The 57671-nt window shown below is 67.2% G+C and carries 50 protein-coding genes and 3 tRNA genes (1 of these 53 running past the window's edge); 40 read left to right on the top strand and 13 right to left on the bottom strand.

Annotation, left to right across the window (positions count from 1 at the left end):
* The 9 genes from IEX71_RS08840 to IEX71_RS08800 form a co-directional block, all read left to right on the top strand.
* Window positions 1-1164, top strand: the 3' portion of a protein-coding gene (locus IEX71_RS08840; RefSeq protein WP_188836665.1) for an acetyl-CoA C-acetyltransferase. The gene continues 117 nt to the left of window position 1, outside the view; only the last 1164 of its 1281 coding nucleotides appear in the window; the start codon falls outside the window, past its left edge; its stop codon occupies window positions 1162-1164.
* A 67-nt stretch (window positions 1165-1231) separates the two neighbouring features.
* Window positions 1232-2599: a 3-oxoacyl-ACP reductase gene (locus tag IEX71_RS08835; protein ID WP_188836664.1), complete on the top strand. Its 1368-nt coding sequence runs from the start codon at window positions 1232-1234 to the stop codon at window positions 2597-2599.
* A gap of 74 nt (window positions 2600-2673) precedes the next feature.
* Entirely contained in the window at window positions 2674-3534 is an 861-nt protein-coding gene (locus IEX71_RS08830) for a MaoC family dehydratase (protein WP_188836663.1), read from the top strand.
* 76 nt (window positions 3535-3610) lie between these two features.
* Window positions 3611-3683: transfer RNA gene (locus tag IEX71_RS08825), tRNA-Thr, on the top strand.
* Window positions 3684-3711: 28 nt separating this feature from the next.
* Window positions 3712-3785 (top strand) — tRNA-Met (locus IEX71_RS08820).
* 49 nt (window positions 3786-3834) lie between these two features.
* Window positions 3835-4005: a 50S ribosomal protein L33 gene (gene rpmG, locus IEX71_RS08815; protein WP_188836662.1), complete on the top strand. Its 171-nt coding sequence runs from the start codon at window positions 3835-3837 to the stop codon at window positions 4003-4005.
* A 199-nt stretch (window positions 4006-4204) separates the two neighbouring features.
* The gene (locus tag IEX71_RS08810) at window positions 4205-4657 is read left to right on the top strand and encodes an FAS1-like dehydratase domain-containing protein (protein WP_188836661.1); all 453 of its coding nucleotides are present in this window, start codon (window positions 4205-4207) and stop codon (window positions 4655-4657) included.
* Window positions 4654-5067 (top strand): MaoC family dehydratase, encoded by a 414-nt coding sequence (locus tag IEX71_RS08805; RefSeq protein WP_188836660.1) that lies wholly within the window; start codon window positions 4654-4656, stop codon window positions 5065-5067. The genes IEX71_RS08810 and IEX71_RS08805 overlap by 4 nt, the downstream gene beginning before the upstream one ends.
* Window positions 5067-6215 (top strand): UDP-N-acetylmuramate dehydrogenase, encoded by a 1149-nt coding sequence (locus IEX71_RS08800; protein WP_188836659.1) that lies wholly within the window; start codon window positions 5067-5069, stop codon window positions 6213-6215. Before IEX71_RS08805 ends, IEX71_RS08800 begins: the two co-directional genes overlap by 1 nt.
* Here the strand turns inward: IEX71_RS08800 and IEX71_RS08795 are convergent.
* Window positions 6181-6780 carry a MarR family winged helix-turn-helix transcriptional regulator gene (locus IEX71_RS08795; protein ID WP_188836658.1) on the bottom strand — a complete coding sequence of 200 codons (600 nt, stop codon included), beginning with the start codon at window positions 6778-6780 and terminating at the stop codon, window positions 6181-6183. The genes IEX71_RS08800 and IEX71_RS08795 overlap by 35 nt on opposite strands.
* 51 nt (window positions 6781-6831) lie before the next feature.
* Between IEX71_RS08795 and IEX71_RS08790 the strand changes: the two genes are divergently transcribed.
* The 3 genes from IEX71_RS08790 (at window position 6832) to IEX71_RS08780 (ending at window position 9040) form a co-directional block, all read left to right on the top strand.
* A complete protein-coding gene (locus tag IEX71_RS08790) occupies window positions 6832-8130 on the top strand; it encodes an MFS transporter (RefSeq protein ID WP_188836657.1) in 1299 nt (432 codons plus the stop codon).
* Between the two features lie 71 nt (window positions 8131-8201).
* Window positions 8202-8573, top strand: a complete 372-nt coding sequence (locus IEX71_RS08785; RefSeq protein ID WP_188836656.1) for a hypothetical protein — start codon at window positions 8202-8204, stop codon at window positions 8571-8573.
* Between the two features lie 41 nt (window positions 8574-8614).
* Window positions 8615-9040 (top strand): NUDIX domain-containing protein, encoded by a 426-nt coding sequence (locus IEX71_RS08780; protein ID WP_188836655.1) that lies wholly within the window; start codon window positions 8615-8617, stop codon window positions 9038-9040.
* On the opposite strand, the gene IEX71_RS08775 is transcribed toward IEX71_RS08780, so the two are convergent.
* Window positions 9023-10114 carry an adenosine deaminase gene (locus IEX71_RS08775; RefSeq protein ID WP_188836654.1) on the bottom strand — a complete coding sequence of 364 codons (1092 nt, stop codon included), beginning with the start codon at window positions 10112-10114 and terminating at the stop codon, window positions 9023-9025. The genes IEX71_RS08780 and IEX71_RS08775 overlap by 18 nt on opposite strands.
* A gap of 46 nt (window positions 10115-10160) precedes the next feature.
* Window positions 10161-11915, bottom strand: coding sequence for an RICIN domain-containing protein (locus IEX71_RS08770; protein WP_188836653.1), 1755 nt, complete (start codon window positions 11913-11915; stop codon window positions 10161-10163).
* Between the two features lie 166 nt (window positions 11916-12081).
* On the opposite strand from IEX71_RS08770, the gene IEX71_RS08765 reads away from it, so the two are divergent.
* The 6 genes from IEX71_RS08765 (at window position 12082) to rplA (ending at window position 16058) form a co-directional block, all read left to right on the top strand.
* Window positions 12082-12927, top strand: a complete 846-nt coding sequence (locus IEX71_RS08765) for a hypothetical protein (RefSeq protein ID WP_188836652.1) — start codon at window positions 12082-12084, stop codon at window positions 12925-12927.
* A gap of 180 nt (window positions 12928-13107) precedes the next feature.
* A tRNA-Trp gene (locus IEX71_RS08760) sits at window positions 13108-13180 on the top strand.
* 38 nt (window positions 13181-13218) lie between these two features.
* Window positions 13219-13461 (top strand): preprotein translocase subunit SecE, encoded by a 243-nt coding sequence (secE, locus tag IEX71_RS08755; protein ID WP_188836651.1) that lies wholly within the window; start codon window positions 13219-13221, stop codon window positions 13459-13461.
* A 438-nt stretch (window positions 13462-13899) separates the two neighbouring features.
* Entirely contained in the window at window positions 13900-14736 is an 837-nt protein-coding gene (nusG, locus tag IEX71_RS08750; protein WP_373284617.1) for a transcription termination/antitermination protein NusG, read from the top strand.
* Between the two features lie 95 nt (window positions 14737-14831).
* Window positions 14832-15260: a 50S ribosomal protein L11 gene (gene rplK, locus IEX71_RS08745; protein ID WP_188836650.1), complete on the top strand. Its 429-nt coding sequence runs from the start codon at window positions 14832-14834 to the stop codon at window positions 15258-15260.
* An 81-nt stretch (window positions 15261-15341) separates the two neighbouring features.
* Window positions 15342-16058 (top strand): 50S ribosomal protein L1, encoded by a 717-nt coding sequence (gene rplA / locus IEX71_RS08740; RefSeq protein ID WP_188836649.1) that lies wholly within the window; start codon window positions 15342-15344, stop codon window positions 16056-16058.
* Between the two features lie 151 nt (window positions 16059-16209).
* On the opposite strand, the gene IEX71_RS08735 is transcribed toward rplA, so the two are convergent.
* From IEX71_RS08735 to IEX71_RS08715, 5 genes are read right to left on the bottom strand one after another with little or no spacing between them, the layout of a single operon-like run.
* A complete protein-coding gene (locus tag IEX71_RS08735; RefSeq protein ID WP_188836648.1) occupies window positions 16210-17025 on the bottom strand; it encodes an ATP-binding cassette domain-containing protein in 816 nt (271 codons plus the stop codon).
* Window positions 17018-18082, bottom strand: coding sequence for an ABC transporter ATP-binding protein (locus tag IEX71_RS08730; RefSeq protein WP_229749603.1), 1065 nt, complete (start codon window positions 18080-18082; stop codon window positions 17018-17020). The genes IEX71_RS08735 and IEX71_RS08730 overlap by 8 nt, the downstream gene beginning before the upstream one ends.
* Window positions 18075-19061 (bottom strand): ABC transporter permease, encoded by a 987-nt coding sequence (locus IEX71_RS08725; protein WP_188836647.1) that lies wholly within the window; start codon window positions 19059-19061, stop codon window positions 18075-18077. The genes IEX71_RS08730 and IEX71_RS08725 overlap by 8 nt, the downstream gene beginning before the upstream one ends.
* A complete protein-coding gene (locus IEX71_RS08720; protein ID WP_188836646.1) occupies window positions 19058-19933 on the bottom strand; it encodes an ABC transporter permease in 876 nt (291 codons plus the stop codon). Before IEX71_RS08720 ends, IEX71_RS08725 begins: the two co-directional genes overlap by 4 nt.
* A 53-nt stretch (window positions 19934-19986) precedes the next feature.
* On the bottom strand, window positions 19987-21678 hold the full coding sequence (locus IEX71_RS08715) for an ABC transporter substrate-binding protein (RefSeq protein WP_188836645.1): 1692 nt from the start codon (window positions 21676-21678) through the stop codon (window positions 19987-19989).
* 520 nt (window positions 21679-22198) lie between these two features.
* Between IEX71_RS08715 and IEX71_RS08710 the strand changes: the two genes are divergently transcribed.
* From IEX71_RS08710 to rplL, 4 genes are all read left to right on the top strand, one after another.
* Window positions 22199-23392, top strand: coding sequence for a damage-control phosphatase ARMT1 family protein (locus IEX71_RS08710; protein WP_188836644.1), 1194 nt, complete (start codon window positions 22199-22201; stop codon window positions 23390-23392).
* An 83-nt stretch (window positions 23393-23475) separates the two neighbouring features.
* Window positions 23476-24252, top strand: coding sequence for a metallophosphoesterase (locus IEX71_RS08705; RefSeq protein WP_188836643.1), 777 nt, complete (start codon window positions 23476-23478; stop codon window positions 24250-24252).
* A gap of 305 nt (window positions 24253-24557) precedes the next feature.
* Entirely contained in the window at window positions 24558-25178 is a 621-nt protein-coding gene (rplJ, locus tag IEX71_RS08700) for a 50S ribosomal protein L10 (protein ID WP_188836642.1), read from the top strand.
* An 84-nt stretch (window positions 25179-25262) separates the two neighbouring features.
* Entirely contained in the window at window positions 25263-25649 is a 387-nt protein-coding gene (gene rplL / locus IEX71_RS08695) for a 50S ribosomal protein L7/L12 (RefSeq protein ID WP_188836641.1), read from the top strand.
* 71 nt (window positions 25650-25720) lie between these two features.
* On the opposite strand, the gene IEX71_RS08690 is transcribed toward rplL, so the two are convergent.
* Window positions 25721-26149, bottom strand: coding sequence for a cupin domain-containing protein (locus IEX71_RS08690; protein ID WP_188836640.1), 429 nt, complete (start codon window positions 26147-26149; stop codon window positions 25721-25723).
* Between the two features lie 58 nt (window positions 26150-26207).
* On the opposite strand from IEX71_RS08690, the gene IEX71_RS08685 reads away from it, so the two are divergent.
* The 8 genes from IEX71_RS08685 (at window position 26208) to IEX71_RS08650 (ending at window position 40064) form a co-directional block, all read left to right on the top strand.
* On the top strand, window positions 26208-27095 hold the full coding sequence (locus IEX71_RS08685; RefSeq protein ID WP_229749667.1) for an aminoglycoside phosphotransferase family protein: 888 nt from the start codon (window positions 26208-26210) through the stop codon (window positions 27093-27095).
* Between the two features lie 184 nt (window positions 27096-27279).
* Complete coding sequence (locus IEX71_RS08680) at window positions 27280-28461, top strand: acyl-CoA dehydrogenase family protein (protein ID WP_188836638.1); 1182 nt, start codon at window positions 27280-27282, stop codon at window positions 28459-28461.
* Between the two features lie 8 nt (window positions 28462-28469).
* Entirely contained in the window at window positions 28470-29558 is a 1089-nt protein-coding gene (locus tag IEX71_RS08675; RefSeq protein ID WP_188836637.1) for an acyl-CoA dehydrogenase family protein, read from the top strand.
* Window positions 29559-29735: 177 nt separating this feature from the next.
* Complete coding sequence (locus IEX71_RS08670; RefSeq protein ID WP_188836636.1) at window positions 29736-30452, top strand: S1 family peptidase; 717 nt, start codon at window positions 29736-29738, stop codon at window positions 30450-30452.
* 200 nt (window positions 30453-30652) lie between these two features.
* A complete protein-coding gene (locus IEX71_RS08665) occupies window positions 30653-31210 on the top strand; it encodes an anthrone oxygenase family protein (protein ID WP_188836635.1) in 558 nt (185 codons plus the stop codon).
* Complete coding sequence (locus IEX71_RS08660; protein ID WP_229749602.1) at window positions 31197-32198, top strand: AraC family transcriptional regulator; 1002 nt, start codon at window positions 31197-31199, stop codon at window positions 32196-32198. Before IEX71_RS08665 ends, IEX71_RS08660 begins: the two co-directional genes overlap by 14 nt.
* Window positions 32199-32577: 379 nt before the next feature.
* Window positions 32578-36057, top strand: coding sequence for a DNA-directed RNA polymerase subunit beta (gene rpoB / locus IEX71_RS08655; protein WP_188836634.1), 3480 nt, complete (start codon window positions 32578-32580; stop codon window positions 36055-36057).
* A 110-nt stretch (window positions 36058-36167) separates the two neighbouring features.
* Window positions 36168-40064, top strand: a complete 3897-nt coding sequence (locus tag IEX71_RS08650; RefSeq protein ID WP_188836633.1) for a DNA-directed RNA polymerase subunit beta' — start codon at window positions 36168-36170, stop codon at window positions 40062-40064.
* A 175-nt stretch (window positions 40065-40239) separates the two neighbouring features.
* Here the strand turns inward: IEX71_RS08650 and IEX71_RS08645 are convergent, their stop codons facing one another.
* Window positions 40240-41202, bottom strand: a complete 963-nt coding sequence (locus tag IEX71_RS08645; RefSeq protein WP_268235946.1) for a glycosyltransferase family 2 protein — start codon at window positions 41200-41202, stop codon at window positions 40240-40242.
* A gap of 446 nt (window positions 41203-41648) precedes the next feature.
* Between IEX71_RS08645 and rpsL the strand changes: the two genes are divergently transcribed.
* The 4 genes from rpsL (at window position 41649) to tuf (ending at window position 46118) form a co-directional block, all read left to right on the top strand.
* Entirely contained in the window at window positions 41649-42023 is a 375-nt protein-coding gene (gene rpsL / locus IEX71_RS08640) for a 30S ribosomal protein S12 (protein WP_188836632.1), read from the top strand.
* On the top strand, window positions 42023-42493 hold the full coding sequence (gene rpsG, locus IEX71_RS08635; protein WP_188836631.1) for a 30S ribosomal protein S7: 471 nt from the start codon (window positions 42023-42025) through the stop codon (window positions 42491-42493). Before rpsL ends, rpsG begins: the two co-directional genes overlap by 1 nt.
* A 106-nt stretch (window positions 42494-42599) precedes the next feature.
* Complete coding sequence (gene fusA, locus IEX71_RS08630) at window positions 42600-44714, top strand: elongation factor G (protein WP_188836630.1); 2115 nt, start codon at window positions 42600-42602, stop codon at window positions 44712-44714.
* 210 nt (window positions 44715-44924) lie between these two features.
* Window positions 44925-46118, top strand: coding sequence for an elongation factor Tu (tuf, locus tag IEX71_RS08625; protein WP_188836629.1), 1194 nt, complete (start codon window positions 44925-44927; stop codon window positions 46116-46118).
* A gap of 111 nt (window positions 46119-46229) precedes the next feature.
* Here tuf and IEX71_RS08620 read toward each other — a convergent pair whose 3' ends face one another.
* Complete coding sequence (locus IEX71_RS08620) at window positions 46230-47675, bottom strand: hypothetical protein (RefSeq protein ID WP_188836628.1); 1446 nt, start codon at window positions 47673-47675, stop codon at window positions 46230-46232.
* A 147-nt stretch (window positions 47676-47822) separates the two neighbouring features.
* Window positions 47823-48599: a cysteine peptidase family C39 domain-containing protein gene (locus IEX71_RS08615; RefSeq protein ID WP_188836627.1), complete on the bottom strand. Its 777-nt coding sequence runs from the start codon at window positions 48597-48599 to the stop codon at window positions 47823-47825.
* A 132-nt stretch (window positions 48600-48731) separates the two neighbouring features.
* Here IEX71_RS08615 and IEX71_RS08610 point away from each other — a divergent pair, with 132 nt between their 5' ends.
* The 3 genes from IEX71_RS08610 to IEX71_RS08600 all read left to right on the top strand — a co-directional run bounded on the left by IEX71_RS08610 (window position 48732) and on the right by IEX71_RS08600 (window position 51644).
* A complete protein-coding gene (locus tag IEX71_RS08610) occupies window positions 48732-49376 on the top strand; it encodes a winged helix-turn-helix domain-containing protein (protein ID WP_188836626.1) in 645 nt (214 codons plus the stop codon).
* Window positions 49373-50605 (top strand): MFS transporter, encoded by a 1233-nt coding sequence (locus tag IEX71_RS08605; RefSeq protein WP_188836625.1) that lies wholly within the window; start codon window positions 49373-49375, stop codon window positions 50603-50605. Before IEX71_RS08610 ends, IEX71_RS08605 begins: the two co-directional genes overlap by 4 nt.
* A 64-nt stretch (window positions 50606-50669) precedes the next feature.
* Entirely contained in the window at window positions 50670-51644 is a 975-nt protein-coding gene (locus tag IEX71_RS08600; RefSeq protein ID WP_188836624.1) for a methyltransferase domain-containing protein, read from the top strand.
* Here IEX71_RS08600 and IEX71_RS08595 read toward each other — a convergent pair.
* Window positions 51622-52413, bottom strand: coding sequence for a DUF2785 domain-containing protein (locus IEX71_RS08595; RefSeq protein ID WP_188836623.1), 792 nt, complete (start codon window positions 52411-52413; stop codon window positions 51622-51624). The two genes, IEX71_RS08600 and IEX71_RS08595, sit on opposite strands and share 23 nt — an antisense overlap.
* Before the next feature lie 140 nt (window positions 52414-52553).
* On the opposite strand from IEX71_RS08595, the gene IEX71_RS08590 reads away from it, so the two are divergent.
* From IEX71_RS08590 to ppsA, 3 genes are all read left to right on the top strand, one after another.
* On the top strand, window positions 52554-53834 hold the full coding sequence (locus IEX71_RS08590) for an aspartate aminotransferase type Ic (RefSeq protein ID WP_229749601.1): 1281 nt from the start codon (window positions 52554-52556) through the stop codon (window positions 53832-53834).
* 97 nt (window positions 53835-53931) lie between these two features.
* Window positions 53932-54786, top strand: a complete 855-nt coding sequence (locus IEX71_RS08585) for a pyruvate, water dikinase regulatory protein (protein ID WP_268235945.1) — start codon at window positions 53932-53934, stop codon at window positions 54784-54786.
* A gap of 67 nt (window positions 54787-54853) precedes the next feature.
* Complete coding sequence (ppsA, locus tag IEX71_RS08580) at window positions 54854-57250, top strand: phosphoenolpyruvate synthase (RefSeq protein WP_188836620.1); 2397 nt, start codon at window positions 54854-54856, stop codon at window positions 57248-57250.
* The last annotated feature ends 421 nt before the right edge of the window (window positions 57251-57671 follow it).

Below are 57671 nucleotides of genomic sequence, written 5' to 3'. Positions count from 1 at the left end.
GTCTCGCGCTACGGCCTGGCCGGCGAGCGCCTCGGCGAGGTCGCCGCCGGCGCGGTGCTGAAGCACTCGCGCGACTTCAACCTCACCCGCGAGTCGGTGCTCGGCTCGCACCTGTCGCCCACGACTCCTGCGTATGACGTGCAGCAGGCGTGTGGCACCGGCCTCGAGGCGACCATCCTGACCGCGAACAAGATCGCGCTCGGCCAGATCGACTCGGCCATCGCCGGCGGCTCCGACACGACCTCGGATGCCCCTCTCGCAGTGAACGATTCGCTGCGCCGCACGCTGATGAAGGTCAACTACGCCAAGACACCGCAACAGCGGATCTCGGCGCTGGCCAAGATCCGCCCCGGGCAGCTCGCGCCGGACCAGCCGTCCAACGGCGAGCCCCGCACTGGTCTCTCGATGGGTGAGCACCAGGCGATCACCACCAAGGAGTGGGGCATCACCCGCGAGGCGCAGGACGAGCTGACCGCGCGCAGCCACCAGAACCTGGCGGCGGCATACGACCGCGGTTTCTTCGACGACCTGCTGACCCCCTACCTCGGTGTCTCCCGCGACAACAACCTGCGCCCCGACAGCACTCCGGAGAAGCTGGCCAAGCTGAAGCCGGTCTTCGGCAAGGGCGAGGGCGCCACGATGACCGCGGGCAACTCGACACCGCTCACCGACGGCGCGTCTGCGGTGCTGCTCGGTTCCCGCGACTGGGCCGACGAGCACCGCATCACGCCGCTGGCGCGGTTCGTGGACGGCGAGACCGCCGGTGTCGACTACGTGACCGGCAACGAGGGCCTGCTGATGGCTCCGCCATACGCGATCGCCCGCCTGCTGCAGCGCAACAACCTGTCGTTGCAGGACTTCGACTTCTACGAGATCCACGAGGCGTTCGCCTCGACGGTGCTGTGCCACCTGGCCGCGCTGGAGAGCCCGGAGTTCTGCAAGGAGAAGCTCGGTCTGGACGCGCCGCTCGGCTCGATCGACCGTGACAAGCTCAACGTCAACGGCTCCTCGCTCGCCGCGGGGCACCCCTTCGCAGCAACCGGCGGTCGGATCGTCGCATCCACCGCGAAGATGTTGCACGAGAAGGGTTCTGGCCGTGCACTCATTTCCATCTGCGCCGCCGGTGGACTCGGCGTCGTCGCGATCCTGGAGGCTTGCGAATGAGCTCCGACCGAACCGAGGACACGAGCCTGCGAGGCCCGCAGGCAAGGAAAGAGGAGCGACAGAAAGCATGACCGACACCTACTCCAACCTCGTCAACACGAACCCGGTCGGCAAGAAGATCGCCACCCAACTCGGCCTGCCGCGGCCGACGCGGTTGCGCCGCTACGAAGAGGGTCAGGACCTGCTGTCCGGGCCGGCCGCCGTCGCAGGCATCGGTGACGCACCCGTCGCAGGCTGGGCCACGGGCATCATCAAGGCCTCCGGCGGGGACGTCGTGCCGGCGTCGCCCGAGGCGTCATACGACAAGAAGCTCGGGGCGATCGTCTTCGATGCCACGGCCGCTCGCACGCTCGACCAGCTCGACGAGCTGCGCGCCACCGTCGGCCCGGCGATCAAGAAGCTCGGTTCGTCCGCACGTCTCGTCGTGATCGGCACCACCCCTGCCGAGTTGCAGGACGCCGAGGCGGCTGCGACTCAGCAGGCACTGGAGGGCATCACTCGCTCCATCGGCAAGGAGATGCTGCGCGGCAGCACCGCCAACCTGTTGTGGGTCGACCAGGACGCGCAGGGCGACTCCTCCGTGCTCGCCGCTCCGCTGCGCTTCCTCCTGTCCGCTCGGTCGGCCTACGTCTCCGGTCAGCCGGTGCGCGTGCGCGCCGCCGACGTCCCGGACGCGACCGACTGGCGTCACCCGCTGGCGGGCCGTGTCGCGGTCATCACCGGCGCCGCTCGCGGCATCGGTGCCGAGATCGCCAAGGTCTTCGCCCGGGCCGGTGCGACGCTCGTCCTGGTCGACATCCCGGCCGCGGGTGACTCGCTCAGCAAGGTCGCCAACGACCTCGGCGCTACCGCGCTGCAGCTCGACGTGACAGCCGAGGACGCGGGCGCCCGCATCGCCGAGGCCGTCGCGCGCAAGGGCGACAAGCTGCACGTCATGGTCCACAACGCCGGCATCACCCGCGACAAGCTCTTCGTCAACACCGACGAAAACCGTTGGGGCAGTGTGCTCGACGTCAACCTGCGCTCGCAGTTCCGGATCAACAAGACGCTGCTGGACCCCTCGGTCAAGGGCGGCCTGGCCGACGGCGGCCGCATCATCGGTGTCGCATCGATCAGCGGCATCGGCGGCAACCGCGGCCAGTCCAACTATGCGGCGTCCAAGGCGGGTGTCATCGGGATGGTGCGTCAGCTGTCGCAGAACCTCGCCGACCGTGAGATCACCGTCAACGCGGTCGCGCCCGGTTTCATCGAGACCGAGATGACCGCCAAGATCCCGTTCGCCACCCGTGAGGTGGGCCGCCGGCTCAACTCGCTGCTGCAGGGCGGTAGCCCGGTGGATGTCGGCGAGGCCATCGCCTTCTTCGCCGAGCCCGGCTCGGCCGGTGTCACCGGCCAAGTGCTGCGCGTCTGCGGCCAGAGCCAGCTGGGGGCCTGAGTGCCGACCGAGCCGAGGACAGGAGCTTGCGAGGCCCGCAGGCGAGGGAAGAGGCACGAGGAAAAGGGACTGATATGACGAAAGTCATCGAGCTCAAGAGCGCCCCGAGCCTGCCGAAGATCTTCGCCCGGGCCGTCGCGACCTCTCGTAGTCACGACGACAAGGGCGGCCTGCCCGACCTGCAGGTCGTTCGCCGTGGGGTCGAGGTCGACCCGGGCGCGCTCGCGGACTACAACCACGTGTGCGGCTTCGGCCTGCGCGACGAGTTGCCCGCGACCTACCTACACAACCTCGTATTCCCGTTGCAGATAACCCTTTTCGCGGACAAGAGCTATCCCTATCCGCTGATGGGCAGTGTGCACCTGGACAACACGCTCACGGTGCACCGGCCGATCCGGCTGGGCGAGCCGCTCGACCTGTCGACCTGGACGACCAACGCGCGCCCGCACAAGAGCGGCGTGCAGGTGGACGTCGTGTCACAGGCGCACGTCGGCGACGAGCTGGTGTGGGAGGGGCTGGCGACATACCTCTACCGCGGTCAGAAGATCGACGGCGACGTGCCGCCCCACCCGGACGAGACCGAATCGCCCGACGGTGCTGGCATGGTCTGGCGGCTGGCGGGCGACCTCGGCCGCCGATTCGCCGCGGTGAGCGGTGACGTCAACCCGATCCACATGCGGTCCATCACGGCCAAGGCGATGGGCTTCCCGTCCACGATCGCCCACGGCATGTGGAGCCAGGCGGCGATGCTCGCCTCGGTCGAGAACCGTCTGCCCGACGCGTATGTCGCGACGATGTCCTTCCGCAAGCCGGTGTTGATCCCGGGCACGGTGCGTCACGTGGCGCGTCAGACGGGTGAAACCTGGGACCTGGCACTGCGGAACAACCGCAAGGGAACGCTCCTTGTCCGTGGGGAGGTTTCGCCGATTTCGTGATCGAAGAGGCTTTACGGTAGCCTTTTCGCTGCGCTGCTCGAGCAGGGCGACAGCCTTGTCGCGCTCGATCAGGCAGGCCCCTATAGCTCAGTCGGTAGAGCGTCTCCATGGTAAGGAGAAGGTCAACGGTTCGATTCCGTTTGGGGGCTCTGGTGGGCCTGAGAGGTCCATCCCCGAGGCGGGGTAGCTCAGCTGGTTAGAGCGCACGACTCATAATCGTGAGGTCGCGGGATCGAGCCCCGCCCCCGCTACAACGACAGACATACGCACCAAAGACAGAAACTCCGAGAGCAGGTTGCCGTGGCCAGCAAGAGCGCAGACATTCGCCCCAAGATCACCTTGGCGTGCACTGAGTGCAAAGAGCGCAACTACGTGACGAAGAAGAACCGTCGCAACAACCCCGACCGGGTTGAGTTCAAGAAGTACTGCCCGCGTGACAAGCGGCACACGCTGCACCGCGAGACCCGCTGACACCAGCAGCTCGCACCGAACGCATCACGAAGTGGCCCCGGACCGGCAACGGTCCGGGGCCACTTTCGCGTGTGCACCCATTGCCGAATGACGGCTCTCTCGCCGAGCGACGGTCCGATCAGGCCGTCATTCGCCGACGAAGCCGTCATTCGGCGGGTGTGTGGGATCCCGTCGGGGCCACCCCTACTAGTCTGGCGCCATGGCTGTGAACCCTGAGGTGGCCGGGCGGAGTTATCCGCCGTCCGCGCCGTATGTCGTGTCACGCGCGAAGATCGCCGAGTTCGCCAAGGCGGTCGGTGCGACCGACGAGGTGCATTTCGACCCTGAGGTCGCGCGCCAGCGCGGGTACGCCGACGTCATCGCACCGCCCACGATGGCAGTGATGATCTCCCAGCAGGGCGACGCCAACGTGATGACCGACCCGGAGGCCGGCATCGATTACAGCCGGCTCGTGCACGGTGAGCAGGGCTTCGAGCACCACCGGCCGCTGGTCGCCGGTGACGAGGTGCAGGCGACCACGACGATCGAGAAGGTCCGCCAGGCGGGCGGTCACTCGATGGTGACGATGGGCACCGAGATCACGACGGTGGACGGTGAGCTGGTGACGAGCGCGACCTCGGTCGTGGTGATCCGGGGAGATGAGAACGCATGAGCGAGCAGATCGAGGCAGGCACGGTCATCCCCGGCCGGACGATCCACGTCGACCGCGCCACGCTGATCCGGTATGCCGGGGCGAGTGGCGATTTCAACACCATCCACTGGGACGAGCAGTTCGCGAAGTCCGTCGGCCTGCCGGACGTGATTGCGCACGGCATGTGGACCATGGGCGCCGCGATCCAGCCGGTCGTCGACTGGCTGGGCGATGCCGGACGGGTGACGTCATACAGCGTGCGCTTCAGCGCGCCGGTGCCGGTGCCGTATGACGGCGGCGCCGATATCGAGGTCGGCGCCACGGTCAAGTCCGTGGAAGGTGACGCTGCGACGGTCGACATCACTGCCACTTCGGGTGAGCAGAAGGTCCTGGTCCGCGCACGGGCGACCGTGGCGCTGAAGTCCGCCTGATGCGAGAGGCGAACGGGGTCGACCTGGCCCCGCTCACGACCATGCGCGTCGGCGGGCCTGCTGCCCGCTTCATGGTGGCCGAGACGCCCGACGAGATCGTCGACGTCGTCCGCGAGGTCGATGATGCGGACGAACCGCTGCTGGTGCTCTCCGGCGGGTCCAACATGGTGATCGCCGACGATGGGTTCCCGGGCACCGTGCTACGCATCGCCAACAGCGGCATCGACGTGGAGTCGGCCGACGACTGTGGGGGAGTCCATGTCCGGGTCGCGGCCGGCGAGGAATGGGACGACTTCGTCGCGCGCTGCTGCGCCGAGGGATGGTCGGGCGTGGAGGCGCTGTCCGGCATACCGGGGCTTACCGGTGCGACGCCGGTGCAGAACGTCGGCGCCTACGGCCAGGAGGTCGCGCAGACGATCGCATCCGTGCGGACCTGGGACCGCCAGGACCAGCAGGTGCGGACCTTCGCCAACGCCGACTGTGAATTCGCCTATCGGCATTCACTTTTCAAGGGTTCTTCGTTCCGCGGCGGTGGTCGGTATGTCGTACTCGACGTGCTCTTCGCGTTGCGACCGACCGAGCTGTCGCAGCCGGTCGGCTACGAGGCGCTCGCAAAGGGCCTCGGCGTGGACCTCGGGGCGCGCGTGCCGCTGGGTGACGCCCGCGAAGCGGTTCTCGAACAGCGCCGTCGGCGCGGCATGGTGCTCGACGCGGACGACCACGACACCTGGTCCTGCGGCTCGTTCTTCACCAACCCGATCATCAGCGCCAGTGCGTATGACGAACTCTCTCGCGTGGCCGCCGAACGCCTCGGCACCGACGCCCCCGCCCCGCCACACTGGCCCACCGAAGAGTCCACCCCACGAAGTTCTCCTCCGCTACGCTCCCCCGATACTTCGCGGGGACCCCGGGGGACCGGGGTGAAGACCAGCGCCGCGTGGCTGATCCAGCACGCCGGCTTCGACAAGGGCCACGGCATGCCCGGCCCCGCAGCGCTGTCGACCAAACACCCGCTGGCCATCACCAACCGGGGCGACGCGAAGGCCTCCGACGTCGCCGACCTGGCCCGCGAGGTCCGTGACGGCGTACGCGACGCTTTCGGCGTGACCCTCGTCAACGAGCCGATCTTCGTCGGCCACGAGCTGTAGTCGCCTGGTGCCTCTGGCGGGTCTCGCCCTCGGCGTTCGGTTGATCGGGGTCGAGTGAGGTCAGCAGCTTTCCGAGCAGTCGGCCGAGCTCGTCGAACTCGCTTCGGGTGATGCCGCTCGTCAGCAGTCGAGCATTGGCCAGGTGCTCCGGAGCGCACGCCTCGAAACGCTGACGTCCGGCACCGGACAGCCCGACGAGTTGGCCGCGGCCGTCCGCGGGGTCGGGCACTCGCGCGACAAGTCCGTCGCGAACCAGCCGGTCGACACGGACACTGATCGTCCCCGGCGTCAGATTGAGCTCCTCCCCGAGCCGGCGCTGCGACAACGGATCGCCACCCGTCCGCACGATCGTGGCGAGCACGGCGAAGTCGGCACCACTGAGGCCATGGGCGGCGAAGACCGCCTCGAGCCGGGTGCCGAGTGCCTGTCTCAGTCGGGAGAGGCGAGCGGTCACGGCGATGGGGGCGACGTCGAGGTCCGGGCGCTCGACCCGCCAGCCTTCCAGCACCCGGGCGATGGGATCGCTGCTCTCGTCCGCTCGGTGATTTTCGTTGCGCGCTCCCATCGCGAAAGCGTAACGTCGCGAGAATAAAGTTTGAATCCAAACTAGTTTCCCGTGGGGGTTGGTATGCACAGCGAGATCAGCGAAGCGAAGAGCGTCCGCGGCCGGACGGTGCTGAGAACCGGATCCGGTTCGTTCTGGCTGATCGCAAGCCTGCTCGCGCTGCTCATGTTCGCGGCGAGCGCGCCGTCGCCGCTCTACCCGACATACGCGGCGCAGTGGCATCTCTCGGCGATCACGGTGACGGCGGTGTTTGCGGTCTACGCGGTCACCCTGCTCGCCGCCCTACTGATCCTCGGAGCGTTGTCCGACCACATCGGGCGACGCCCCGTGATCGTCGGCGCACTGGTCGCCGAGGCACTCGCGATGGTGCTGTTCCTCGGCGCGCACGGGCTGACCGCGTTGTATGTCGCCCGCGGCGTGCAAGGCCTGGCAACCGGCGCCGCCACCAGCGCGTTGAGCGCAGCGCTGCTCGAGCTGCAGCCGCCCAGCCGTGCGGCGACGGCATCCCTGGTCAACAGTTGTGCGCCGTCATTCGGCCTCGCGCTCGGCGCGATGGTGACCAGCGTGCTCGTGCAGTACGGGCCGAACCCCACACGACTCATCTACTGGATCATGTTGGCCACCACCGTGATCGGACTGGCGGCCGTCGCCCGGATGCCGGAGCCGGGCCATCGGTCGCCGGGCGCGGTCGCGTCTTTGCGGCCGACGGTCAGTGTGCCGGTGAGTTCGCGTCGCGCCTTCCTCGCGGCGCTGCCGTGCCTCATCGCGACCTGGTCGCTCGGCGGTCTCTACCTCTCGCTGGGTCCTGCGCTCGCGGGGCAGCTCGCCGGTTCGGCGAACCACCTCTGGGGCGGGCTGCTGATCTTCCTGCTGATGGCCACCGGCGCCGCTGCTCCCGTCGCCGGCCGCGGACTGGCTGCGAGCACCGCGATGACGGCAGGCTGCCTGACCCTCATCGGCGGACTCGCGGTGACGGCACTGGCCATCGGGCAGTTGTGGGTCTGGCTGCTGCTGGTCGGCTCGGCGATCGCGGGCGTCGGCTTCGGGCTGTCCTTCATGGGGGCGTTCCGGACGGTCACCGCGTCGGCGTCACCCGCCGACCGCGCGGCGCTGATCGCAAGCGTCTACACCGCGTCATACCTGGCGTTCAGCATTCCGGCCGTCGTCGCCGGTGTCCTCACCACCCACGTGGGACTGCGGTCGACCAGCCTCGGCTACGCCGGTGCGGTGGCGCTGCTCGCGGGCGCTTCCGTCGCCGGCTCCGCCGTCGTGCACCGTGGTCGTCACTCGCTGCCGACTCCGGATGTGCCGCCGTGCCCGTGCAGCGTGCCGGCTGCGCACGCGAGCTGACCGGCCGGGTCGGACCACTCGCGCCGAAGCCCGCTCGGTGTCACCATGGAAGTGGCACGTGGGAGGTCGCGATGTGGCGATTGATCCAATATGCGGCGGTGTGTGTGGCGCCGGCGGCTCTGCTGGTCGCCGCCGACAAGGCGGTGCACCACTGGATCATGCCGCGCCCTGCGAAGCGTCGCGGGCCGTCGCCGGTTCCCCGGGACATCGGCCGGCTCTCCGCCGACCTGACCCGGCTGTATGCCGAGCTCGACGTGTTGCGGTCGTCGCAGGCGGCGGCGCGCGTGCACCGATTGCGGGCCACCACCCTGGCGTATGACGACGTGCTCGAATCCTGTTGCACCGCACTACAAGTGGACGACGGTCTGCCGCCTCGGGAGTGGTCCTCGGTCGAACGCCTCGAGGTCGAGGCGACGCTGGAGGAGGCCGGCCTGCGCTGGTGAGCGCCTGTGGTGGGAGGGCCTCCCGTGCGAGGATGCCGCCCATGCATTTCACCGAATACGACACCAGGCTGGCGGCATATGCCGTGATCGTCCGGGACGGCGCGATCCTGCTCAGCTGGTTCAACGGGAGCACGCCGGGCTGGACGTTGCCGGGCGGTGGCGTGGAATTCGACGAGTCGATCGAAGAAGCCGTGGTGCGCGAGCTCTACGAGGAGACCGGCTACCACGTCCGGGTAGGTGCTCCACTGACGACCGACTCGTTCACGGTCGCCGATGATGGCCGCGGGCGCCCCTTCAAGTCGGTGCGGGTGCTCTTCGATGCCACGATCACCGGTGGTCAGCTCGGCACCACCGAGGTCGACGGCACGACCGACTTCGCTCGGTGGATCCGGCTCACGGAGGTCGGCGACGCGGGTCCCCGGGTCGCGATCGTCGACCGTGCCCTCGAGCTAGTCGCCCGGAACTGACACCAGCCAGCGGTCGATGTCGTCGTATGCCGCCCGGCGCACGTCCGCCGGCGCCAGCGATGCGTCGATGGACGACCGGGCCAGCGCGGCCAGCTCGTGGTCGGTGAAGTCGTGGTCCTCGCGGGCCGAACGGTATTGATCCGCAAGGCGATTGCCGAAGAGCAGTGGGTCGTCGGCGCCGAGCGCGACCGTCGCTCCGGCGTCGACCAAGGTGCGCAGGGGCACCTCGTCGGGTGCCTGGTAGACGCCGAGCGCGACGTTCGAACCCGGGCAGACCTCGAGCGCGATGCCGGAGTCGATCACCCGGTTGAGCACCGAGCGTGATTCGACCGACCGCACCCCGTGACCCAGCCGGGTCGGTTGCAGTGATGCCACGGTCTCGGTGATCGCGTCGGGTCCGAGCAGCTCGCCCGAGTGCGGCACGCTGGCCAGGCCGGCCCTGCGGGCGATCCTGAACGCCGGCGCGAAATCTGTTGTGGTGCCGCGGCGTTCGTCGTTCGAGAGGCCGAAGCCGACGACCTCACCGGGCTGATCGCCCGCGTGCTTCGCGGCCAGCCGGGCGAGCGCGCGGGCGTCCATCGGGTGCTTCAGCCGCGAGGCGGCGACGATCACTCCCACCCCGATCGGGAGGTCGGCGCTCGCGGACCGCGCCTCGTCCAGCACGATTTCCAGCGCTGGGGTGATCCCGCCCAGCCCGCCGGCGTACGACGTGGGGTCGACCTGGATCTCCAGCCAGCGTGAGCCCTCCGCGACGTCGTCCTCGGCTGCCTCCCGCACGAGGCGGCGCAGGTCGGACTCGTCCTTCACGCACGCGCGCGCGGCGTCATACAGGCGCTGGAAACGGAACCAGCCGCGCTCGTCGCGGGCCGACAGCGTCGGCGGCCAGTCGGCCAGCAGTGATTCGGGCAGTCGCACGCCGTGTTTGACGGCCAGTTCCCGCAGGCTCGCGATCCGCAGTGAGCCGGTGAAGTGCAGGTGCAGGTGGGCCTTCGGCAGGGCAAGGACCGACCGCGCAGACGCGCCGACCGGCCGCTGCGGGTGCAGCGACCGGTCAGCGTCCGTCTGGCCCGGCATGACCCGAACCTAGTGGAATGCGATGCGGTGTCTCCTGCCAGGTGGCTCAGCCAACGGGCAGCAGGCGCACTGCCTGGGTGGCCGGCTTCGGGGTGCCGGGCGCACCGATCCAGTTTCGGTAGGGCTGGGTCAGCGCGTCGCTGCCCGTGTTGCCGCCGAGGTCCAGCACGAGGCCGCTGTAGCGGTTGACCAGGCGGAAAGCGTTGCCACCCTTGCCCTTCGTGGCCTGGATGAACCACTGCTGTCCTGCGGCCGGCCCGGACTCGGCCACCGATGACACCTTCGTCGTCGCGCCCCAGGCACGACCGGCCCTGCCCGTGTCATCGACACCGAGGGCCAGCCCGGAAGCGGCATTCACGACCGTGTAGGAACCGTCCTCGTTCGAGGTGAAGTTCCAGTGCGCGGAGGCTGAATTACCTCGCGTCACAACAGCTTTGGAGCCCACGGTGCCCAGCACTCCGCCGCCGGCGGTCAGCAGGTAGTCCTGCCCGGCGCGCACGGGGGACTTCGCCGGCTGGTCGCTGTCGATGGTGATCGTCGCGTAGTCGCCGTCGGAACCGTTGGCGCAGGCGATCGAGCAATAGCTGCGGAAGGTCTTGCCGACCGTGGTGCCCTGTGTCTTGCTGACCGGGTCGATCAGCCAGCGGTACCAACTGCTGTTGGCGTATGCCGAGCCGGTGTCGCCGACCAGCTCCCACTTCGGGTGGGCCAGGTCGTCCGTGGCGTAGATGCGCTGCGGGGTGTTGTCCGACATACGTTCCGGGGTGCCGATGTATTTGCCGAGGTAGGCGTCATACGCGATGTTCAGGATGAACAGGTCGGAGTTGGGCGGCAGGGTGCCGTCGGCCTGCTGCTGGCGCCAGGTGCCCTTGTTCGTGGGGTCGTACTCCTTGTCGGGCGCGATATACCCGGTCGCCGAGCTGTCGGTCGAGACGACGCCGCTCTCCTTGCCGCCGACACCCGGCTGCTGCCACGCGCCGTCGTAGTACTTCTGCCACGTGCCGGTCGCCATCTTGCCGCTGATCGGGGCACGTGCGACGTGCTCGGTGAAGCCGCCCCAACTGCCGCCCTTGTCGACGATCCGCGAGCCGTAATAGACGTAGAAGTAGCCGGACTTCATGTCGACGAACAACCGCGGGTCGCCGTCGCCGTAGTAATAGGTCTGCTCGGGGAACGCCTTCGTGTCGCCGCGCTTCGTGCTGTATGGCGACGTGAGCGCGTGGCCCTTGATCTTCCAGGTCTTGCCGTGGTCGGTCGAGACGGCGTAGTCGATCGCGTCGTAGTGCAGGCCGTCGGCGAACGGCTTCGGGGTGAACTCGTTGTGCACCAAGCCGATCCAGTTGCCGGTGTCCGGGTCGACCCAGGTGCCGACCAGATCGCAGTAGTTGGCGAAGGAGTACCCCGTCGGTGTCGGGGTCGCGGTGGCTTCGCGGCCGGTCGGACCGTTGAGGCAGCGCCATACGGTGTCGTCGTTCCTGTCCTGCGGGTTGGCAGGATCCGCGGCCGTGGACAGTGCTTCGTCCTTGGTGGCGGTGTCCATGTCCTTGCCGGTGTAGAACTCCCACTCGTGCACGCTGTCCGCGCTGTAGAGGGAGGCGGACTGCTGGAAGTGGAAGGTGCCGTCGGCGTCGATGAACGGCGCGGCGGGGGTGTCGGTCGGGTGGTTGTAGGTGCCGATCGTGCCGACATCGACGGTGTATGACGGCGCCGCGGCGGCGGCCTGGGCGCCCGGTGCGGAGGCGACCGTCGCGAGTGCGATGGCGGCCACTCCGACGGTGCGGAACGTGCTGGTCCGGTGCATGTCTTGACCTCTATCTTCTCGGCGAGGCGCAGCAGGGGTTCTGCGGCCTGGCGTATTCGAGGCTAGCCAGCGAATGACGTTAAGTGAGCGTTAGAAGCCAAAAGATTCAGCAAAAGTCATTGATGGTTTCTGTGTGATCGTGGTCGAACCCTCTTAGGCTGCACGCATGGACCTGTCGCATGTGCTGTGGATCGGCGGCGGAAGCGGCGCCGGCAAGTCGACGCTGTCGCGACGTCTCGCCTACCGCCACGACCTGCGGCTCCACCCGGTCGACGCCTACACGTTCGCGCACGTGGAGCGCACCGATCCGGCCACCCACCCGGTGATGGCTCGCACACATGCCATGGACTACCAGCAGTCGCACATCGACCCGGACGCCGAGCAGCAGGCGGCGAACTTCGTCGATTACGCCGCCGAGCGCTTCGCGATGATCGTCGACGACATCGTGGCTCGCGGCAGCGGCCCGCTGGTCGTGGTGGAGGGCCCGCAACTGTTCCCGCACCTGGTGCAGCCGGTGATGGCCGGTAATCGGCACGGTGTCTGGTTGCTGCCCTCCACGGAGTTCACCGCTCGCAGCCTGGGCATCCGCAACAGTCCGACGCCGCTGGCGCAGGAGAGCGACGAGGAGCGTGCCCGCCGTCGCCGGTTGGAGCGGGACGCGCTGCTCACCGACCGAATCCGGCGCGACGCCGCTGAGCGTGCCCTGGCCGGTGTCGAGATGGACGGCGGTCAGGACGAGGACGAGAGCGAGCGAGTGCTGGCCGAGCTGTTCCGGCCTCTGCTGGATGCCGGTCCGCGGGCCCGCGACGGCGAGCAGCGCCGCGCCATACGACGGGAGGAGAACGCCGTGACCGACGTGCAGATCGCCGCCTTCCGCGCGTCGCTCGGGGACAAGGCGCCGTCGGAGAGCGAGTTCCCGTATGCGTGCGAATGCACCAACCTGGGCTGCGACCGGCAGGTGCCCATGACGCCTTCGGCGTATCGCGCCGCCGGTGGCGCCGACGGTCACTGAGTCGCGACATGGCGCGCTGCGCTCGGCGGTCGCCCGGTGAAGTGCTCTCGCGGGGAACCTCGATCGACCGGCCACCGTTTTGTGAGGAGCGGGCCATAACCCGTATGCTTGATCCACCGATCAATCTCAAGCTGATGTGGCATGCCCGAAACTGGCGTGAAACCAGGCTTGAAAGCTCGGAGGGCACTAGCTCAATTGGCAGAGCACCGGTCTCCAAAACCGGGGGTTGGGGGTTCAAGTCCCTCGTGCCCTGCACGACAGCACCAGCACCAACGACATGTAGGAGTCACCGTGAGCACGAGCACCGCCTCGACACGCGGCTCCGCCGACGAGAAGCCCAAGGGCGGCATCTTCGGGACGATCCTGCTGTTCATCCGGCAGGTCATCGACGAGCTGCGCAAGGTGGTGCGGCCGACTCGCGACGAGCTGACCAGCTACACCATCGCGCTGATCGTCTTCCTGGCGATCCTGATGGCCTACGTCGTCGGCTTGGACCAACTGCTGGTGCACCTCGTCGACTGGACCTTCGCCTGAGGCGTATGACGCCGAGGGCGCCATACACGTGCAGCATCCGGTACGACACGGAACATCAAGGAAAGCAGGGCAATGACTGGCGAGCTGGACCCGCAGGAGACTGCGGAGGTGGACGCGACCCGCGCCGAGAACGAGGCGTGGGGCGCCGACCTGCGCGCTGAGGATGCCCAGGACGCCGAGGCGTTGGACATCGAGCGCCAGGCCGACAGCGACGCCCCCGCGGACGACATGCGCGAGACGATCGAGGACGACCTCGACGTCGCCGATGGCGACAGCGACACCGAGCAGGCGCTGGACTCGACCCGTGAGGGTGCCGACCCGGAGGACCCGGCCGAGCTGGCCGCGATCCACCGGACCGAGTCCGACACCGAGGACGACGGCAATGACGTCGACCTTTCCGCGGACGACGTCGCCGACGACCCGCAGATCGACGCCGAGATCGCCGAGGCCGACGGTGACGCCGCCGCCGAAGCGGACGCCGAGCGCGACGAAGAGGCCGTCGACGGCGCCGAGGGCTCCGAAGAGGCCGAGGCCGAGGTCGCCGGCGAGGCCGCCGACCTGGGTGAGGACGTTGCGAGCGACGACTCCGCAGACGACACCGAGGCCGACGGCGACTCCGAGGAGGACGCTCCGGAGCTCAGCGCCGAGGAGCAGCGCGCGGCCTACATCGCCGACCTCAAGATGCAGTTCGGTGAGTGGTATGTCGTGCACTCCTACGCCGGCTACGAGAAGCGCGTCAAGGCCAACCTCGAGACCCGCATGACGAGCCTCAACATGGAGGACTACATCTTCCAGGTCGAGGTCCCCATGGAGGAGTTCACCGAGATCAAGAACTCCCAGCGCAAGACCGGCACCCGCGTGCGGATGCCCGGATACGTGCTGGTGCGCATGGATCTGACCGACGAGAGCTGGGGCGCGGTGCGCCACACGCCCGGTGTGACCGGGTTCGTGGGCAACGCCCACCAGCCGTCGCCGCTGTCGATCGACGAGGTCGTGACCATGCTCAACCCGGTCTTCGAGGAGCCGGCGGGCGAGGCCGAGGCCGGCGCTGCTGCCACTTCCGGTTCGGCTGCCAAGCCGGGCAAGGCCGCCTCCGGTGCGGACGTCGACTTCGAGGTCGGCGAGTCCGTGACCGTCATGGAGGGTCCGTTCGAGACCCTGCCCGCGTCGATCTCCGAGATCAACACCGACACCCAGAAGCTCAAGGTGCTGGTGTCCATCTTCGGCCGGGAGACCCCGGTCGAGCTGTCGTTCAACCAGGTCGCCAAGATCTAGGGACTATGACGACACACCCCTGACAGCGTTCGGCTGCCAGGACATTGCAACCGGGTCATCGCCCAAGGCGTCGGCCCACGAAAAGGAACAGAAGTATGCCTCCCAAGAAGAAGGTCTCCGGCTTCATCAAGCTGCAGATCCAGGCCGGTCAGGCCACCCCCGCACCGCCCGTCGGCCCCGCATTGGGTCAGCACGGCGTCAACATCATGGAGTTCGTCAAGGCGTACAACGACGCCACGGCGGACAAGCGCGGCAACGTCATCCCGGTGGAGATCACGGTCTACGAGGACCGCTCCTTCACCTTCATCACCAAGACCCCGCCGGCCGCCGAGCTGATCAAGAAGGCAGCCGGTGTCGCCAAGGGTTCCGGCGAGCCGCACAAGAACAAGGTCGGCAAGCTGAGCAAGGACCAGGTCCGCGAGATCGCCCAGGAGAAGATGGCCGACCTCAACGCCAACGACCTGGACCAGGCGTCGCGCATCATCGCCGGCACCGCGCGGTCGATGGGTATCGAGACCGAGTAACAACGCTGGTCGAAAGACCACACCAACCGTGGTTGGGCCTGCTTCGGCCCGCACAACCACAATTCCGGAAGGGAATCCAATATGAAGCACAGCAAGAGCTACCGCGCCACAGCGGAGCAGATCGACAAGGACGCGCTCTACGCTCCGCTGGACGCCGTTCGCCTGGCCAAGGCCGGTGCCAAGACGAAGTACGACTCGACCGTTGAGGTTGCGTTCCGTCTCGGCGTCGACCCGCGCAAGGCCGACCAGATGGTGCGCGGCACCGTCAACCTGCCGAACGGCACCGGTAAGACCGCCCGCGTGCTGGTCTTCGCCAACGGTGACAAGGCCGCTGCGGCCGAGGCCGCCGGTGCGGACTTCGTCGGCTCGGACGACCTGCTCGCCAAGGTTGCCGGTGGCTGGACCGACTTCGACTCGGTCGTCGCGACCCCGGACCTCATGGGCAAGGTCGGTCGTCTCGGTAAGGTCCTCGGCCCGCGTGGTCTGATGCCCAACCCGAAGACCGGCACCGTGACGATGGATGTCGCCAAGGCCGTCTCGGAGATCAAGGGCGGCAAGATCGAGTTCCGCGTCGACAAGCACTCCAACCTGCACTTCATCATCGGCAAGGCGTCCTTCGACGAGAAGGCCCTGGTCGAGAACTACGGTGCGGTGCTGGAAGAGGTCCTGCGTCTGAAGCCGGCCGCTTCCAAGGGTCGCTACATCTCCAAGGCGACGATGTCGACCACGATGGGCCCGGGGATCCCGCTCGACGCCTCCATCACGCGCAACCTGTTGGGCGAGGACGTCGACGCCTGATCGACGCCTCCACGGCATACGGACAGCGACCGTCGTCCCTCACGGGACGGCGGTCGCTTTCTTGTATGGCGAGGCCCAGAAGCACCATGCCGAATGACGGCTCCCTCGCCGAGCGACGGCCGGATACGACCGTCGTTCGGCGAAGAAGCCGTCATTCGGTGGGTGGCAGCGGGCGGGAGCGGCGGTGCGGGTCGGGCACCGGCACTGCATCGAGCAGCGAGCGCGTGTAGGGGTCCTTCGGATCCGCGTAGATCTGCTCGACCGGCCCCGACTCGACCAGCCGCCCGTCCTGCATGACCGCGACCCGGTCCGCGATGCCACGCACGACGGCGAGGTCGTGCGACACGACGAGCAGTGCGAGACCGCGTTCGTCGCGCAGGTCGCCGAGCAGGTTGAGGATCTGGGCGCGGATCGACACGTCAAGAGCGGACACCGGTTCGTCGGCGATGATCATCCGCGGCTGGGTGGCCAGCGCACGGGCGATGCCGATGCGTTGCCGTTGCCCGCCGGAGAACTGGTGGGGATAGCGGTTCAGGTGCTCCGGTTCGAGGCCGACCGAGGTGATGAGCTCGTCGAGAACCTTTTGATCACGCGGCAGTCCGTGGTTGCGCAGTGGGCCGGTGAGGATGCGTGCCACGGTCTGCCGTGGATTGAGCGACGTGTACGGGTCCTGGAAGACGACGCTCAACTCGCGGCGCAGCGCTCGCAGACCGCGTCCCCGCAGCTGCGTCACGTCGGTGCCGTCGAAGAGGACCCGACCTGCTGTCGCGTCCGTCAGCCGGAGCGCGACGCGGGAGAGAGTCGACTTGCCGGAGCCGGATTCGCCCACCAGCGCAACGGTTTCGCCGGGTGCGATGTCGAGCGAGACGTCCTGGACGGCATGCTTCGCCTCCGATGACCCGAAGGGTGTCGCACGGCCGCGGAATGTCTTGCTCACGTGTTGCAGGCTCAGCAGTGGCTCAGGCATCGGGCAGCTCCCGGTCCGTGGTGAAGTGGCAGGCCGCCCGATGTGCCGGGGTGCCAGGTCGCAACTCCAGCACCGGACGTTTCGTGCGGCACGCCTCGCCGACCTCGGCCGCGAAGGCGCACCGCGGATGGAACGGGCACCCGGACGGCAGGTTGGTGCCGGACGCCGGCACACCGGGTATGGCGGCCAACCGACCAGAGGTCTCGAGGTTCGGCGTCGCGCCCAACAGGGCCTGGGTGTAGGGGTGCGCCGGATGATCGAAAATGTCCAGGACACTTCCGGATTCGACGATCCGACCGGCATACATGACCGCGATCTGGTCAGCGACCTCGGCGACGACGCCGAGGTCGTGCGTGATGAGCACCAGCGCCATACCGAGGTCGTCGGTGAGCCCGGTCAACAGGTCGAGCACCTGGCGTTGCACCGTGACGTCGAGAGCGGTCGTGGGTTCGTCGGCGATCAGGATGGTCGGGTCGTTGACCACGGCCATCGCGATCATCGCGCGCTGGCGCATGCCGCCGCTGAACTCGTGCGGGTAGTCGTCGACTCGCCGGGTCGCGTCGCGGATGCCGACCCGATCGAGCACCTCGACGGCGCGCTCGCGGGCGGTCCGCTTGTCGACATCGTGATGTAGTCGGTAGGCGTCGATGATCTGCCGGCCGACCGTGCGGTAGGGGTTCAGCGCGGCGAGGGCGTCCTGGAAGATCATCGCGATGCTGCTGCCCCGCAACGGAACCCGCTGTTTCTCGGGTATGGCGTTGAGGTCCGTCCCCTCGACCAGGACGCTGCCGGTCACGGTCGCGGAGTCGGGAAGCAGGCCCATCGACGCGAGTGCGGTGGCGGACTTGCCCGACCCGGACTCGCCGACGATCGCGACGACCTGGCCGGCGTGCGCCTCGAGCGTGACTCCGTTGACCGCAGGCACCGGACCGGACGTGCCGCGGAAGGTGACCTGCAGGTCACGCAGGCTGAGCACGGGCTGCTGGTCGAGTAACGGTGAGGTGTGCACCGCGTGTCGAGAGCCGCCGTGTTCGCCGTTCTTTCCTAGCTCAACCACGGCGCACCCTCGGATCTATCGAACCCTGCACGATGTCGACGACGAGATTGCCGACGATGATCAGCGCGGCGCCGAAAAGCGCTGTGCCGACGACGATCCCGAGATCGTGGCTCGAGACACCACCGATCAGCAGGTCACCGATGCCGTGCATGCTGAAGACCCGCTCGGTGAAGATCGACCCGCTGAGCAGCATCGCCAGATCGAGTCCGAAGAGCGTTGTGATCGGGACCCACACACCGCGTCGCGCGGCGCGGCGGACCGTCCGCTTCGGAGCACCGGTCGCCCGCTGCGCGAGCAAGTGGTCCGAGCCGAGCTCGTCGAGCATCTGGTTGCGAGCGAAGCGTGCGTAACCTGCGGCGTTGATCAGGCCGATGACGCACCAGGGCAGGACCAAATGCCACGCCCAGTCCACGGGGCTGTCGGTGAGGGCGACATACCCCGACACCGGGACCACGTTGAGCTGGAAGCCGAAGAGCAGGATCCCCAACAGTCCCAACAGGTATGCCGGCGTCGCGACCAGGAACAACGAGCCGCCCCTGACCAGGGCATCCGGCCAGCGGCCGCGGAAGATCGCGGCGAGCGGGCCGAGCGTCATACCGACGAGCAGGGAGACCGCGGCCCCGCCGAGCGCGAGCGAAGCGGTGACCGGCAGCCGCGACCAGATCAGGTTGGTCACGGACTGTCGCTGGTCGAACGAGAAGCCGAAGCACGGTGCGGAGCAATGCGCGGCCTCAGCGCCGGTGCCGTAGGTCCGGCCGACGAAGAGTCCCTTGAGGAAGTCGAGCCATTGCACGAAGGCGTTCTTGTCGGTGCCCATGAAGTGCTTGACCTGCGTGAGTCGCTCCGGCTGGCAGGGCTTTCCGCACATCACGCGGGCGGGATCGGACGGTCCGCTGTAGAAGAGCATGAAGACGCAGAAGGAGATCGCGAGCAGCACCAGCAGGGAGACCACCAGCCGCCGGGCGATGTATGACGTCATCGGGCGTTCTCCTCGGTGCGCACGTCGAAGGCGTCGCGCAGGGCGTCTCCGAGGAGGGTGGCGCCGAGCACGATCAGCAGCAGCACGATGGACGGGAAGATCAGGTAGCCCGCATCCGCTCCGGTGTAGGTCCAGGTGATCGAGGATCCGATGAGGACGCCGAGGTCAGGGGTGTCTGCGCCGATGCCGACCCCGAGGAAGCTCAGGCCGGCCGACACCGCCACGGTCGCGGGGAAGCTGAGCGCGACGACGACGGCGAGCGTGCCGATCAGGTTCGGCAACAACTCGCCGACGAGGACCCGGCGCAAAGGCGTGCCGGAAGCCCTTGCCGCGTCGATGAATTCGCGCGCTGCGAGCTGCCGTGTCTGCGTGTGGATCAGTCGTGCCGTGCCCACCCAGCCGAAGGCCGCCAGCACGACGGCGAGCACGACCGGCTTCGGTATGTCGGACGGCACGATCAGTTGCAACGCGATGAGGAACAGCAGCGTCGGGAAGCCGAACATGAAGTCCACGAACCGGCCCAGCACGGTCTCGAACCAGCCGCCGAGATAGCCCATCGACATACCGACGGCGGTGCCGATGATCACCGAGACGACGGTGGCCGCCAACGCGATCAGGATCGTGGTGCGCAGGCCGTAGACCACCAGCGCGAAGAGATCCCGCCCGGTGCCGGGCTCGACGCCGAACCAGTGGCTGCCGTTGACCCCGCCGAAACTGCCGTAGGGATTGCCGCCGTTGTTGCCGTCGACGAGGTCGCCGTTGAAGTCGCTCGGGTTCTGTCCCTCCAGTGCGGTCAGCAACGGAGCACAGAACCCCGCGATCATCACCAGGAGCAGCGCTACCGCCCCCGCCCGACCCGCGCCGGAGCGCATGGTCCGACGGACGGCGAGAGCTATCGGCGATCGGCTGCGCGCAACCGCCGCCGTCACTTCTTCAGGCCCTGGACCAACACGTTGGGGTAGGTCGGGAACGTCGGGATGTAGGTGCCGGTCACGTTGCTGCCGTTGAGGTAGGCCTGGTGCGAGTAGTAGAGCGGCACGACCGGAGCCTGCTGCAGGATCTGCTTGTCGAGCGCGGCCCAGGCCGCGTCGGCCTTGGCGGGATCGGTGAGGGACGTGGCCTTGTTGATGGCCGCGTCGACCGCCGGGTCCTTGAACTTCGACAGGTTGAAGTTGCCCCCACCGATCTGGTTGGACGCGAAGACCGGCTGCAGCTGTGCGTAGGCGCCGGGGTAGTCGGCCTGCCAGCCGGAGATCGCCAGGTCGAAGTTGTTGCTCTGCGAGACGGTCGCGTACCAGGTGTCGCTGTCCTGCGGGGTGGTCTTGACGTTGATCCCGACCTTCTTCAGGTCCGCCTTGACCGATGCCGCCTGCTTGGCCAGCTCAGGTGTCGTCGAGTCGTAGACGAGGTTCAGCGTGGGCACCTTGGCGTTGCCCAGCAGCTTCTTGGCCTTCGCGACGTCGCCGGTCGCGGGCGCCTTGTAGAGGTCGTACTTCTGGTAGCCCTGCACGCCCGGCGGGATCAAGGTGGTCGCGATCGAGCCGGCGTATGTCGGACCGCCGGCGATGGTCTGGAGCGACTTCTTGTTGATCGCGTACTGCAGTGCCTTGCGAACCTTGAGGTCCTTCAGGCCTGGCCGGCTGGTGTTGAGCACGAGGAACTCCGCGGCGCCGGACGGCGAGACCGTGGTGCGCGCCTTGACCGACGGATCGGAGTTGATCTTGGGCACGATCGCCGCGGTGACACCGACACCGGCGCCGTTCTTGTCGTTGCCCTGGTCGTCGACCATCCGCTGCGCGAGGGTGTCGGGGTCCAGGCCCATCTCGTAGACGACCTTCTCGGGTGCACCGGAGCGTGCCTCGTCGGAACTCTTCTGCCAGTGCGGGTTCCGCTTCAGCGTGACGTTCGAGCCCACCTTGTAGGACGCCACCTGGTAGGGGCCGGACGACGGCGGGGTGTGGTCGTACTTCGGGATGCCCATGCCGGACTTCGCCGGCACCGGCGCGAAGGCCGGCATCGACGCCACCCAGCCCCAGTCGGCGAACGGACGGACGAGGTGGAAGACGATGGTCGACTTGTCGGGCGTCTCGATCGAGGCGAGGTGCTTGCCCTTGGCCGGCCCCTGGTACTTCTCGCCGCCGACCAGCAGTGCCTTGTGGTAGCTCAGGCCGCCCTGCAACTGCGGGTCGAAGCTGCGCTCGATGCCGAACTTGATGTCCTGCGCGGTGATCGGGCTGCCATCGGCATACTCCTGGCCCTTCTTCAGCGTGAAGGTCCACGTCTTGCCGCCGTCGGACGGCTTGCCGGTGGTGGTCGCCAGGTCGGGGACCAGCTTCGTGTCGCCGGTGGGCGAGGTCTGCCACGAGGTCAGCCCGCGGACGATGAGGTGGATGGAGCTGGTGCCGAGGTTCTGGCTCTTGGCCGGATCGAAGTGGATCTCCTTGCTGGAGGAGTATTCGTAGAGCGTGCCGCCCTTCTTCGCCGTGGCGGTGGCGCCGTGTCCACCGGACGCCGAGCCGCTGGACGAACTGCCGTGGGAATTGGCGTTGCAGGAAGCCAGCACCAGGCTTCCGGTGAGTGCGGTGACAGCGATGAGGGACGCGCGACGACGAGACATGTCGACCTTTCGGAATGGCCATGGGGAGTTATCGACATACTAAGCGAGCGTTATGTAACCCGCTCACCTCGGGCCACGCACCGCAAGGGTCACGCGTGCGCGGCGCGCGCCAACTCTCCTGACGTTAGTGCGGATCCGGATCCTGATGGCGTATGGCGATCACCCGATGTCGAGATGCAGCGAAGAGCCAGGAACCGCGTCGAAGATTGATCGCGCGCCCCTTGGGGTGCTACACGATCGAGTCCGAACCGCACTGCCTATCGACAACTACCACGCAGATGTTCATCGACGCGGTCGCCGCCCGGTACCAGCTCTGACCGACGCATACCCCATGTCGGGAGGCGATGACTACCCCTCGCGTGACGGAGTGGAACCGCCCGGCCGACCAGGTGCTCGTGCCGCGTCGACAGGCTGTACTTGGGAAAGCAGTAGACCTTGGGCCGTACGCCGGACGCCGCTGTCCTGTCCCCGGGCAACCCCGGAGGTGGATCAATGATCCGTACGAGAAGTAGGAGAACTGATGCAGGTTCGCAGCACACTCGGTGTCCTGCCCGCGCCGATTCTGTGCGACACCCCGGGAAGCTTTCCGTGGAGCGTCTTTCACGAGCGGTACCCGGAGTTGATCCGCAAGGTGCGGGATGCCTCAGCCTACGGACCCGAGCACCGCGCGCGTCTTGACCAGTTGGGCGAGCAGATCGTGTCCGGCGTCGTCGGGCCACCGGACGCACACTGGCACGATCGCGACAGCTGGTTGCGGTGGTGCGAGCCGCATGTCGGGAAATCGTGGTCCGAGACTCCGTTCCTGTGGGCGGAGAACTACTTCTTCCGGCGCCTGCTGGCGGCTACTGGCTTTTTCGACGCGGGTGGGATGCGCGGGGTGGACCCATTCGGTCCGTTCAAGTCGGTCGAACTGGCCTCAGCCGCCACGGACACATTGCTGACTGAGTTCAACGAACTGGTCACCCACACCGGCGAGGACGAGCAGGCGCCGGCCTTGTTGTGGTCCTCGCTGCAGGCCAACCACGCGGACCTGTGCTTCAACCTGGCCGCGGGTGTGCCCAGCGGTCCCCCGTCCGGCACTGGGCTACTGATCGACGATGGCGCTGCCGTGTTGCGACACCTGGAAAACAGCGAGCCGGGGCAGATCGTGCTCGTGGCGGACAACGCTGCGAGGGAACTGCTTCCCGACCTGCTGCTGATCGATCACCTGCTCCGACGCGGGCTCGCAACCGGCGTTGAGCTGTATGTCAAGCCCCAGCCCTATTTCGTCTCGGATGCGACCCCCACGGACGTGATCGCCGCCATCCGACGTCTGACCGGATTCGGGGGTCCGGCTGAGCAGGCCGGTCACCGGTTATGGGAAGCCTTGCGGGCGGGGCGTCTGGCGCTGCAATGTCCGGACTTCTTCTGTGCACCACTACATCTGTGGGAGATGCCTGTCGAGTTGCTTGAGCATTTTGCAACGGCGTCGCTCGTCATCGCCAAGGGTGACTTGAACTACCGCCGGCTCGTGGGTGACTTCTGGTGGGCACCAACCCGCCCCTTCCGAGAGGCGGTCGGTTGGCTCACGGCCCCGGTCGTTGCGCTGCGGACACTGAAGTCCGACGTGATCGTCGGCCTGGACCCGGCAACGGTCGATTCTCTCGACCAGGATTCGCCAGGGTGGAGGTGCGCAGGCACCAAATCGATCATCCAGTTCGGACTGTCCGGTTGACGGTGTAACCGGCGTCGTGACTGTCGTCCGCAGCAGTGACAAAGCCCACGACAACGGAGCGACATCTGGTGCACCCTTGTCCGGTGCTCACCATCGCCCATCTCAGCGACAGCCACTTCGGTGCGTATGACGGCGCCGCTCACCGGACCCGTCGTGTCCTCGACCATGTCGACGCACTGGATCCTCGTCCCGACGTGGTGCTACTGACCGGTGACATCGCCGATCACGGTGCGCCGCAGGAGTATCGGCAGGTTCGAGCGATGCTCGACGAGCGCGTCGGCGGTGCACCGCTGCTGCTGTGCCCGGGCAACCACGACGTGCGCGCGGCATACGGGGAGATCCTGCGGGACCTGCCCGCGGACCGGGGCGACGACCCGATCAACGAAGCGCACCTGATCGGGGGAGTCAAGTTCTGCATGCTCGACTCGCTGGTCGCTGCGCCGCCGGGTGAACGCATCGATCACGGTCAGCTCGGGCCGGATTCCTTGGAGTGGCTCGACGACGAACTTGCCTCTGGAGAAACGGCATTCGTGTGCCTGCACCACCCGCCGGTGGACGTGCACATCGACGTGATGGACCCCATCGGGCTGCGCGACGCCGACCAGCTGGAAGCAGTGTTGCGCCGGCACGACAACGTGGTGGCAACGCTCGCCGGCCACGCACACACCGCCTGTGCGATGACGTTCGCCGGGCGGCCGCTGTTGCTGCCGGGCGGGCTGGTGTCCACCGTGACGCTCGACGCCGAGCCGTTGCCGGAGTTCACCGGCGAGCTACCACCGATGTTCGCGGTGCACTTCGTCGATGACGGCTCGACCGACAGTGGCGTGGTGACGCACTGGCGGGCGCTGCCGGACCGTTAGCCGCGCTCGGCAGCCCGCGGGGACGACTTGTCATGGCAAGTGTCGATTTGCTCCCCGGTCGCCCCGAACCGTAGTCTTGACCCACCGAAGACCGCCGGTTGTTCAGTCGCCTCGTGCGACTGGCCGAAGGTTCCGCAGATGAGCGGGCGACCAGCGCAGGTGAACCAGGCAGCATGATCTCGTCATACGTCTACGACGACGATCTCTATGTGAGCCCCGGGCATCTGCGCCGGGGCTCTTTTTCGTATGTCGGACCCTCCGTGGTGGCCCATCGGCACGAACATCCACCAATGAAGGAGGTCCGCATGGCCAAGTCCGACAAGTCGGCAGCCATCGCCGAGCTCACGGACAAGTTCCGTGACTCGGGTGCGGCCGTGCTCACGGAGTACCGCGGCCTGTCCGTGGCTCAGCTCACCGAGCTGCGCAACTCCATCCGCGAGCACGCGACCTACACCGTGGTGAAGAACACGCTGACCAAGCGCGCCGCCGAGGCGGCCGGTGTGACGGCTTTCGATGACGACCTCCAGGGTCCGTCGGCGATCGCCTTCATCACCGGTGACCCGGTGGAGACCGCGAAGGGTCTGCGTGACTTCGCCAAGGCGAACCCTCAGCTGGTGATCAAGGGCGGCGTCATGGACGGCAAGCCCCTGTCATCGGAAGAGATCACCAAGCTTGCGAGCCTCGAGTCTCGCGAGACCCTGCTCGCCAAGCTGGCCGGCGCCATGAACGCGTCGCTCAGCCAGGCGGTCTACCTCTTCGCTGCTCCGTTGTCGCAGACCGCTCGGGTCGTCGACGCGCTGCGGAACAAGGTCGAGACCGAGGGTCCGGTTGCCACCGACGCCCCGGCCGCTGCCGCCGAAGAGACCGCTGCCGAGGCTCCGGCCGAGGCTGCTTCTGACGTCGCCGAGGGTGGCGACGAGAGCTGAGCCTCACGGCCCAGTTCGCTTAACAATCAACGCCACTCACGGCATACGACTCCGGTCGTAGAAACAAACGAAAGGTTGCCAAACATGGCAAAGCTCAGCACCGCAGAGCTCCTTGACCAGTTCAAGGAGATGACCCTGATCGAGCTCAGCGAGTTCGTCAAGGAGTTCGAGGACACCTTCAACGTCACCGCTGCCGCCCCGGTGGCCGTGGCCGCTGCCGGTGGTGCCGCTGGTGGCGCCGCCGAGGCTGCCGAGGAGAAGACCGAGTTCGACGTCATCCTCACCGCTGCCGGCGACAAGAAGATCCAGGTCATCAAGGAGGTCCGCGCGCTGACCTCCCTCGGCCTGAAGGAAGCCAAGGACCTCGTGGACGGCGCCCCCAAGCCCGTTCTGGAGAACGTCGACAAGGCTGCCGCCGACAAGGCCAAGGAGCAGCTCGAGGGCGCCGGCGCGTCCGTCGAGGTCAAGTGAGCTGACGCTCCACTGCACTCCTGAAGGAGCCCCGATCCGTCCGCGGATCGGGGCTTCTTCGCATCGTGTGATCAGTCCTGCAGGCTGAAGTCCGCGAAGTCGAAACCGGGGGAGACGATGCACGCGACGAGCGTGGCGCGCTCCGGGTCGGCCGGTATGGCGCTCTGCCACTCATCCGCCTCGACGACATGCTGACCGCCGGGCCCGAGGGTCACACTGCTGGCCTGGGTCGGGTCGTCCTCGGTGCCGCCGAGCGTGAGCCGGACCGGCCCACCGCCCTGCCAGATCCAGATCTCCGGTGATCGCACCCGATGCCATGCGGAGACGTCGCCCGGTCGCAACAGGAACAGCACCGACGTGGCCAATGCCCTTGTGCCGTATGGCGTTTCGACCGTCTCCGGATGCCGCCAGGTCTCGCGGAACCAGCCGCCCTCCGGGTGGGGTTGCAGCCCCAGCTCACTCGGGTCGGACGGGATCGGGTCGGACGCGTAGCTGCTCATGGAGGCTCCGAATTCGTTTGACGCGCGGGCTTTTCGTCGCGATGTTACTGCGGTGAAGATGCACGACGCCGAACTCGACCTGTCCGCCGCCCTCGTGCGCGACCTGGTGCGGCAACAGCACCCGAGGCTGCTGGCCGAACCGATCACCCGCGTGGCTTCTCACGGCACGGTCAATGCGATGTTCCGGCTGGGCGACGACCTCGTGTGTCGGCTGCCGTTGGTCGTCCTCGACGAGGGTGCGGCGATCGAGGCCGTCGACGCGGAGATCGAGGCCGCCCGGATCTTCTCCGCGGTCGACGTCGCGACTCCCGAGCTCGTCGTCAGGGGCGAACCGTCAGCGGCATACCCGATGCCGTGGACCGTATGGCGCTGGATCGACGGCGACGTGGCGAGCGCCGTCGACGTCGGTGATGACCTCGAATTCGCTGAAGCGCTGGGGCAATTCGTCATACAGGTGCGAGACCTGCCCACGGACGGCCGGACCTTCGGCGGCGACAACCGGGGCGGCCGGCTCGTGGACTTGGGCGTTTGGATCCAGCGCTGCCTGCACGAGAGCGTCGGGATGATCGACACGGACACGCTCGCCGCGATGTGGCAGCACTGGTGTGGTCTCGGACGCGACGAAGCCGCGGACACCTGGACACACAACGACCTCATGCCGGGCAATCTGCTGGTGCGCGGCAGTGACCTGGCCGGAGTCATCGACGTCGGCCAAGCGCGCGTCGCCGACCCGGTCGTGGACCTGCAACCGGCCTGGAACCTGTTCCGCGGCAACGCGCGCCGCGCCTTCCGGTCGACGCTGCAGGTCGACGACGAGGAGTGGGAGCGTGGTCGCGCGTGGTCGTTCGTCCAGGCGATCGGCTGCCTCTGGTACTACCGCGAGACCAACCCCGAGATGTCGCGCACGGCATACACGACGCTGACCGCACTGCTCGGCGACGGCTGACCGGAGGGCTGTTCGCAGGTCTCCCCAGGGGAGAGGTTTGCGCGGGTGTGCCGGTGCCGGGCGTTCAGGGCTCGACACTGGGGAGAGGTAAGCACGGGTACGCCGACCGCCATTCACTAAGCAAGCGCTTAGCGATTGAGTTACTGTGAAGTAGCACACCCACGATCAGGAAGGTCGCTTCGCCATGCGCCTGCAAATGTCCGACGAGGACGCTGCCTTCCAGCAGCGGATGCGTGATTTCTTCACCACCGAGATCCCGGCCGAGCTGCGCGAGCGGTGGGCAGCCGGCGGCGAGCTGGAGCCCGACGACATGCGCGCCGCGCAGCGACTGCTCAACGCCGCCGGCCTCGCCGTCCCGCACTGGCCGGTCGAATGGGGCGGCCAGGACTGGACCCAGTTGCAACGCCACCTCTACCTGCAGGAGATACAGGCAGCCAGCGTCCCGCCGCCGCTGGCGTTTAACGCCAACATGGTCGGACCGGTCATTGCCACCTTCGGGTCGCAGGAGCAGAAGGAGCGCTTCCTGCCCGCAACCGCGAACCTCGACATCTGGTGGTGCCAGGGCTTCTCGGAGCCGAACGCCGGATCCGACCTGGCCAGCCTGCGCACGTCAGCGGTGCTCGACGGCGACGAATGGGTCGTCAATGGTCAGAAGACCTGGACGACGCTCGGGCAGCACGCCGACTGGATCTTCGCGCTCGTGCGCACCGAGCCGGATGCGCCCAAGAAGCAGATGGGCATCTCCTTCCTGGTCTTCGACGTGAAGTCGCCGGGCGTCAGCGTCCGACCGATCCAACTCATCGACGGCGGCCACGAGGTCAACGAGGTCTTCTTCGACAACGTGCGGGTGCCGGCCGACCAGCTCATCGGCGAGCGCGGCAAGGGCTGGACGATCGCGAAGTTCCTGCTCGGCAACGAACGCGTCGGCGTCGCACCCGTGGCTTCGATCAAACGCGCACTCGCGACGGCGAAGGAGCACGCGTCCGCGACCAGGTCCGGCGCGGGAACACTGCTCGACGAGCCGCTGATCGCGGCCCGCTTCGTGGAGTTGGAGACCCAACTCTCAGCACTCGAGCTGACGGTGCTTCGTGTCGCGGCCAACTCGCACGGCGACAAGCCCGAGCCGGCGTCGTCGATCCTGAAGCTGCGCGGATCGCAGTTGCAGCAGGACGTCCTGGAGTTCACCGCCGACATCGCGGGTCCGGCCTCACTCCAGTGGTCGCAACCGGATGACACCGACCTGGAGGCGTGGACAGCGCTCGCGACCCCCACCTATCTCAACTTCCGCAAGGCATCGATCTACGGCGGATCCAACGAGGTGCAGCGCAGCATCATCGCCTCGGGCATCCTCGGACTGAAAGGCTGAGCTGAGTCATGGATTTCACCTTCGACGACGAACAGAAGGCGCTGCAGGACGCGGTTCGGGAGCTGGCTTCTCGCCATGCTCCTGCCGAAGCACACGGCGACGTGCCGGTCGGTCCGGCGCAGCACGATCCGAAGGCATGGTCCGCCATCGCCGAGATGGGGCTCCTCGCACTGCCCTTCGGTGAGGACGTCGGTGGCGCCGACGCCAGCACCGTCGAGGTCGCCATCGCCGCGACCGAGTTGGGCAAAGCACGCGTGGTGACGGCATACGCCGACGCGTTGACCGCGGCGGGGCTCATCGCCTTCGGCGGCAGCGACGAGCAGCGCGCGAAGCTGCTGCCCGATCTGCTCGACGGCAGCTCGCTGATCGTGCCGGCCTTCGCCGAACCAGGCCGCGCCTGGTCGCTCGATGCGTATGACGTCACGGCGTCCGCAGCGGACGGCGACGTGACACTCACCGGCACCAAGGAGCCGGTGCCCTTCGCGGACGTGGCCGACAAGCTGGTCGTGACGGCGCGCGTCGGGGAACGCACTGGGCTCTTCCTCGTCGAAGGCGCCACGGTCTCCGGCATGCGGGTGCGTTTCGACGACACCCCCGCGGTGGCGCTGGGCAGCATCGACGACGCGGCGCGCGCCATCCAGGCGGGAGTCAACCTCGGCATCCTCGCGGTGGCCGCCGAGGCGCTCGGAGCGATGGACGCGGCGCTGCCGATGACGGTCGAATACCTCAAGACCCGAAAGCAGTTCGGCGTTCCGCTCGCGGCGTTCCAGACGCTCACCCAGCGCGCGGCCGACATGTACGTCTCACTCGAGCTCGCCCGCAGCACGGTCCTGCACGCAGGTATGGCGCTCGCGGCCGACCCGTATGACGCGACGGTAGCTTCCCGCGCCAAGGTCGTCGTCGGGCAGTCCGGCCGGCACGTCGGCCAGGAAGCGATCCAGTTGCACGGTGGCATCGGTATGACGGCCGAATACGCCGTCGGTCACTTCACCGCTCGCATCACCGCGATCGAGCACACCTTCGGTGACACCCGGTGGCATCTTGCCGCGCTCGCGCGCGACGTCGCCGGTCACCCGCAGGTGGATGTGCTGGCCTGACCGACCCCTACGGCCAAGGACACGTAAGCACTTGGTCAAGCGTCCTTCCGGCTTTGGCAAGGGTTGCCGGCCGGCCCTTGCGGCCGGTCGGCGAGACGACGAAAGTGGCCTAGCCGCAAGCGTTTTCACGCCTTCGGCATTTCGTTGTCATCGATCATGCAAAGAAGGCATTCACCCATGCGCAGCCTCACTCGCCTGGCTCTCGCCACCGCCGCCACCGCGGCGCTCGTCGGAGCCGGCACCGGCACAGCAATGGCGGACCCCGCCAGTCCCCACATCATCGGCGGCACGAGTGGCAGCTCGCCATACATCGTGCAGTTGGTGTTCGGCCAGAGCGGCGGCACCTACGGCTGCACCGGTGAGGCGATCGCGCCGCAGTGGATCCTGACCGCGAAGCACTGCATCGACGGCACACAGTGGATGGACGTCTACTACAGCAACTCGGTGACCAGCCCCGGCACTCCGGTCGCGGCCGACCAGGTGGCCGGCTCGGCCAACGGCGACGTGGCGCTGGTGCACCTGTCCTCGAGCAAGACGCTGAACAGCTACGCGCCGCTCGCCTCGTCGTACAGCCCGCGGTCCGGAGACACCGGGACGATCTGGGGCTACGGCCTGACCGCCGGCGGCGCCCAGCCGACGCACCTCAACAAGGCCACGGTCAACGTCGTCGGCTCCAGCACGGACGCCTACGGCGGCAGCGCGGTGCACGTCAAGGGTGTCGACGGCGCCTCCAACCACGGTGACTCGGGCGGGCCGCTCTTCCTCGGCGGCGTGATCGTCGGCGTCTGCTCGACCGGCGACGTCGCGGACCCGGGCAGCGACATCCACGCGGGCTCCAACTACGCGAACCTGACCGCCAGCCGCTCCTGGATCAAGTCGGTGGCCGGCGTCTGAGGGCAGGGGGCGCCCCACGCACGGATGAGCGCTGCCGACCCGACCTTCTCCCCGGGTGGGCGGCGCTCTTCGCATGTGCTGCTGTATGCCGGGACGCGCGCGCATGTCCGCGCGCGTCTGACCGATGGTGCGCGACCGGTGGCGGCGGTGGACTGCTGGTAGGAGGTCCGCGACGGGCGGGCCGAACACCGGGAGACCACATGACTTCTCGATTCACCGTCGTCGCAGGCATTCTCGGAGCCGTCACCTCGGCGGCGACCGCGGGCGTGTACGTCGACTTCTCTGCACGGATCATGCCGTCGTACGGCCGGATGGCGAACGCCACCGGCATCGCGAAGATGCAGTCGATCAACCGGTCCATCGAGAACGGGCCGTTCATGCTCGCCTTCTGCGGCGCCGGTCTCGCCGGTGGATATTTCGTCTTCCGCGCGCTGCGGGGTGAGCGGGCCCTGTCCGACGTGCTGCTGGGTGCCGGGGGAGCGGCATACCTCGCGGGTCTGCTGCTGACGATGGTCTACAACGTGCCGCTGAACAACCGCCTCGCCGCGGTGGATCCGCACGCGGCGTCGTCGGTCGGGCTGTGGCGGGACTACCTGCAGCACTGGACCGCGGCCAACACCGTGCGAGCCGGGCTGTCGGTGGTTGCCGTCGGGCTGCTCGTCGGCGGACTCCTCGCCGGAGCGCGGGACCGGGCACAGCCGTCCGCCGGGGTCGGGGCGTCATACGGCGAACGCGTGAGCACGCATGTCCATCGCTGACCTGTCGATGCTCACCAGGTGTCATGGGCAGTGGCTAGGGTCCCAGATCATGGCGGAGTTGGCCGGGACACCGGACGTGCTCGACGGGCCGCGGGCCCGCGGGGCGTTCCTGCTCCGTGTGCTGATGGAGCCGCCGTGGGCGCTGGAGATCACCGAGGAATCGCCGCTGACGATGGTGGCGGTGCTGAGCGGCGACTCCTGGCTGCGCCGCACCGATCACCCGCCGCAGCGGCTGGTCGCGGGCGACGTGCTGCTGGTCAGGGGTGCGGCTCGTTACCTGCTCAGCGACGAGCCGACGACCGTGCCCGACATCCGCATCGGACCGGGTCAGGCCTGCTCGGGCACCGACGGCCGGGATCTGTCCGACGAGCTCGCCACCGGCGTGCGCGCCTGGGGCAACGACGCTTCGGGACACGACACCATGCTCGTCGCGAGCTATCCGGCGCAGGCGCAGCTGGGCACCGCGCTCGCGGCGGCGCTGCCCGAGATCGCGCTGGTCAGCGGTGCGGACAGCCCGCTGCTGCCGGTGCTGGTTGCCGAGGCCGCACGGGACGCGCTAGGGCAGGAGGCCGTGCTCGACCGCATCCTCGACGTCGTGCTCATCTCAGTGGTTCGCGACTGGGCGGCCGGGACGCCAGGTGGCGTCGCCGGACTTCGGGTCGTGGCCGATCCGGCCGTCGCGGAAGCCGTGCGACTGATCCGGTCACAGCCGGCGCGCGCGTGGACCGTCGACGAGCTCGCGGTCAGCGTCGGCGTCTCACGGTCGGTGCTCGCCCGCCGCTTCCAGGCAGTCGTCGGCATGCCGCCGATCGCCTACCTGGCGCAGTGGCGCCTGTCGCTCGCCGCGGACCTGCTGCGGGACACCGACCGCACGCTGGCGTCGGTGTCGCGCGAGGTCGGCTACGGCAGCCCGTTCAGCCTGAGCACGGCGTTCAAGAAGGCGTATGGCGTCAGCCCTGCGGCATACCGATCGGAGGTGTCCGCCTGAGCACACCACCAGGTCCCTCCTCCGCTTCGGGTCGAAAGCGACACGCCAAACTGGCCGGTATCCCTTGACCCGCGGGCGAAGAGGGTGCACGCTCGTCCCATCGAATCTCCGGGCCAGGGGGGCTGTGGGGTTCGATCGCTACCGCGTGTAGACATGCGGGCACTTTTCGGGTATGGTGTTGCTTTGCGCTGCCCGTATCCAGCCAACCCACCTTTGACCGTGCTCTGTCCGCGTGCCCGATTTCGTGTCGGGGACGCAGAAAACTCCAGGGCCATGCTGCCGTGCCTCACGGTCTGCATGAAGCGGTCGCGGTGACGCCGCAGGAATCGGAAGCGCACATCGAAACGCCCGCTTAGAATGCCTGTGGAAGGATCCATCCTTGGCTGCCTCGCGCACACAATCCCTCTCCTCGGCAAAGACGGCTTCGGGCCGTCTGTCGTTCGCCAAAATTCGCGAACCCCTGGAAGTTCCCGACCTGTTGGCCCTGCAGACCGACAGCTTCGACTGGTTGCTCGGCAACGAGCGTTGGCAGGCCCGTGTGGCCGAGGCCAAGGCCGCCGGCAAGGTCGACGTTCCGGACCGGTCCGGCCTGGAGGAGATCTTCGAGGAGATCTCCCCGATCGAGGACTTCTCCGGTTCGATGAGCCTGTCCTTCCGCGACCACCGGTTCGAGGAAGTCAAGTACTCCATCGAGGAGTGCAAAGAGCGCGACATGACGTATGCCGCGCCCCTGTTCGTCACCGCGGAGTTCATGAACTCCACCACCGGTGAGATCAAGAGCCAGACGGTCTTCATGGGCGATTTCCCGCTCATGACCGACCGCGGCACGTTCATCATCAACGGCACCGAGCGTGTCGTCGTCTCGCAGCTCGTCCGCAGCCCGGGCGTCTACTTCGAGCGGTCGCTGGACAAGACCTCCGACAAGGACGTCTTCACCTCCAAGATCATCCCGAGCCGCGGTGCCTGGCTGGAGTTCGAGATCGACAAGCGCGACCAGGTCGGCGTGCGCGTCGACCGCAAGCGCAAGCAGTCGGTCACCGTGCTGCTGAAGGCGCTCGGCTGGAGCGAGGCGCAGATCCTCGAGGAGTTCGGCGAGTACGAGTCCATCCGCGCGACGCTGGAGAAGGACCACACCGCCAGCCAGGACGAGGCGCTGCTCGACATCTACCGCAAGCTGCGTCCGGGCGAGCCGCCCACCCGCGAGGCCGCCCAGAACCTCCTGGACAACCTCTACTTCAACGGCAAGCGCTATGACCTGGCCAAGGTCGGCCGCTACAAGATCGACAAGAAGCTCGGCCTCGAGGCGTCGATCAACGACAGCACGCTGGCCGTCGACGACATCGTCGCGACGATCAAGTACCTCGTCGCTCTGCACGCCGGCCAGGAGACCATCAAGGGTCACCGCGACGGCGAAGAGATCGACCTGCGCGTAGAGGTCGACGACATCGACCACTTCGGCAACCGCCGCATCCGCAACGTCGGCGAGCTCATCCAGAACCAGGTCCGCACGGGCCTGTCCCGGATGGAGCGCGTCGTGCGTGAGCGGATGACGACCCAGGACGTCGAGGCCATCACGCCGCAGACCCTGATCAACATCCGGCCGGTCGTCGCCTCCATCAAGGAGTTCTTCGGCACCAGCCAGCTGTCGCAGTTCATGGACCAGAACAACCCGCTGTCGGGGCTGACGCACAAGCGGCGTCTGAACGCTCTCGGCCCGGGTGGTCTGTCCCGTGACCGTGCCGGCATGGAGGTCCGTGACGTCCACCCCAGCCACTACGGCCGCATGTGCCCGATCGAGACCCCTGAAGGTCCCAACATCGGTCTGATCGGTTCGCTGGCGTCCTACGGTCGGATCAACGCGTTCGGTTTCATCGAGACGCCCTACCGCAAGGTCAAGAGCGGTCACGTCACCGACGAGATCCACTACCTGTCCGCCGACGAGGAGGACAACTTCGTCATCGCGCAGGCCAACGCCGTGCTGACCGACGACAGCCGGTTCGCCGAGGACCGCGTCCTCAGCCGTCGCCGCGGTGGCGAGTCCGAGGACGTGCCGGCCGACGAGGTCGACTACATGGACGTGTCGCCGCGCCAGATGGTCTCCGCGGCCACCGCGTTGATCCCGTTCCTGGAGCACGACGACACCTCACGTGCGCTGATGGGCGCCAACATGCAGCGTCAGGCCGTGCCGTTGGTGCGCGCCGAGGCGCCGCTGGTCGGCACCGGTATGGAGCACCGTGCGGCGCTCGACTCCGGTGACGTCGTCCGTGCCGAGAAGGCCGGCGTCGTGACCGAGGTCTCCGCCGACCTGGTGACGGTCCTCAACGACGACGGCACCCAGACGACCTACCGGATCAGCAAGTTCATCCGCTCCAACGCGGGTAACTGCTACAACCACCGCGTGGTCGTCGAGAACGGCTCCCGCGTGGAGGCCGGCGCGGTCATCGCCGACGGTCCCGCGACCGACGGTGGCGAGATGGCGCTCGGCAAGAACCTCCTCGTGGCGTTCATGTCGTGGGAGGGTCACAACTTCGAGGACGCCATCATCCTGAGCCAGCGGCTGGTGCAGGACGACACGCTCAGCTCGATCCACATCGAAGAGCACGAGATCGACGCCCGCGACACCAAGTTGGGTCCGGAGGAGATCACTCGCGACATACCCAACGTCAGCGAGGACGTGCTGGCCGACCTGGACGAGCGCGGCATCATCCGCATCGGTGCCGAGGTCCGCGACGGCGACCTGCTGGTCGGCAAGGTCACTCCCAAGGGCGAGACCGAGCTGACCCCCGAGGAGCGTCTGCTCCGCGCGATCTTCGGTGAGAAGGCGCGCGAGGTGCGCGACACCTCGATGAAGGTCCCGCACGGCGAGACCGGCACGGTCATCGGCGTCAAGGTCTTCGACCGCGAAGAGGGCGACGAGTTGCCCCCGGGCGTCAACCAGCTGGTGCGCGTCTACGTGGCCAACAAGCGCAAGATCACCGACGGTGACAAGCTTGCCGGCCGCCACGGCAACAAGGGCGTCATCTCCAAGATCCTGCCCGTCGAGGACATGCCGTTCCTGGAGGACGGCACGCCGGTCGACGTCGTGCTGAACCCGCACGGTGTGCCGCGTCGTATGAACCTCGGTCAGATCCTGGAGCTGCACCTGGGTTGGTCGGCGTCGCGTGGTTGGAAGATCGAGGGTGACCCCGAGTTCGCCAAGCAGATCGCGCCGGACGCCCAGGAGGCCCCGCCGAACTCCCGCGTCGCATCGCCGGTCTTCGACGGTGCGTCCGAGGACGTCGTCACCGGTCTGCTGGACGCGACCCTGCCGACGCGCGACGGCGTGCGTCTGCTGGACCACACCGGCAAGACCCGGCTCTTCGACGGTCGCTCCGGCGAGCCGTTCCCGGAGCCGGTGTCGGTGGGCTACATGTACATCCTGAAGCTCCACCACCTGGTCGACGACAAGATCCACGCACGCTCCACGGGTCCCTACTCGATGATCACCCAGCAGCCGCTCGGCGGTAAGGCCCAGTTCGGTGGCCAGCGCTTCGGTGAGATGGAGGTCTGGGCACTGGAGGCGTATGGCGCCGCCTACGCCCTGCAGGAGTTGCTGACGATCAAGTCGGACGACGTGACGGGCCGCGTGAAGGTCTACGAGGCCATCGTCAAGGGCGAAAACATCCCCGAGCCCGGCATTCCGGAGTCGTTCAAGGTCCTGATCAAGGAAATGCAGTCGTTGTGCCTCAACGTCGAGGTGCTCTCCAGCGACGGCAGCCTGATCGACCTGCGCGATTCCGACCAGGAGGTCTTCCGCGCTGCGGAGGAGCTCGGCATCGACCTGAGCCGGCGTGAGCCGAGTTCGGTCGAGGAAGTCTGAGACAGACCACCGGTGTAGGTATGCCGGACAGCCTCCGGCATACCTACACCAACACCTTTATTTCCCAACTCTTTTCAGACTTTCGCTAGACACGAGAAGGAAGGCACAACGTGCTGGACGTCAACTTCTTCGACGAACTCCGCATCGGCCTCGCCACCGCTGAATCCATTCGCCAGTGGAGCCACGGCGAGGTGAAGAAGCCCGAAACCATCAACTACCGCACCCTGAAGCCGGAGAAGGACGGACTCTTCTGCGAGAAGATCTTCGGTCCGACCCGCGACTGGGAGTGCTACTGCGGCAAGTACAAGCGAGTCCGCTTCAAGGGCATCATCTGTGAGCGCTGCGGCGTCGAGGTGACCCGTAGCAGCGTGCGCCGTGAGCGGATGGGCCACATCGAGCTCGCCGCTCCGGTGACCCACATCTGGTACTTCAAGGGCGTTCCGTCGCGCTTGGGTTACCTGCTCGACCTCGCCCCGAAGGACCTGGAGAAGGTCATCTACTTCGCGGCATACATGATCACCTCCGTCGACGTCGACCAGCGTCACAAGGACCTGCCGTCGCTCGAGGCACAGATCGAGGTCGAGAAGAAGGAGCTGGAGAACTCCCGCGACAACGCGGTCAACACCCGCGCCGCGAAGCTCGAGGCCGACCTGGCCGAGCTGGAGAAGGAAGGCGCCAAGGCGGACGCTCGCCGCAAGGTCCGCGAGTCGGCCGAGCGCGAGATGAACCAGCTGCGCAAGCGCGCCGACCAGCAGGTCGAGCGCCTGGAGCAGGTCTGGGACCGCTTCAAGAACCTCAAGGTCCAGGACCTCGAGGGCGACGAGGTGCTCTACCGCGAGATGCGCGACCGTTTCGGCCTCTACTTCGAGGGCGGCATGGGCGCCGAGGCACTGCAGAAGCGTCTGGAGACCTTCGACCTCGACGCCGAGGCCGCGTCGCTGCGCGAGACCATCGCCACCGGCAAGGGTCAGCGCAAGACGCGTGCGCTCAAGCGCCTGCGCGTGGTCACCGCGTTCCTGCAGACCAAGAACCACCCCACCGGCATGGTGCTCGACTGCGTGCCGGTCATCCCGCCGGACCTGCGTCCGATGGTGCAGCTGGACGGTGGCCGCTTCGCGACCTCCGACCTGAACGACCTCTACCGCCGGGTCATCAACCGCAACAACCGGTTGAAGCGACTGCTGGACCTGGGCGCGCCGGAGATCATCGTCAACAACGAGAAGCGCATGCTGCAGGAAGCTGTCGACTCGCTGTTCGACAACGGCCGTCGTGGGCGTCCGGTCACCGGACCGGGCAACCGTCCGCTGAAGTCGCTGTCCGACATGCTCAAGGGCAAGCAGGGCCGCTTCCGTCAGAACCTGCTCGGTAAGCGCGTCGACTACTCGGGCCGTTCGGTCATCGTCGTCGGCCCGCAGCTGAAGCTGCACCAGTGCGGTCTGCCCAAGCAGATGGCCCTGGAGCTGTTCAAGCCGTTCGTGATGAAGCGTCTGGTCGACCTCGACCTGGCCCAGAACATCAAGTCGGCCAAGCGCATGGTCGAGCGCCAGCGCGCCGAGGTGTGGGACGTCCTCGAAGAGGTCATCACCGAGCACCCGGTGCTGCTGAACCGCGCACCGACCCTGCACCGCCTGGGCATCCAGGCCTTCGAGCCGCAGCTGGTCGAGGGCAAGGCCATCCAGATCCACCCGCTCGTCTGCACCGCGTTCAACGCGGACTTCGACGGTGACCAGATGGCCGTGCACGTGCCGCTCTCGGCGGAGGCGCAGGCCGAGGCCCGCATCCTGATGCTGTCGAGCAACAACGTCCTGAAGCCGGCCGACGGCCGTCCCGTGACCATGCCCAGCCAGGACATGATCACCGGTCTTTACTTCCTGTCCGCACAGGACGGGGAGGCCAAGACCGAGGACGGCGAGCACCTGCGGGCGTTCTCGTCCCCGGCCGAGGCGCGTATGGCGTTCGACCGTGGCGAGATCAAGCTGGGCGCGTTGGCGAAGATCCGCATCTTCGACTACGTCCCGCCGGCCGGTTACGAGATCCCGGAGGGTGTCGAGCCCGACGAGATGGGTCGCCTGAAGGCGTTCGAGCTGGACACGACCCTCGGTCGCGTGCTGTTCAACGAGACGCTGCCGGAGGACTACCCGTTCCTCAACTACGACATCGACAAGAAGGCGCTCTCGGCCGTCGTCAACGACCTTGCCGAGCGTTACCCGAAGGTGCAGGTCGCCGCTTCGCTCGACGCGTTGAAGGCAGCCGGCTTCCACTGGGCGACGCGCTCGGGCTGCACGGTCGCGATCAGCGACGTGCAGACGTCCTCGAACAAGTGGGGCATCCTCGCGGGTTACGAGGAGAAGGCCGCGAAGATCCAGACGCAGTTCGACCGCGGTCTGATCACCGACGACGAGCGCCGTCAGGAGCTCGTGGAGATCTGGACGCAGGCGACCAACGAGGTCGCCACGGACATGCAGAACAACTTCGACCGCAAGAACCCGATCTTCCGGATGGTGTCCTCGGGCGCCGGCGGAAACTGGTTCCAGGTCCGGCAGATCGCCGGTGCGCGTGGCCTGATGGCCAACCCGAAGGGCGAGATCATCCCGCGTCCGATCAAGGCCAACTTCCGAGAGGGCTTGTCGGTGTTGGAGTTCTTCATCTCCACGCACGGTGCCCGTAAGGGTCTGGCTGACACCGCGCTGCGTACCGCCGACTCGGGTTACCTGACCCGACGCCTGGTGGACGTGTCGCAGGACGTCATCATCCGCGAGGACGACTGTGGCACCGACCGCGGCCTCACGCTGCCGATCGGTCAGCGTGGCGCGGACGGCGCACTCGTCGAGCACGACAACGTCGAGACTTCGGTCTATGCCCGCACGTTGGCGACCGACGTCGAGATGGACGGCACGGTGCTGGCGGAGGCCGGCGCCGACCTCGGTGACGTCAACCTCGACAAGCTGCTCGCCGCAGGTGTCGAGGAGGTCAAGGTCCGTTCGGTCCTCACCTGTGAGTCCCGTGTCGGCACCTGCGCCAAGTGCTACGGCCGTTCGCTGGCCACCGGCAAGCTGGTCGACATCGGTGAGGCGGTCGGCATCATCGCCGCACAGTCCATCGGTGAGCCCGGCACGCAGCTGACCATGCGTACCTTCCACACCGGTGGCGCCGCGGGTGATGACATCACCCAGGGTCTGCCGCGTGTTGTGGAGCTCTTCGAGGCCCGTACTCCGAAGGGTGTCGCGCCGATCGCCGAGGCGACCGGTCGCATCCAGATCGAGGACACCGACAAGGCACGCCGCATCCTGCTGACCCCGGACGACGGCTCGGACGAGCACGCCTACCCGATCAGCAAGCGTGGCCGCCTGCTGGTGCAGGACGGCGACCACGTCGAGGTCGGCACGCTGCTGGTGCAGGGTGCGATCGATCCCAAGCAGGTGCTGCGTATCCAGGGTGCCCGCGACGTGCAGAAGCACCTGGTCGACGAGGTGCAGAACGTCTACCGCCAGCAGGGTGTGTCGATCCACGACAAGCACATCGAGGTCATCGTGCGGCAGATGCTGCGCCGGATCACGATCATCGAGGCCGGCGACACCGACCTGCTGCCCGGCGAGCTCGCCGAGCGCACCCGCTTCGAGGACGCGTCGCGACGTGCCCTCGCCGAGGGTGGTCGTCCGGCGTCCGGTCGTCCGGAGCTGATGGGCATCACCAAGGCTTCGCTGGCTACCGATTCGTGGCTGTCGGCGGCGAGCTTCCAGGAGACGACGCGAGTCCTCACCGAGGCGGCAATGCACGCCAAGAGTGACCCGCTGCTCGGCCTCAAGGAGAACGTCATCCTCGGTAAGTTGATCCCGGCCGGCACCGGCCTGCCGCGGTACAACAACGTCAAGGTCGAGCCGACGGAGGAAGCCAAGGCCGCGCTCTACGCGCTGCCGGACTACCAGCCGTACGACTACCCGGTCTTCGGCCCGGGTTCGGGTGAGGCCGTCCGCCTGGACGACGCTTCCCTCGGGTTCGACAGCTGATCAAGGTTAAGTAATTGGAAAGCCCCCGGCCGTTTGGTCGGGGGCTTTCCCTTTCGCCGAGAGGACAGGCGACACATCGAGGGGACAGGGGAATCGGGCGATTCGGGTTCGATTCGCCTGTCCTCTCGATGATGCGGTGTCCCCTCGGTGAAGGGGTGGGTGGTGGACCGGCGGTTCAGTCGACCGGCTCGTCGGTCTCTGCGGACCCCAGTGGGCCGGTGTGGTCCGAGTCGTAGGCGACGTAATAACTGGGTCGCTGCTGCAGGGCCGTGTAGGTGCGGCCGACATACTCGCCGAGGATCCCCAGGCAGAGCAGTTGCAGACCTGAGAAGACCGCCAGGATCACCACGGTCGACGCCCAACCGGACGTCGTCCCGCCGTTCAGCTTGCTCCACACCACGTAGACCAGGACCAGTGCGGCGACGACGAATCCGAAGAGGCTGAACCACGTCGCGAAGCGCAGCGGCGCCTGGGAGAAGCCGGTGATCGAGTCGAGCGTGAGTCGGATCATCTTGGACAGCGGGTATTTCGACTCGCCGGCGGCGCGGGCGTCGCGGCGGTATTCGACCGTGGTGGACGGGAACCCCAGCGTCGGCACCACCAGGCGCAGGACGCGGTTGTGCTCCGGCAGCGCGACGATCGCATCGACGGTGGAGCGGGACATCATCCGGAAGTCGCCGGCGTCCTGCGAGATGTCGAGCTTGGCCAGCCGGCGCATCAACCGGTAGAACGCACCGGCCGTATGCCGCTTGAACGCGGAGTCGGTGGTGCGGTCGGTGCGGACCCCGTAGACGACATCGACGTTCTGGGCGACCGCTGCGCCATACATCCGGGCGATGGTCTCCGGCGGGTCCTGCAGGTCGGCGTCGATCGTCACGACCCAGTCGCCCAGCGAGCGCTGCAGTCCGGCCGAGATCGCCGCCTGGTGACCGGAGTTGGCGCGCAGCCGCACGATCCGCAGCCCGGGCCAGTCGCGCAGCGCGCGCTGCAGCAGCACCGGGGTGTTGTCGGTGGATCCGTCGTCGACGACGATCACCTCGTAGCCCACCGTCATGTCGTCGAGCACGGGACGCAGCCGCTCCACGAACAGCGGCAGCACGTCCTCCTCGTTGTACATCGGCACCACGACGGAGAGCACGGGGTGTGAGGGTGGCGGGTTTCCCGGCACAGGTGAGTCAACTTCCAGCTGGATCCAGTGAACGGTGGCACCGGTAAATCTGCCAGATCGACAGGTCGCGCGTTACCGGTAGGGCGCGGAGTGCACCGATTTTGCGGCACTGTGGCGGACCGGTAGGATTGTCCTTCGTGCGTGGGCTCTGCCCTGCCCGCTGATCCGCCGCCCGTTCCAGGGTATGCCGGTTCGTGCGTGGCACCAGACCATCACACGCTCTCGCCGGGCAGCTCATCGGGCGCTTCGGCCGGTCGATTTCCGACAGGCCTTTCGTCATACGGGAAGTGCGGGGGAGAGCGCCGGTCCGACACTCCCGACTGCGGGGGTCGTGCGGGGCCGGGAAAACCAAGGAGTTGGCGCGGGTGTGAACCCGTGCCAGCAGACAAGATTCGATCAGTTACGGAGACAGTAGGTTGCCTACAATCAACCAGCTCGTCCGCAAGGGTCGGCAGGACAAGATCGCCAAGATCAAGACGCCGGCTCTCAAGGGCAGCCCCCAGCGACGCGGTGTGTGCACCCGCGTCTACACGACGACCCCGAAGAAGCCGAACTCCGCGCTTCGCAAGGTCGCGCGTGTTCGCCTCACCTCGGGCATCGAGGTCACCGCTTACATCCCGGGCGTCGGCCACAACCTGCAGGAGCACTCGATCGTGCTCGTGCGTGGCGGTCGTGTGAAGGACCTGCCGGGCGTGCGTTACAAGATCGTCCGCGGCTCGCTCGACACCCAGGGTGTCAAGGGCCGCCAGCAGGCTCGTTCCCATTACGGCGCGAAGAAGGAGAAGAAGTAATGCCTCGCAAGGGCCCCGCTCCCAAGCGCCCGCTCGTCGTCGACCCGGTCTACGGTTCCCCGTTGGTCACCCAGCTGGTCAACAAGATCCTGCTGGACGGCAAGAAGTCCATCGCCGAGCGCATCGTCTACGGCGCCATGGAAGGTTGCCGTGAGAAGACCGGCACCGACCCGGTCGTCACGCTGAAGCGCGCGCTGGACAACGTCAAGCCGAGCCTCGAGGTCAAGAGCCGCCGCGTCGGCGGTGCGACCTACCAGGTCCCGGTCGAGGTCAAGCCGGGTCGCGCGACCACGCTGTCGCTGCGCTGGCTCGTCGGCTACGCCCGTCAGCGTCGGGAGAAGACGATGACCGAGCGCCTCATGAACGAAATCCTCGACGCGAGCAACGGCCTGGGTGCCGCGGTCAAGCGCCGTGAGGACACCCACAAGATGGCCGAGTCCAACCGGGCCTTCGCGCACTACCGCTGGTGATGCGTGCCGTCGCCCGATGCCACGGCATCGGGCGACGGGCCCGGACGGCGACGCCGTCCATCACAACCGAGTCTGAACCACTCAAGAACTCACGAAAGAAGACAACGTGGCACTCGACGTGCTGACCGACCTGAAAAAGGTTCGCAACATCGGCATCATGGCGCACATCGATGCCGGTAAGACCACGACGACCGAGCGCATCCTGTTCTACACCGGTGTGAACCACAAGATCGGTGAGACCCACGACGGTGCCTCGACGACCGACTGGATGGAGCAGGAGAAGGAGCGGGGAATCACCATCACCTCCGCTGCCGTCACCTCCTTCTGGGACGGTACCCAGATCAACATCATCGACACCCCGGGTCACGTCGACTTCACCGTCGAGGTGGAGCGTTCGCTGCGTGTGCTCGACGGTGCCGTTGCCGTGTTCGACGGCAAGGAGGGCGTGGAGCCCCAGTCCGAGACCGTGTGGCGTCAGGCCGACAAGTACGACGTCCCCCGCATCGCATTCGTCAACAAGATGGACAAGATGGGCGCGGACTTCTACTTCACCGTCCAGACGGTCAAGGACCGTCTGGGTGCGGAGCCGCTGGTGCTGCAGCTGCCGATCGGTGCCGAGTCCGACTTCGTCGGCGTCGTCGACCTGGTCGAGATGCGCGCGCTGGTGTGGCCGGGTGACGCCAAGGGTGACGTCACCATGGGCGCCAAGTACGAGATCCAGGAGATCCCGGACGACCTCAAGGCGAAGGCCGACGAATACCGTCAGGCACTGGTCGAACGGGTTGCCGAGGCCGACGACGCGCTGATGGAGAAGTACCTCGACGGCGGCGAGCTCACGACCGACGAGATCAAGTCGGCCATCCGCAAGCTCACGGTCAACTCCGACCTCTACCCGATCCTGTGTGGCTCGGCGTTCAAGAACCGTGGTGTGCAGCCGATGCTGGACGCCGTGGTGGACTACCTCCCGTCGCCGCTGGACGTGCCCCCGATGATCGGTCACAAGCCGGGCGACGAGGACGTCGAGATCACTCGCGCGCCGAGCAAGGACGAGCCGTTCTCGGCGCTGGCCTTCAAGGTCGCCGCGCACCCGTTCTTCGGGACGCTGACCTTCATCCGGGTCTACTCCGGCCGCATCGCTGCCGGCAGCGCCGTCGTCAACTCGACCAAGGGTCGCAAGGAGCGCGTCGGCAAGCTCTTCCAGATGCACGCCAACAAGGAGAACCCGGTCGAGGAAGCGGTCGCCGGTCACATCTACGCGGCGATCGGTCTGAAGGACACCACCACTGGTGACACGCTCAGCGACCCGAACGAGCAGATCGTTCTGGAGTCGATGAGCTTCCCGGAGCCGGTCATCCACGTGGCGATCGAGCCCAAGACCAAGAGCGACCAGGAGAAGCTGGGCACCGCGATCCAGAAGCTGGCGCAGGAGGACCCGACCTTCACCGTCCGTCTGGACGAGGAGACCGGCCAGACCGTCATCGGCGGTATGGGCGAGCTGCACCTGGACATCATCGTCGACCGCATGAAGCGCGAGTTCAAGGTCGAGGCCAACGTCGGTGCACCGCAGGTCGCCTACCGCGAGACCATCCGTCGGTCGGTCGAGAAGTACGACTACACCCACAAGAAGCAGACCGGTGGATCCGGTCAGTTCGCGAAGGTGCAGTTGACGCTCGAGCCGCTGAACACCGAGGACGGCGAGCTCTACGAGTTCGAGAACAAGGTCACCGGTGGTCGCGTGCCGCGCGAATACATCCCGTCGGTCGACCAAGGCATCCAGGAGGCCATGCAGCTCGGCATCCTGGCCGGCTACCCGCTGGTCGGTGTGAAGGCCATCCTGCTGGACGGCGCCTACCACGACGTCGACTCCTCGGAGATGGCGTTCAAGATCGCCGGTTCGATGGCGCTCAAGGAGATGGCCCGCAAGGCCGACCCGGCGCTGCTCGAGCCGATGATGGCCGTCGAGGTTCGCACGCCCGAGGACTACATGGGCGATGTGATCGGCGACCTCAACTCGCGTCGTGGTCAGATCCAGGCCATGGAGGACATCAGCGGCGCCAAGGTCGTCAAGGCGGTCGTGCCGTTGTCCGAGATGTTCGGGTACGTCGGTGACCTGCGGTCCAAGACCCAAGGTCGTGCCAACTACACGATGCAGTTCGACTCGTACGCCGAGGTTCCCCGGAACGTCGCGGACGAGATCATCAAGAAGATCCGGGGCGAGTGACGCGGGGCGCCGCGGCATACCGAATTGATCGTGGTATGCCGCAGCGCTTATCGTCAGCCCGGCTGTCAATAAGGATGCGGCGATGACAGCAGGGGCTCGCGCAGCGAAGCAAGCGAGGCCCTACGCGCGGAATCGACGCAATCAGCACATCCAACACAACCGAAGGCGCCGCCCCGGCGTCAGCAACAGTCCTTGAAGGAGGACCCCACAGTGGCTAAGGCCAAGTTCGAGCGGACCAAGCCGCACGTCAACATCGGAACCATCGGTCACGTCGACCACGGCAAGACCACGTTGACGGCTGCTATCACCAAGGTGCTGGCGGACAAGTTCCCCGACCTCAACAAGGCGTCGGCGTTCGCGGACATCGACAACGCTCCCGAGGAGCGCCAGCGCGGTATCACCATCAACGTCTCCCACCAGGAGTACGAGACCGACAAGCGTCACTACGCGCACGTCGACGCCCCGGGTCACGCTGACTACGTCAAGAACATGATCACCGGTGCTGCTCAGATGGACGGCGCCATCCTGGTCGTCGCGGCCACTGACGGCCCGATGCCGCAGACCCGCGAGCACGTTCTGCTCGCCCGTCAGGTTGGCGTTCCCTACATCCTGGTGGCGCTGAACAAGGCCGACATGGTCGACGACGAGGAGATCCTCGAGCTCGTCGAGATGGAGGTCCGTGAGCTGCTGTCGAGCCAGGAGTTCGACGGCGACAACGCCCCGGTCGTGAAGGTCTCGGCGCTCAAGGCGCTCGAGGGCGACCCGGAGTGGACCAAGTCGGTCGAGGAGCTCATGGACGCGGTCGACGAGTCGATCCCGGACCCGGTCCGCGACATCGAGAAGCCCTTCCTGATGCCGATCGAGGACGTCTTCACGATCACCGGTCGTGGCACCGTCGTCACCGGTCGTATCGAGCGCGGCGTGCTCAACGTCAACGAAGAGGTCGAGATCGTCGGCATCAAGGAGACGTCGCAGAAGACCACCGTGACCGGCATCGAGATGTTCCGCAAGCTGCTCGACGAGGGTCGTGCGGGCGAGAACGTCGGCCTGTTGCTCCGTGGCACCAAGCGCGAGGACGTCGAGCGCGGTCAGGTCGTCGTGAAGCCGGGTTCGATCACCCCGCACACCGAGTTCGAGGGTCAGGTCTACATCCTGGGCAAGGACGAGGGTGGCCGTCACACGCCGTTCTACGACAACTACCGTCCGCAGTTCTACTTCCGGACCACGGACGTCACCGGTGTCGTGACGCTGCCGGAGGGCACCGAGATGGTCATGCCCGGTGACAACACCGAGATGTCCGTCCAGCTGATCCAGCCGATCGCCATGGAGGAGGGCCTGCGCTTCGCCATCCGCGAGGGCGGCCGTACCGTCGGCGCCGGCCGGGTCACCAAGATCAACAAGTGACCCTGGTGGGCTTCGCCCGCCGGATCACGAAGTAGATCGACCGAAGAGCCCCGGACCCTTGAGGGTCCGGGGCTCTTCGCATGCCCGCGTGTGCGGGCCGGAGCGTTCGGGTCAGAGCAGGCCCGCGTAGGGCGCCCACGTGCCGGTGCCCACTCCGATCAGCCGGACGCCGCCGGGCCGCACGTTCCGGACGACATAGGCGCGCTGCACCTGCGGTTTGGCGTCGATGCCACGCAGGACGCCGTTGCCGTCGCTGGTGATCGCGCGGAACCTGTTCCAGAAGCCGGTGCCGAACTCGGGGCCCTTGCTGTAGGTGCCGTTCGCATGGGCGTAGAAGGCGCTGAGCCGCCCGGTCGCCTTGCGGACCGCGACCAGGTCCGGCAGCCGGTCGCCGTTGAGGTCTCCGACCGGCAGCGGCTGCTTGTACGTGTTCAGCGGCATCAGGCGCCTGGTCGTGACGGTGCGTGCGCCGAAGTAGGTGACGTCGCCGCTCGTCGTGACGCCGATGCGACGCTGCGCCTTGCCGCGTGCCAGATCGTTGACGACGGCGAACTGACTGTATGCCGCCCAGCCGCTGCTGCCGGCCACCCGGACGCCGGCACCGAGCGTGCCTCGCCGACCGATCGCGTAACGGACCAGGTGACCGTCCGTGGCGACGCCGAGCAACTCGGCGGTGCCGTTCCCGTCGAAGTCGCCGCGCAACAGAGCCCGGTACTGATTGAGACCGGACCCGAGGGTGATGCCGGTCGTCCATCCGCGGTAGAGGCGGATGCTGCCGCCGCGCAGCGTGCTGCGGTAGGCGACCCGATCCAGGACGCGGTCGCCCGTCACGTCGCCGAACCCGGCGAGGCTCGTCGGCGCGGTCGTGGAGGGGGCGGGCTTCGAAACAGGTTGTGGCCACAGCACATTCAGCAGCGCGTCGGCGGACGACTGCGCCAATGCGTATTCGCCCCGGTATGCCGCGGCCGGTCGCTGCACGTCCGCCGCGACCTGTCCTGCGGGGGCCTTGAGCCACGAACTGCGCGGATAGATCTGCTGCATGACGCTGAGGAACTTCTTCGTCGCGGTCTCGGGGTTGATGCGCTGGGCGTAGGTGCCCCATGAGTTGCGTTGCTGGAAGAGGCCGACGCTGTCGAGGTCGCCGCCGGTGTAGTTGCGCAGGGTCGTCTCGACGATCGCGGTCATCAGGGCGATCTCGGCGGCCTTGCGATCCAGCCCGCTCGCCCGTGACGCGGCGACGATGCGGCGGGCGCAGGCAGCCTGTTCGGCGCTCAGCCGTCGCCCCATCCGGGCATAGGTCATGGCACCGGCGAGTGCGGTCGCGGTCACCCCGTCGCTCTTCGTCGGACCGCAGGACACCCAGGTGAGTGCGAGCGTGCCGCGCTGAGCGGACCGTTGCGCCCACACCGGATTGCCGGCCGGGCCGGGGATGCCCTGTTCGGCATACGTGGGCGCACTCGGTGCCGGGTCCGTGTCCGCGTTCGCGGGTGCGACGGCGAGCGAGCCGAGGAGGGCGGCTGCGGTGAAGGTGACGGTGAGAAGGCGGGGAGTACCCATGGTGATGTCCTCGTGGCTCGAGAGGCGGCAGAACGGCTCACCTCGGTCGCGGATGCGCCACGAGAGTGTGCGGAGAATATTGTGACAGTTGTGGCCCTTGTGCGTGTCGCGATCACCAAAGTCGCGGCGGATGCGGTATGGCGCGGCTCAGACGGGTGCAGGTGTGTCAGTGATGACCGCGGTCGGATTCCGACCGAAGACGAGCTCACCCTGCTGGAAGTCGGCCAGTTCGGCGGCGGTGAAGCGATGGATCACCACGGACGCCGGGTCGCTGTGCAGCGAGGCCGGGTCGATCACCAGGTAGCTGTCGGTGGACAACTCATAGCCGGCCACCACGATGAAGTGACTGATCGGATCGGTGTAACCCGGCGTGATGTCGTGTTTGTAGTCGTCCGGCAGCTTCTGCATGTCGCCGTTGACGATCGACACCCGGCCGGCGCGGGCAGACGCGGCGACCTGGTCCGGGACAGTGGCCGGGTCGCTGACGATCGTGGTGTCGAGGTCGTATGCCGAGAAGCCGCGCACCAGGTCGGTCGCACTGGTGCCGTGGTCGTCCTGCGACTTCGGGATACCCATGGTCGTGTAGCGCATGTACTGCGTGGCGGCCGAGTCGTTCATGCCGTCCCAGTGCACCGGTGTCCTGCCCATCGCGTAGATCGCGGCGATGGCGGCCACCGGTCCGCAGTTGTTCCATTGCGCATCACCGGTCCCGGCCTGCAGCAGGGGGAACAGCCGGGGGTACTCCGCCGCGTCGTCGGCGGAACGCACCCGGTCGATCGCACCGGTGCCATTGGCCCAGGCGGTGGTCTGCACATAGCGCGTGCTCGTCGATCCGTCGGTGTCGGCGGTCGCGGTCGGCGCAACTGCCAGGAGCAGCGCGATACTGACCGGTGTGGCCAGCAGGCGTCGGTGGGCCTGTTTCATGAGTGACTCCTGAGAACGGGGATCTTCGAGCCTAGGGGCGGCATGCGGCTGTGCAAGTGAACGGACCCTCAAATTTGGACAAGTTATACAAGGGCTCTTGTGTATGGCGCGAACGGGCACCACGCTGAGGGAATGCCACGCAGGACCGCCGCCGAGCGGCATACCGACTCCGCTCCGCCCGAGGAGATTCCCGCGTTGCCCGAGGGGGCCGCACTGATCGACGCGCTGCTCGCCCTGCACCACCCGGTGCGGCGACGCATCTTCGAGATCCTGACCAACGACGGGCCGGCGACGGTCGGGCAGCTCGCATCCCGGCTCGGCATCGCGGTCGGTTCGGTCAGTCATCACCTCAAGCCGATGCACAAGGCGGGCTTCATCGAACCGGCGCCGGAGTTGGCGAAGGACACGCGTGAGTCGTGGTGGCGGGGCCGGCAGCGTCGATTGTCCTGGAGTAGGGAGGACTACGCGGACGGCAGCTTCGCCCGCCAGGTGACCGACACCGCCGAGCATGCAAATCTCGAATATCTCAATGCGGCGACGGTGCGGTGGATGCGCACCCGCGACGAGCTGCCGGCGCAGTGGCAGGAGAGCTTGGCGACCGACTCGTTCGTGCCCGCCACCGTGGACCAGCTGAAGGACCTGATGCAGCGCCTCGACGCATTGACCGAGGAGTGGTCGCGTGAGGTCCGCGCCGACGCCGGGCTGCACCCGGACGCGGAACGTCGTCCGGTGCGCCTCATCGCGCGGGTCTTCCCGAGTGAGCCGGGTGCGGTATGACGACGTCCACCGTCGACGAGCCGCAGCTGATCGGACCCACGCCGCCGCCGGTGAAGCGGGACCGCATGGTGCAGGCGTACCTCTTCGCGGTGATCGTCTCCGCGGCCGGCGACACGGTCTTCGCGATCGGTCTCGCGTGGACCGCCGTGCACATGTTCTCGCCGGGACTGGCCGGCTTCGTACTCGGCGTCGAGATGCTGCCGCAGGCGATCTGCACCTTGTTCGGCGGGGTGATCGCCGACCGCTATGACACTCGCCGGGTGATGATGCTGGGCGAATTCGCCCGCGTCGCAGTGCTGTTCGTCGCCGCGGCCTGCTGGGAGAGCGGATTGCACGCGGGCGCAGTGCTTTTCGCGGTCGCCATCTGCTTCGGGACCGTCAGTGGGTTGAGTGGTCCTGCGTCCCGGACGCTCGTGCGGCAGTTGGTCCACACCGACGATCTGGTCACGGTCAGTGGTTGGGCACAGACCGGCTCCCGCCTGGCCCGCCTGCTCGGCGCCCCGCTCGGCGCCGTCATCATCCACTGGGGTTTCGGCTTCTCGATGATCGCGGACGGGTTGACGTTCCTCGGCGTGCTGATCGTGTTGCGGCTCGTCGTACACGTCCGCTTCCGGTTGCCGCGGACGCCGAACGAGCCGATGCTGCAGTCGTTGCGTTCCGGCTGGGACTACATCCGCGAGTCGGAGGTCGCACGGATCTTCCTCTTGGGCCTGGCGGCGCTGAACGTCTTCGTCACGCCCGTGATGTCTGTCGGGGTCGCGTTGCGGGTGTCCCAATCCCAATGGGGATCGGGCTGGTTGGGAGCTTCGGAGGCGACGTTCGCTGTCGGCGCCATCATCGGATCGGTGATCGGGACCCGTTGGCAGGGCGACTACCTGCCGGCGCGCTCCTTCCGGTTGCTGGTGCTGCAGGGCGTCGGACTGAGTGCCGTCGGTCTGCCCACGCGGTTCGGGCTCGTTCTCGGTATGACGATCGTGGGTGTCACCGCCGGGTTGGCGTCGGTCTGGCTGAGTGGGTCCTTCCAGCGGATCATCGCGCCGAGCCATCTGGGCAGAGTCGGGTCGGTGAGCAATCTGGGGGACCTGGTGCTGACTCCGGCGACCACGCCGATCTTCGGGCTGCTCGCCGGTGCCTCGTCGGTGCTGTTCGCGACGACGGTGTGCGGGCTCGCGATGGGATGCCTCTGTGCGGCGTTCGCACTCAACCCACGGATACGGCAGTTGAAGTGACAGCTCGCTGACGGGCGATTCTCGGCACGCTGTGATATGGGTCACACTGTGTTAGCGTTCGCCGATGGCCACAGGGAAACGCGCGGCACGCATCGCGGCCGGCTTGGCAAGCCCGTCCACCCGATCGCGCTACGTGGCGGCGGCAAGACGAAGGTTGAGCGCGATCATCGACCCGACCGCCGCGCCGGAGCGTTGCCTGGCTTGCGGCGCGGGTCATCCGCGACGCCGGAAGATCACCTACGCCAAGGACGGCACCGTCTTCGACGTCAGGGTCTGTCGCGTGTGCGGACACGTGGCCAACCCGGACAACGTGCACGACTACCGACAGTTCAAGAAGCTCGACAAACTGCCGATGCGGGCGCGGGTCGGCACCGAGGACCGCAAGGGCCGCGAGTTCCACATGGCGCAGATGGCCGCGGAGATCATGGCGCCCCGGTCCGAGATCGACGTCCTCATCTATGGCGCCGGCCGCAGTTTCGACAACCGGCACATCGCCGCCCTCCCGCAGTTCCGCGACGTCGCCGTCGCCGACGTGATGAAGTTGCGCGACGATGCGGAGTTCATCGACATCAACAAACCGGCGGCGAAGCGGTTCCCGTTGGTGGTCGCGTGCGAGGTCGTCGAGCACTTCCTGGATCCTGCGACGGAGTTCGCCGCGCTGTTCGCTCATGTCGCCAAGGACGGATTGCTGGTCTGCTCCACCAACGTCTACGACGGCAGCAACATGCGCAACCACAAATACATCTTCACGCCGGGGCACGCCTCCTACTACACACCGGAGGCGCTGATCCACCTGGCGGAGGCCAACGGCTACCGGATCGACTTCCGTGCGCCTCTGGTGGCGACCGGCTACGGCGGCCCGCGCAAGCGCTACGTCTTCTTCAGCAAGAACGCCGAGGTGATGTCCGGTGTTGCGGCGTACTTCGGCAGGCACCTCTATGCCCCCTCCGAGGGCGCTTGGGCCAACAAGGAGCTCGCGGAGGCGGAGCGTCGGGAGAAGGAGCAGCCTGCGGTCCTCAACGGGCAGGCGACTGCCTGACCGACCCCGCTGGCGGCGCGCTGAACAACCATGGTGTGGTGACCTGCAGCGTGCGTGCAATGTCGTGCTGGAATTCGACAGCACGCGAAATGACTGCAGGCTCACCGGCCTTCGGGTGTATGACGGCGTTGCCGAGGGCGACATACAGGCTGCGCAGAGTGTGCATCGAGTTCGTCGCCGGCGGCGGCACGGGGCCGTGCTCGCCGGTCGCGAACATCGTGGCGACGGGCTCGAGCAGATCGTCCAGGTCGGCGCTCCCGTCGCCGAGGAGTATGGCGACCACCGCCGCCGCGACGCGGTCGTCCTCCTGATCGCGCCATACGAAATCCGTTGCGGCGGTGACGCGCTCGGCGATCGTCCCGAGCAATCGGCCGGCCGGCGCCAGTCCCGCTGCGCCGATCTCGCCGAGCGCGTCGGCGCCGTGAGCGACCGCGTGGATCCAGCCGACCGGCTCGGCATACCCACGCAGGTCGGTCTCCGCCGGCCACCAGGCGAGCAGCGCGTCCGTCCACCCGACCGGCCAGTCGTCGTCCTCGGCGGACCAGGTCGAGGCCAGCAGCGCGAACACCAGCGGCGCGAAGGAACGCGCGTAGGACTCGGAGTGATCGAGCCGCTCGAGCATCCGGTCGCCCAGCCACTGCCGTTGTTCGCCACTCAGCTGCCGCTCCGTGACCGCGGACGCCAATCCCGAGTAGGCGCCGTCGTCGCGAGCGGTCGGATCGGCCGAGGCGAGTTCGGCGACGAGACGGTCGAGGGTCTGCTGGTCCATGGCCGCAGCCTAGGTAGTCGATCCGTCGTCCCGGTGAGCCGCGTCACACGACGTCCGTCATGCGGTCCCTCGGGCGGCCGTGCCCTGCGCCTTTGAGAGACTGTGGTGACCGCTTCGGATGTCCCCCAGGAGAACCCGCCGTGTCCAACGCGCAACCATTGACCGAGCTTTCCGCCGACCAGCTCGCCGCTTTCCGCCAGGAGCAGCAGGCGGCATACGAGACGTTGAAGTCCAGCGGACTCAAGCTCGATCTCACGCGCGGCAAGCCGTCGGCGCAACAGCTGGACCTGTCCAACGGACTGCTCCAGCTGCCCACGTCGTATGTCGACGCGGCCGGCACCGACACCCGCAACTACGGCGGGCTGCAGGGCATCGCGCAACTGCGCGAGATCTTCGCCGAGTTGCTCTGGGTCGAGCCTGAGCAGGTCGTCGCCGGCGGCAACTCCAGCCTGACGATGATGCGCGACACGCTCTACTACCTGATGCTCTCCGGCGGCGTCGACTCGCCGCGTCCGTGGGCTCAGGAGGAGAAGGTCCGCTTCATCTGCCCGGTGCCCGGCTACGACCGGCATCACACCCTGCTGGAGTCGCTCGGCATCGAGATGCTGACCGTGCCGATGCAGGCCGACGGCCCGGACGCCGACGCCGTCGCGGCTCTCGTCGCCGACGACCCGACGATCAAGGGCATCTGGATCGTGCCGACCTACTCCAACCCGGCCGGCGCGGTGTGCAGCCAGGAGGTCGCGGCCAAGCTCGCGTCGATGCCGACGGCGGCGCCCGACTTCAAGATCTTCTGGGACAACGCCTACGCGTTCCACCACCTGACCCAGGACGAGGCCAAGAGCGCCGACGTCCTGTCCCTGGCCAGCGCGGCCGGCCACCCCAATCGGCCGATCATGTTCGCGTCGACCTCCAAGATCACCTTCGCCGGCGCCGGCGTCGGGTTCCTGGCCGCGTCCGTCGAGCAGGTGAAGTGGTACCTCGGTCACCTCGGCAAGGGTTCGATCGGGCCGGACAAGATCAACCAGTTGCGGCACGCCGAGTTCTTCGGTGACGCAGACGGCGTGCGCAAGCACATGCGCGGGCACCGCGACATCATCGCGCCGAAGTTCGCCGAGGTGCAGCGGATCCTGCGTCAGCGGCTCGGCGGCAAGGGTGTCGCGACCTGGACCGATCCCATCGGCGGATACTTCGTCAGCCTCGACGTCATACCGGGCACGGCCAGCCGCGTGGTGCAACTCGCCAAGGACGCCGGCATCGCTCTGACGCCCGCCGGCGCGTCATACCCCTACGGCAACGACCCCGACGACACCAACATCCGGCTCGCGCCGACGTTCCCGGTCGCCGAGGAGGTCACCGCCGCGATGGAAGCCGTCGCCACGTGCGTCCTGCTGGCGGCCGCCGAGAAGCTCGCCGGATAACAGGCGTCAGCACCGGGACGGCAGGGAGTCGATGAGCGCGCCATACGCACGAGCACCCCGTGCCCCGGGTGGCCGTGCGTATGGCAGAGTTCGGCCTGTGGATTTCCCGGCCGAGACGCCCGCGACCCCGGTCTTCTTCGTGGCCGGCGGAACGGGTATCTCCGCTGAGACCCTCGGCAACATGATGTTGCAACAGTTCCCCAGCGTGCGGTTCGTGCGCGAGAAGCTGCCCTTCATCAAGACACCCGAGCAGGCGCGTGACGCGGTCGCCCAGATGGACGCGGCCAAGACCGACGGCGTGATGCCGCTGGTCTTCTCGACCGTCGCCGTCGAGGAGATCCGCGAGATCCTGTCCGGCACCGAGTGCGCCTTCATCGACCTCTTCGGGTCCCACCTGGACATGGTCGAGCGGGTGCTGCACGTCAACGCCGCGCACAACGCGAGCAGCGCGCACGGGGTCCGCGACGTCGGTGAGTACGACGCCCGGATGAAAGCCGTCGAGTTCGCGATCGAGCACGACGACGGCCAGAGCCTGCGCCAGCTGGAGCGCGCCGACCTGATCCTCACCGCGCCGTCGCGCTGCGGCAAGACGCCGACGACCATGTATCTCGCCCTGCAGTACGGCCTCCTCGTGGCCAACTATCCACTGGTCGAGGAGGACTTCGAGACCGGCGGTATGCCGCGCCCGATCGCCCCGTATGTCGACAAGTGCTTCGGGTTGCTGTCGACCGCGCAACGGCTGAGTCAGGTGCGCACGGAGCGGCGGCCGGGCTCGACATACGCCACCTTGTCGCAGTGCACCTACGAGTTGCGACGCGCGGAAGCCATGTTCCGCGCGCACCGCATCCCCTATGTCAACTCCTCGGCGATGTCCGTGGAGGAGATGGCCGCCATGATCATGCAGACGCGCAAGCTGAGCGCCGGGCGCAAGCCGCGGCCCGGCAGTCGATGACGCGCCACGGCGGAGCTGACCTGCGTCTGAATAAACTTCAGCCGCGTCATACGAAAGGAATCCCGACATGACGAACATCGAGTGGTTCGCCGATCTCGGCATCAACGACGTCGAGACCGTGGGCGGCAAGAATGCCTCGCTCGGTGAGATGGTGCAGCACCTGAGCAAGGCCGGCGTGAGCGTGCCGACCGGGTTCGCGACCACGGCGGAGGCATATCGGCGCTTCCTGACCGAGACCGGACTGAAGGCTGAGATCGACGAGTTGCTCGACGGGCTCGACGTGGACGACGTGCGGGAGCTGGCCAAGGTCGGTGCCAAGATCCGTGGCGACATCGAGCAGCAGACCTTCCCGGCTGATCTGGATGCCGACATCCGTTCGGCATACGAGCGACTGACCGGCGAGCAGGGCGCGGAGGTCACCTTCGCGGTGCGCTCCAGCGCGACCGCCGAGGACCTGCCGGACGCGTCCTTCGCCGGGCAGCAGGAGACCTTCCTCAACATCAGCGGGATCGACAACGTCCTGCACGCGATCAAACTGGTCTTCGCCTCGCTCTACAACGACCGCGCGATCGCCTACCGCGTGCACGCGGGTTACGACCACTCGCTGGTCGCCCTGTCGGCAGGCATCCAGCGCATGGTGCGCTCGGACATCGGGTCCTCCGGCGTGATGTTCACGATGGACACCGAGTCGGGGTTCCGGGACGCCGTCTTCATCACCTCCAGCTACGGCTTGGGTGAGGCCGTCGTGCAAGGTGCGGTCAACCCGGACGAGTTCTACGTCTTCAAGCCCGCCCTGAAGGCCGGCCGCCCGGCGATCCTCAAGCGCGGCGTCGGCTCCAAGGCGACCAAGATGGTCTACACCGACGACCCGACCGTGGGGGAGACCATCCACTTCGTGCCGGTCGACGAGGCCGACCAGGGCAAGCTCTCGCTGACCGACGACGAGGTCACCGAGCTGGCCAAGCACGCGATCGCGATCGAGGAACACTACGGCCGGCCGATGGACATCGAGTGGGGCAAGGACGGTGTCGACGGCAAGCTCTACATCCTGCAGGCCCGTCCTGAGACCGTGCAGTCGCGCGCGAACACCTCGACGCTGCAGCGTTTCGTGCTCAAGGAGCGTGGACCGGTCGTCGTCGAGGGTCGCGCCATCGGCCAGAAGATCGGCGCCGGTGCGGTGCGCACGTTGGGCTCGATCGACTCGATGCACGAGTTCCAGCCCGGCGAGGTCCTCGTCGCCGACATGACCGACCCCGACTGGGAGCCGATCATGAAGCGCGCGTCGGCGATCATCACCAACCGTGGCGGCCGCACCTGCCATGCGGCGATCATCGCTCGTGAGCTCGGCATACCCGCTGTCGTCGGCACCGCGAGCGCGACCAAGGACCTGACCGACGGCCAGCAGGTCACCGTCTCGTGCGCCGAGGGCGACACCGGTTTCGTGTATGACGGCGCTCGCGAGTTCGAGGTCAACGAGACCGCGCTGGACGAGATGCCCGACCTGCCGGTCAAGATCATGATGAACGTCGGCACCCCGGACCAGGCGTTCGAGTTCAGCCGCCTCCCCAACAAGGGGATCGGCCTGGCTCGGTTGGAGTTCATCATCAACCGGCAGATCGGCATCCACCCGCGGGCGCTGCTGGAGTTGGACGACCAGGACCCGGAGATCCGCGGGCAGATCGACGCGCTGATCTCGGCATACGACAGCCCGCGCGAGTTCTTCGTCAAGCGGGTCGCCGAGGGCGTCTCAACGCTGGCTGCGGCGTTCTACCCCGAGCCGGTCATAGTGCGCATGTCGGACTTCAAGTCCAACGAATACGCGGGCATGCTCGGCGGCGAGCGCTACGAGCCCGACGAAGAAAACCCGATGATCGGCTACCGAGGCGCATCTCGTTATTTGTCAAAGGATTTCGAGGACTGCTTCGCGATGGAGTGCGAGGCGCTGCGCTATGTCCGCGAGGACATGGGACTGACCAACATCAAGGTGATGATTCCGTTCGTGCGCACGCTCGAGGAGGCTGAAGGCGTCATCGACCTGCTGGCCAAGAACGGTCTGAAGCGCGGCGAGAACGACCTGCAGGTCATCATGATGTGCGAGGTGCCGAGCAACGCGGTCATCGCCGACCAGTTCCTCGACCACTTCGACGGCTTCTCGATCGGGTCCAACGACATGACCCAGCTGACGCTGGGTCTGGACCGCGACTCCGGACTGGTCGCGGCGGGATTCGACGAGCGCAACCCGGCGGTCAAGGCGATGCTCGCCATGGCGATCAAGGCGTGCAAGGACCGCGGCAAGTATGTCGGGATCTGTGGTCAGGGTCCTTCGGACCACCCGGACCTGGCCGACTGGCTGTTGGACCAGGGCATCGAGTCCATGTCGCTCAACCCGGACACCGTCGTCGAGACGTGGCTGCGACTGGCCAAGCACAGCGCCGGCGAGGCGTCGGCCCCCGCGGCCGAGTAGCTCACCCTTCTCGCGCGTATGGCGCAGGCGCCCTCCCCAAACTCGGGGAGGGCGCCTGTTTTCGTGGCCTCCGAGTCCGCCGACATCGGGGATCCGTATGCCGCACCCGTCCCGGGATGTCCAACCGGGCGGGTCTTACGGGATGAGCCCCGGTCTGCCTACCTGTGTTGCGTGCTGACCTGCTGGTTCGCCGTTTGTGGAACCTCTATCGAGACGCCTGCTCCCTGGACGAGAACTCGTTTGTGGGATCCGAACGAGGTCGAACTTCGTCGCACCAATCGGGTAGTCGTCTGGGCACCTGCAGCGGTGGTGGACCTGAAGGTCGGGGCCTGCACTGAATTGAAGGGGGCGATTATGTTCGTATCTGCAGCAAGCCGCGCAACCATGCTGCTAGTCGCAGCCGTTGGTCTGAGTGGATGCG

This window comes from Flexivirga endophytica, from assembly GCF_014640635.1.
Lineage (GTDB): Bacteria > Actinomycetota > Actinomycetes > Actinomycetales > Dermatophilaceae > Flexivirga > Flexivirga endophytica.
This window is presented reverse-complemented; position numbering and strand designations above follow the sequence as displayed.

Coding starts and splice junctions, on each gene's coding strand:
- IEX71_RS08685 (WP_229749667.1), top strand. CDS start 26,208: ATGCACGACGCCGAACTCGACCTGTCCGCCGCCCTCGTGCGCGACCTG.
- ppsA (WP_188836620.1), top strand. CDS start 54,854: ATGACGAACATCGAGTGGTTCGCCGATCTCGGCATCAACGACGTCGAG.
- IEX71_RS08690 (WP_188836640.1), bottom strand. CDS start 26,149: ATGAGCAGCTACGCGTCCGACCCGATCCCGTCCGACCCGAGTGAGCTG.
- rpsG (WP_188836631.1), top strand. CDS start 42,023: ATGCCTCGCAAGGGCCCCGCTCCCAAGCGCCCGCTCGTCGTCGACCCG.
- rplK (WP_188836650.1), top strand. CDS start 14,832: ATGCCTCCCAAGAAGAAGGTCTCCGGCTTCATCAAGCTGCAGATCCAG.
- IEX71_RS08620 (WP_188836628.1), bottom strand. CDS start 47,675: ATGGGTACTCCCCGCCTTCTCACCGTCACCTTCACCGCAGCCGCCCTC.
- IEX71_RS08610 (WP_188836626.1), top strand. CDS start 48,732: ATGCCACGCAGGACCGCCGCCGAGCGGCATACCGACTCCGCTCCGCCC.
- IEX71_RS08735 (WP_188836648.1), bottom strand. CDS start 17,025: ATGCCTGAGCCACTGCTGAGCCTGCAACACGTGAGCAAGACATTCCGC.
- IEX71_RS08605 (WP_188836625.1), top strand. CDS start 49,373: ATGACGACGTCCACCGTCGACGAGCCGCAGCTGATCGGACCCACGCCG.
- rplJ (WP_188836642.1), top strand. CDS start 24,558: ATGGCCAAGTCCGACAAGTCGGCAGCCATCGCCGAGCTCACGGACAAG.
- IEX71_RS08830 (WP_188836663.1), top strand. CDS start 2,674: ATGACGAAAGTCATCGAGCTCAAGAGCGCCCCGAGCCTGCCGAAGATC.
- IEX71_RS08780 (WP_188836655.1), top strand. CDS start 8,615: ATGCATTTCACCGAATACGACACCAGGCTGGCGGCATATGCCGTGATC.
- IEX71_RS08670 (WP_188836636.1), top strand. CDS start 29,736: ATGCGCAGCCTCACTCGCCTGGCTCTCGCCACCGCCGCCACCGCGGCG.
- IEX71_RS08600 (WP_188836624.1), top strand. CDS start 50,670: ATGGCCACAGGGAAACGCGCGGCACGCATCGCGGCCGGCTTGGCAAGC.
- IEX71_RS08675 (WP_188836637.1), top strand. CDS start 28,470: ATGGATTTCACCTTCGACGACGAACAGAAGGCGCTGCAGGACGCGGTT.
- IEX71_RS08715 (WP_188836645.1), bottom strand. CDS start 21,678: ATGTCTCGTCGTCGCGCGTCCCTCATCGCTGTCACCGCACTCACCGGA.
- rplA (WP_188836649.1), top strand. CDS start 15,342: ATGAAGCACAGCAAGAGCTACCGCGCCACAGCGGAGCAGATCGACAAG.
- rplL (WP_188836641.1), top strand. CDS start 25,263: ATGGCAAAGCTCAGCACCGCAGAGCTCCTTGACCAGTTCAAGGAGATG.
- IEX71_RS08710 (WP_188836644.1), top strand. CDS start 22,199: ATGCAGGTTCGCAGCACACTCGGTGTCCTGCCCGCGCCGATTCTGTGC.
- IEX71_RS08800 (WP_188836659.1), top strand. CDS start 5,067: ATGCGAGAGGCGAACGGGGTCGACCTGGCCCCGCTCACGACCATGCGC.
- IEX71_RS08680 (WP_188836638.1), top strand. CDS start 27,280: ATGCGCCTGCAAATGTCCGACGAGGACGCTGCCTTCCAGCAGCGGATG.
- IEX71_RS08725 (WP_188836647.1), bottom strand. CDS start 19,061: ATGACGTCATACATCGCCCGGCGGCTGGTGGTCTCCCTGCTGGTGCTG.
- IEX71_RS08795 (WP_188836658.1), bottom strand. CDS start 6,780: ATGGGAGCGCGCAACGAAAATCACCGAGCGGACGAGAGCAGCGATCCC.
- IEX71_RS08765 (WP_188836652.1), top strand. CDS start 12,082: ATGGACCTGTCGCATGTGCTGTGGATCGGCGGCGGAAGCGGCGCCGGC.
- IEX71_RS08785 (WP_188836656.1), top strand. CDS start 8,202: ATGTGGCGATTGATCCAATATGCGGCGGTGTGTGTGGCGCCGGCGGCT.
- IEX71_RS08665 (WP_188836635.1), top strand. CDS start 30,653: ATGACTTCTCGATTCACCGTCGTCGCAGGCATTCTCGGAGCCGTCACC.
- IEX71_RS08810 (WP_188836661.1), top strand. CDS start 4,205: ATGGCTGTGAACCCTGAGGTGGCCGGGCGGAGTTATCCGCCGTCCGCG.
- IEX71_RS08660 (WP_229749602.1), top strand. CDS start 31,197: ATGTCCATCGCTGACCTGTCGATGCTCACCAGGTGTCATGGGCAGTGG.
- IEX71_RS08720 (WP_188836646.1), bottom strand. CDS start 19,933: ATGCGCTCCGGCGCGGGTCGGGCGGGGGCGGTAGCGCTGCTCCTGGTG.
- IEX71_RS08835 (WP_188836664.1), top strand. CDS start 1,232: ATGACCGACACCTACTCCAACCTCGTCAACACGAACCCGGTCGGCAAG.
- IEX71_RS08770 (WP_188836653.1), bottom strand. CDS start 11,915: ATGCACCGGACCAGCACGTTCCGCACCGTCGGAGTGGCCGCCATCGCA.
- IEX71_RS08805 (WP_188836660.1), top strand. CDS start 4,654: ATGAGCGAGCAGATCGAGGCAGGCACGGTCATCCCCGGCCGGACGATC.
- IEX71_RS08615 (WP_188836627.1), bottom strand. CDS start 48,599: ATGAAACAGGCCCACCGACGCCTGCTGGCCACACCGGTCAGTATCGCG.
- IEX71_RS08595 (WP_188836623.1), bottom strand. CDS start 52,413: ATGGACCAGCAGACCCTCGACCGTCTCGTCGCCGAACTCGCCTCGGCC.
- IEX71_RS08775 (WP_188836654.1), bottom strand. CDS start 10,114: ATGCCGGGCCAGACGGACGCTGACCGGTCGCTGCACCCGCAGCGGCCG.